The organism is Natrinema pallidum DSM 3751, assembly GCF_000337615.1.
GTDB classification, from domain to species: Archaea; Halobacteriota; Halobacteria; order Halobacteriales; family Natrialbaceae; genus Natrinema; species Natrinema pallidum.
In genome coordinates this window covers 1-57,671 of record NZ_AOII01000110.1, presented here as the reverse complement: position 1 = coordinate 57,671, position 57,671 = coordinate 1, and the positions used below count along the sequence as shown (strand labels likewise).

Genomic DNA, 57,671 nt, shown 5'->3' with positions numbered 1-57,671 from the left:
TGCGGATATCGCTGCCGAACTCGAAACAGCTGGCGTTAGGTGCACCGATTCCGGAGACCTGCGTGTCCCCCGACTCGAGCAGTGCGATACCCCGGCGACGGCGGACGATGCGAAGTATCTCGACGAGATCGCCGCTGTTACCGCCGAACTCGCGGACGAGGTTGCCGATACGATCGCGGACGGCGACGTTCCGATCGCCCTCGGCGGCGATCACGCGACTGCAATGGGAACCATCCGCGGCGCAGCACGAGCGGCGGACATCGGGGTTCTCTGGTTCGATGCCCACGGTGACTACAACACACCCGACACCTCTCCCAGCGGCAACGTCCACGGCATGCCCCTGGCAGCCCTCACTGGCTACGGCGAGTTCGACGACCTCGACTGGACGGCGGCCCCGACCGTCGACCCGTCGAATACCGTTATCGTCGGCGCACGACGCCTTGACGACGCCGAACGGCTCGCTCTCGAGGAAAGTGACGTCACCGTGTTCACGATGCACGATATCGACGAACGGGGTATCACCGCCGTCGTCGAAGACGCCCTCGATATCGCAACCGACGGCGTGGACGGGATTCACGTCAGCCTCGATCTCGACTGGCTCGATCCGACGGTCGCACCGGGCGTTGGGACCCCCGTACGCGGCGGCGTCGATTACAGGGAGGCCCACGCTGCACTCGAGTGCGTTGCCACCCGGGACAGCAACACGGGGCTGCTTCGCTCCGCCGATATCGTCGAAGTGAACCCGATTCTCGACCGGGATAACCGCACCGCGGAAGTCGCGGCCGAACTCGCCGCCAGTCTCCTCGGCAAACAGATCGCGTAACGCTTCGGTGGCCGTTCGACTGGCGCACCTGCTGCCATAGTCGCCACTGAAACGATTGATACACTGACTGCAACCCCGTCGTGCGGTCAGGTGTGTCGTGACGTTCAGTGGTTACTGTCGGGACGACCGACACGGCGTAGCGGGGACTTCCCGGAGTGACCCACGCGCCAGTCACGCGTCATCGCTCACGAAGTCACTGTTTTGTTGAAACCCCGAGTTTTAAGACACTCGTCTCCGTGCGTGTGAGTATGCAACGTGAAACAGCGGAGCCAGCCGTACAGCAACTGCCAGGCCCAACCGCGACGGAATGGGTCGATCTCCACCATCAGTCGGCGGCCACGAGTACGTACGTCTATGATTTCGTTTGGGACATCACCGAAGACGCCGTGGGGCCGTTCTGTACGGACGCGGACGGCAACGTACTGCTGGATTTCACGAGCCACGTCGCCGCCGCCCCGCTCGGCTACAACAATCCGAAGATTATGGACGACCTCCGCGAGTTCGACCTCGTGGACCCGCTGAAGATCGCCGGGCAGGATTTCTACGCTAGCACCGGTGGCACGCCCGACGACGCCGAACTCCCGGCACAGAGCCACCTGATGAACAAGCTGACCGAGATCACCGCCAAATACGACATGGACACGGTCTTCCTGTCGAACTCCGGGGCCGAGGCGGTCGAGAACGCGATGAAGATCTGTTACGATAACTGCGAGCAGCCCAAATACGGACTCACGTTCGAGGGCGCGTTCCACGGGCNGAGAACGCGATGAAGATCTGTTACGATAACTGCGAGCAGCCCAAATACGGACTCACGTTCGAGGGCGCGTTCCACGGGCGCACGCTCGGTGCACTCTCGCTGAACCGGTCGAAGTCCGTCCACCGCCGTGACTTCCCCGAACTCAGCGGCATCCACGACGTCCCCCACAGCATGGCCGGCGTCGAGCGTCTTCGCGAGAAACTTGACCCCGACCACGGTCACATCCCCCCCGAACAGGTCGCCTTCCTCATCCTCGAGCCGGTACAGGGCGAAGGCGGCTATCGGGTCCCCGACGCCGAGTTCATGAGCGCCGTCAACGACCTCTGTACCGAACACGACATCCCGCTCATCGCCGACGAGATTCAGTCCGGCGTCGGTCGCACCGGTGAGATGTGGGCGTCGGACCACTTCGACTTCGAGCCGGACGTCATCACGAGCGCCAAAGCGCTTCGCGTCGGCGCGACGATTTCGCGGTCGGAACTGTTCCCCGACGAGAAAGCGCGCATCTCATCGACGTGGGGTGCCGGTGACATCCTCTCCTCGATTCAGGGGTCGCTCACCCTCGCTGCGATCGACGAACACGACTTGCTCGATCACGCCGACCGACAGGGCAAGGGGCTCCTCGACCGTCTCGCACCCCTTCAGGACGAGTACCAGGCCCTCGAGGACGTACGCGGCCTCGGACTCATGGCCGCCGTCGAGTTCGAGACTCCCGACCAACGTGAAGCGGTCATGGAAGCCGCGCTCGAGCGCGGCCTGTTAACGCTTGGCTGTGGGAAGAAGACGCTCCGACTGCTGCCGCCGCTGGACGTTCGAGACCGCGAACTCGACATCGCCGTGGAACTCCTCGACGAGGCGATCGCGAGCGTCAGTCGAACCGCGACCGTCTGACTGCCACCTGCGGGTCCGACGACGGACCACACACGAGCGACCGCATCGGTCTCCGCCTTCGAACACTGGGTCGCGCGTCGGGCCGTCCTGCTGAGCCGTTTCTACCTCCGTGCTGATCGTTCCGCGCGCGTTCCGAGCGACGCGTCTCTAAACGAACCCGGCGGACGGCGAGCCTCACCGCTCCGAAATCGAAACGCGATGGTCGGAGGACATGGACGCGAGATCAGGCGACGAACGCCTCTGCGCCCCGGCCGAATATACCCCTAGACTGAACTGCTGCACTCGCTTCTCGAGCCCGCTCCGATGCGAGGCGATTCGATACTGGACACGGTGTCGCTATCCGGGTGCGACGCGTGGCTCGTCCCGAACGCCCCGCTCTCTCGCTCGAGTCGGCGGCGACGACGCTCGGACGAATCGGATTCGACGACGTGCGGTAAGTCGGGGTAGAATATCGAGCCGCGTCGAACGGCCGGGCGAGCCTTACTCGCGCTCGGCCGGGACGGTCTCGGCGTGCTCGACTGCGGCACTCTCCGCGTCTGCCGCTTCCTTGTAGGTAATGTTCCACCCAGTGATACCCATCAGGATGAGTAGCAGGGGTGAGAGAAAGCCGAGGAAATAGTACGGCGCGTATTCGAACGTGCTGACGCCGAGCGTTCCCGCCATGAAGACGGCACCACTGTTCCACGGGACGAGCGCGCTCGTCACCGTCCCGGACGATTCGATGGCTCGGGAGAGGTTTTCGCTCTTGAGGTCCTTTTCTTCGTACAGGTTCCGTAGCGTGATCCCCGGCACGACGATGCTGACGTACTGCTCCGCGGCGAGGATGTTCATCGACACGGCCGAGAACGCGGTCACGCCAGTCAGGCTTGCAACGCTACGGCTCAGGCGGCCGAGATGATGAGCGAGGACGGCGATAATACCGGTGCTTTCGAACATTCCGCCGAGTGCGAGCGCGGAAATGGCGATCGTCACGGCCCACGAGCCGCCGACCATTCCGCCGCTGGCCAGGAGGTCGTTGACGACCTCGAGTCCGGTTTCGGGACTCGTACCGCTCTGGGCCACCGTCCAGATCTGCTCGAAGCCCGTGTCTTGTAGCACGAGCGCGGTCCCCGCGCCGGCAAAGATTCCCGTCCCGAGGGCAGGTATCGCGGAAATGCCGTATATCGCGAGCGCGAACGTGACCACGATCGGGAGGAACGCGAGCGGTGAGATCGTGTACGTGCCGGCGAGTGCCGTCTGTATCTCGGCGACTCGATCGGCCGGAATGGACCCGGAGGCACGGAGGCCGAGGATCGCGAACAATATGACGCTGATCCCGAACGCGAGCGTCGTTCCGTTCCGCATCGCGTTGATGTGGTCGTAGAGATCGGTGTTGGTGACGGCTGCTGCGAGGTTCGTCGTGTCCGACAGCGGTGACTGCTTGTCACCCGTATACGCTCCAGTGAGGATCGCTCCGGCCGTCATCGGTGCAGGGAGGCCGAGCCCGGAGCCGATTCCGATGAAGGCGACGCCGAGCGTCCCCGCTGCCGTCCACGAGGACCCGATGGCGAACGTGATAACCGCCGTTATCACCGCGGTCATCGGGAGGAACACTGCGGGAGTCAGTAGACTCAGCCCGTAGTACATCATCGCGGGAATCGTTCCCGCGTGGATCCACGTGGAGATGAGCGCATACACGATAAAGAGAATGAACACCACCTGCAGCCCCATCAGGAGGCTTTGGGAGATCCCATTGTACAACGTGTCCCACGAGACGCCGAGCCAGTAGTAACTAAACAACCCGGTAAACGTGATGCCCCAGAACAGGGGAAACTGCGGATCGAGCCCGTATATTCCGATTCCAATACCAAGGAACGTCAGCATTCCCGCGACCGGTATCAGCGCCTCTCCCAACGAGGGACGCGCGTCCGGATCGAGATCTTCGAAGAGTTGAATATCGTATTCCATTGTTCTCAGACGCTACAGACCAAGCGAGATCCGGACGCTTCCGCGGTCCACGTAGCCGTTCCTCGAGACCCACTCGTCAGTATAGCCGCTGCGTAAGGGTAGGGTTGACAATGCATGCCGGTTCAACGGTTGCAATGATAGTTTATGTATCTTGTGCTCTCGCAGACCGTCTCGTCGCTGTCCCTATGATACCATAGCTCATGATAGGGCACCAATTAGTTTGACTATACCGAATAAATATATGGGTTGTGGAGGTGCACTTAGACGGTGCGAAACCCACTCTCAGGGGCTGGTGCGTTCCGTTCGTTCCGTGCGGGAATCGTGCTCGGCTCGGACCGGTACCTGCTCGAGCGAACCGCGGACGTTCGCTATCGCTTCGGTTCGAGTTTCCATCGCACCAGTTCTCGAAACGATCCCGGTGCAGTTCGCCTTCCACTCTCCACCGGTTGCCTTCTTCGGAGCGGGAGTCAGGGATGCCGACAGCGACGAGAGCGTAGGCCGGGCCGCGTGACGGTCGGAAACCGGGTTTGGACACGGCTGTCAATTCGTTTCGGAACGCTTGTGGGGTCTCCGATACACTCACAATCCGTTGCATCGTCGGGCCTGTCGAACGCGGCGACGCCTGCTTGTCGTCTTGCCAGTTCCGCTTCGATACGGGAAAACACGGCTTGTTTACATGGGGCTGTTACAATCATATATGTGTAATCGACTGTTTGATTCACGGTCGAGTCCGTCGAGAGCCCGGCCAGCATGGCCGGGATACTTGTTTGATGTATACGAACTCGGGCCGGTATTGCCTGCTCGAGTCCGCGTTTCGAGTCGCGTTCTGCTGTCGACCTGGGCGTCTCGCGGTGTAACGGCCTAGTTCGAACGGATTGTGATCAGCGACGGATCCGATCGGTACGGGGGCAAACGGAACGCGCACTGCTATTCCGGCCGGCCGTACAATCGTCGTCCGATGGAAAAGCGGGTCTCTCTCTGAAGCATGTGACACGCCGATCGCCCAGCCGTCACGCCAGCAGGTATACGGTGAGGTGTACGGCTGGTATCGTTTCCGTTCGACCGACGACCCGTTGTGGCTGGTCCGTGGTTTCTGCTGTTGTTCCTCCTTGCTCCACGTCTAGCCGCTGTTCTCGAGTTCCCGGGTTCGTCTACAACGATATTCGTTCTCCTGCTCCCCGCTGAAGCGGATCTCGGCGTACCCGCCGCTGCTCCGGAACCGTTCCGCACGATTCGCGGAAGTCCCCTCGGCACCGAACCGATGATGCGGTGTGACTGTGACACCTGTTATTGGACCCGGATCAGTCGCGGGCCGAGCGATCGATTCGATGGCTGGAACCGTGTTACGTCGACCGGAACGAATACCGGACGAACGGAGCCACAACCATCGATTGACGGTCTCGTTCGTTCCGCATTGATCCGCGTACGGACCCGTTCGGGACTGTCAAAGGGATTCCCTCCGGTGACCGTCGATTTTCACCCGTAGTCATGTTGTTGTGGTCGGATGATAAGCCTATCCGCCCGAACTTATACATACATATGCTTGTAATGGCTGTCCTTCGTTCCGGACCGGAGTGATCGACGACCGACAGATGCTTACGTACGAATTGTTTTGATAATCTCAAATATCTGTTTCCGTTTCCCCCGCGTCGACACGCGGGTATTGTACGAAATATTTATATTGTGGTAGCCGACAGGACAGTGTATGCAGCGAGAAAAAGCTGAGCCAACAGTCCAAAAATTACCGGGACCAAAGGCCCAGGAGTGGGTCGAGTTTCACAGCGAGGCGGCAGCAACGAGCACGTACGTCTATGATTTCGTCTGGGACATCACCGAGGATGCGGTCGGTCCGTTCTGTACCGACCCCGACGGCAACGTTCTGCTCGATTTTACGAGCCACGTCGCTGCTGCTCCGCTCGGCTATAACAACCCGAAACTGATGGACAAGTTGCGGGAGTTCGACCTGGTCGATCCGCTGAAAATCGCGGGACAGGACTTCTACGTCAGCACTGGCGGAACGCCGGACGACACGGAACTCCCCGGCCCCGCCCATCTCATGGACACGTTGACCGACATCACCGAGCAGTACGGGATGGATACGGTCTTCCTGTCGAACTCCGGGGCCGAGGCGGTCGAGAACGCGATGAAGATCTGTTACGATAACTGCGAGCAGCCCAAATACGGACTCACGTTCGAGGGCGCGTTCCACGGGCNGAGAACGCGATGAAGATCTGTTACGATAACTGCGAGCAGCCCAAATACGGACTCACGTTCGAGGGCGCGTTCCACGGGCGCACGCTCGGGACGCTCTCGCTGAACCGGTCGAAATCCGTTCATCGTCGCGACTTCCCCGAACTCAGCGGCATCCACGACGTCCCCCACAGCATGGCCGGCGTCGAACGCCTCCGCGAGAAACTTGACCCCGACCACGGTCACATCCCTCCCGAACAGGTCGCCTTCCTCATCCTCGAGCCGGTTCAGGGTGAAGGTGGCTACCAGATTCCGGAACCGGAGTTCATGCGTGCGGTTAACGACCTCTGTGACGAACACGACATCCCGCTCATCGCCGACGAGATTCAGTCCGGCGTCGGCCGGACCGGTGAGATGTGGGCGTCGGACCACTTCGACTTCGAGCCGGACGTCATCACGAGCGCTAAAGCGCTTCGCGTCGGCGCGACGATTTCGTCCGCGGATATCTTCCCCGAGGAGAAGAGCCGTATCTCATCGACGTGGGGTGCCGGTGATATCCTCTCCTCGATTCAGGGGACGCTCACGGTCGCGGCCATACGGGAACACGACCTCCTCAGCCACGCGACACAGGCCGGCGAGCGGTTCCTGGGTCAGCTCGAGGACCTGCAGGAGAGTCATCCCGAGACGGTCGTCGACGTTCGCGGACTCGGTCTGATGACCGCGGTCGAGTTCGATACGAAAGACCGTCGGGAGGCGGTCGTCGACGCTGCCCTCCAGCGAGGGCTACTGACGCTTGGCTGCGGGCAAAAGACGCTCCGACTGCTCCCGCCGCTGGACGTTCGCGAGCGCGAACTCGACATCGCCGTCGATCTCCTCGACGACGCGATCGATCACGTCGAATCGTAACCGAGTAGCCAGTTGATGATCGCGCGGCTCTGTCGACACGATCCGGGCACGCGCCCACGCGTTCGCGACGCCCGTTGCCGGCCGATCACGACTCTCGACACCACCACCCGACTTCAATAATGACACAGAAGCAGACCACCCACTCCGAATCGGACAGCGAATCGACGACCGAATCACCTCTCGAAACGGCTCGTCGGCAGCTCCGTACCGCTGCGGGCCGGACCGATGTCGACGACGGCGTCATCGAACGCCTCAAACACCCGACCAGAGTCGTCGAGGTTTCCATTCCGCTCGAGCGGGACGACGGCTCCGTCGACGTCTTTACGGGGTATCGAGCACAGCACGATGACGTTCGCGGCCCCTATAAGGGCGGGCTCCGCTATCACCCCGAAGTCAACGCCGACGAGTGTGTCGGCCTCGCGATGTGGATGACGTGGAAATGTGCTGTTATGGATATCCCGTTCGGCGGCGGGAAAGGGGGGATCGTCGTCGATCCGAAGGAACTCAGCGACGACGAGAAAGAGCGCCTCACCCGACGGTTCGCGGAAGAAATCCGAGACGAGGTCGGTCCCAGCAGGGACATCCCCGCACCCGATATGGGAACCGACGCACAGACGATGGCCTGGTTCATGGACGCGTACAGCATGCAGGAAGGGGAAACGATTCCCGGCGTCGTCACCGGCAAACCACCCGTCATCGGCGGGAGTTACGGTCGCGAGGAAGCCCCCGGGCGGAGCGTCGCCATCGTCGCGCGGGAAGCGATCGAGTACTACGACGAGAGCCTTGACGACGTGTCGATCGCGGTCCAAGGGTACGGGAGCGTCGGTGCGAACGCTGCCCGCCTGCTCGACGAGTGGGGCGCGGACATCGTTGCCGTCAGCGACGTCAACGGCGGTCTGTACGACCCCGACGGACTGCAGACACAGGACGTTCCATCCCACAAGGAGGAGCCGGAGGGCGTGATGCGGTACGACAGTTCGAACACGGTTTCCAATGAGGAACTCCTCGAACTGGACGTGGACGTTCTCATCCCGGCTGCCATCGGGAACGTCATCACGGCCGACAACGCGGATCGAATCCAGGCCGACATCATCGTCGAGGGCGCAAACGGCCCGACGACCTCGACCGCGGATACGATCCTTCACGAGCGCGGTAAACACGTTATTCCCGACATTCTCGCGAACGCCGGCGGTGTCACCGTCTCCTACTTCGAGTGGCTCCAGGATATCAACCGCCGAACGTGGTCCAAAGAGCGGGTCAACGACGAACTCGAGTCGGCGATGCTCGACGCGTGGACCGACGTGAAGGCGGAAGTCGATGCCGGTGACATGAGCTGGCGGGATGCGGCGTACGTCGTGGCGCTCAACCGCATCGGCGAGGCAAAGGAGGCCCGCGGACTCTGGCCATAGCGCGGTCGGCCGACGTACCGCAGCTATCGCTCACGGCGGAAGTGCCGTCGACGATCCGTGAGAAACTCCGTTTTTGACGCGGCTCCCGAACTTAGCGTGGCTTCTGGACGCCGGCCGTCTCGAGGTTCACCTCGATGATATTGGCTGCTTCCATTACTAATTCGGGAATCTCGGATTCGAAGTAGTCCCCCGAAAGACGACTGGTTGGTGCTGTTACGCTTATCGCCCCACAGACGGTGGCGTCGGTTCCCGTGATCGCGGTTCCGACGGAGCGCATTCCCCGTACTTCCTCTTCGTCGTTGACCGCGTATCCCTGGGCTTGGATCCGGTCGAGTTCATCGAACAGCGTTTCGAGATCGGTGATCGTCTTTTCGGTTCGTTGGACGAACCCCTGTTGGTCGACGATCTCCCGGACCCGGTCTCGGTCGAAACACGCGAGCATCGCCTTTCCGGCCGCCGTGTGGTACAGGTACTGTGGTGACTCCCGCATTCGAAGGTGGTAATCCATCGCGATCGCCCTGTCGCCGCTACTTTCGTAGAGCGTTACTTCTTGTCCCTGACACTCGACTGTGAGATGGACCCACTCACCCGTCTTCTCCGCGAGTTTTTCCACCTCGTCCTGACCCGCGCGGTAGATGTCGGTTTGATTTCGGACGCTCTCACCCATCGTTACCAGCCGTACCCCGAGCCGATACTCCTTCCCCGATTTCGTAATGAACCCCTCGTTCTCCAGCGTCTCGAGATACGTGTGGACCGTCCCCTTCGAAATATCGACTTCGTTACAAAGATCGGTAAACGTCGGCGTCTCGAGATATTGGATCGCTTCCAGAATGGCACTCGCTGTCTGAATGGATTTGATCCGGCGGGGAGAACCGGCCGAGTCGTCGGCGTGCATGTCGTTCATGTGTTCACCGCGGCATATAGGTTTGTATATGACAAACTCCGATCGGAGACGGTCCCACGCCAACGCGGCACTCGGTGTTGTGAAACAAAACCGGCTGCTCGAGTCGCCGAGCAGCAGTTGCGACGACAACGCTCAGCGACACGTGGTTCTTATCGGGCCGTCGCCGGCGACGGCCCGGCCGTCCGGTCTACCACTCGAGGCTGCCGCCGCTCTGGTATTCCGTTACCTGCGTCTCGAAGAAGTTCTTCTCCTTGTTCAGATCGACCTGTTCGGACATCCACGGGAACGGGTTTTCGGTCCCGTACTGTTCGGGTAAGTCGAGTTGCTCGAGTCGCCGGTCGGCGATGTGCTCGACGTATTCGGCGAACTGCTCGGCACTCATCCCCAGGAGTCCGTCAGGGCAGGCTTCGTAGGCGTAGATCTGTTCTAATTCGACGGCTTCGGTTATCAGATCGATCACTTCGTCACCGAACTCGTCGGTCCACGCGCTGGGATGTTCCGCCCGAATCTGGTTGATGAGATCGATTCCGAATCCCAGATGGAGCGACTCGTCGCGCATGATGTATTCGAACTGTTGACCGACGCCAACCATCTTGTTTTGGCGTTTTAGTCCGAGCATCATCGCGAAGCCGGCGTAAAAGAATAGGCCTTCCATGATGACGTAGAAGCCGACGAGATCACGGAGGAAATCGCGTCGGTCCTCATCCGTCTCGATGGTGAAGCCGTCCGTGTCGAGTACCCGCGTCAAGTCGACCACGAACTCGTCTTTCTCCTGTATCGATGGGACGCGGTCGTACATTCCATAGAGGTATTCGGGGTCGAATCCGAGCGAGTCACAGCAGTAGATGAACGTATCCGTGTGGATGGCTTCCTCGTACGCTTGCCGGAGCAGATACTGCCGGCATTCCGGGGCAGTAACGTGGTCGTACACCGCGAGCACGATGTTGTTAGCTGTCAGCGATTCGGCCGTCGAGAAGAACCCCAGGTTCCATTCGATGAGTTGTCGCTCGGCATCGGAAAGGGCGTCGCCGTTCCACTGGGTGATGTCGTCCTGCATCGGAATCTCCTCGGGCACCCAGTTGTTGTTCACGCCGGCTTCGTAGTATTCGCGAGCCCATCCGTAGTCGATCGGAAGTATTTTGTTCGGGTCGTGTTCGGCGTCATTATTGATGATCGGCATCGTTGTAGTGGTTGTAAACGTAAGTCGTGCGTGTTACTGGCAAGCCTCGCAGGTCGGGTCCTCGACTTTGCAGAGTTCGTCCTCGTCGGCAGGATGCTTCTCGCCGGCTTCGAGGTCTGACGACGATCCGTCCCGTCGCTGTGTCTTCCCATACTCGGACATGTCCAGCGTGGACTTCTCGATCTGGGACGCCCCGAGCGTTCGGAGGTAGTAGGTCGTCTTCAGACCTAGTTCCCACGCAGTCTCGTATACGTCGGTGAGAAGGGACCCATCGGTGGACGGGAAAAAGACGTTATGTGAAACGGACTGGTCGATCCACGTTTGCCGGTGGGCGGTCAACCGAAGCTGCTGCCGCGGGTCGATCTCGAAAGCACCACGGTACAGTCGCTTCAACTCGTCCGGGATGGCATCTATTTCCTGAATCGAGCCGTCGTGGTACTTGATACGGTCGACCAGTTCGGTATCCCACAACCCAGCTTCACGCAGGTCGTCGACGAGTTGGTCGTTGATGATCGTGAACTCGCCCGACATGTTCGATTTGACGTAGAGATTCGAGTACAGGGGCTCGATCGACGGTGTCGTCCCGTTGATCGTCGATACGGTCGCCGTCGGGGCGATAGCCATCGTGTTCGAGTTCCGCATCCCGTGTTCCGCGACGTGCTCACGGACGACATCCCAATCAAGTGTCTCCTCGCGCTCGGTCGGCACCTCACGACCCCGCTCGTCCTCGAGGAGGTCGACAGTGTCCTGTGGAAAGAGGCCGCGGTCCCACTTCGAGCCCTTGTAGGAGGGATACGGCTCCCGCTCCGCCGCGAGTTTCGAGGAGTTGAGAACGGCGTGGTAGGAGACGAACTCCTGCCAGCGGTTGGCCTTCTCGAGCGCCTCTTCGGAATTCATCGGAACGTTCAGTTGCATCAGCGCATCGTGGAACCCCATCGTTCCCAGCCCGACCGGGCGGTGTTGCATGTTCGACCGTTCGGCCTCGTCGGTTGGGTAGAAACAGCGGTCGACGACGTTATCGAGCATCCGCATCGCCGTCTCGATGGTTTCCGCGAGGTATTCCCGGTCGAGTTCGCCGTCCGAGACGTGGGTCGCGAAGTTGACACTCCCGAGGTTACAGACGGCGTGTTCGTCCGCGCTCGTGTTGAGCGTGATCTCGGTACAGAGGTTCGATGAGTGGATCGTGCCCACGTGATCTTGCGGCGAGCGAACGTTACACGGATCTTTGAACGTCAGCCACGGGTGGCCGGTTTCGAACAGTCGCGTGAGTAGCTTCCGCCAGAGTTCCTCGGCATCGACGCGTTCGTACTGTCTGAGGTCGCCGTTTTCCGCTTGCGTCTCGTACTCGCGGTAGCGCTCTTCGAACTCGATACCGGAGAGATCGTGGAGGTCGGGGACCTCGTCGGGGCTGAACAGCGTCCACTGTTCACCGTTGTCGACGCGTTTCATGAAGAGATCCGGAACCCACGCAGCCGTGTTCATATCCGGCGTGCGGCGACGCTCGTCCCCCGTGTTTCGCTTGAGGTCGATAAACGCCGGGAAATCGAGGTGCCAGCAGGCCAGGTATGCACACGCAGCACCGCGGCGCTTTCCCGAGCGGTTGATGGCCGCCGTGACATCGTTGCTGATGCGGAGGAACGGAACGACGCCGGTCGATTCGACACCGGTGCTCTCGATGAGCGCGCCCGCCGACCGGATGTTCGTCCAGTCGTTGCCAAGCCCGCCGCTCCACTTCGACAGTTGGGCGTGGTGTTTGTACGACTCAAAGATGTTCTCGAGGTCGTCCTGTACCGTCGTTAGGTAACACGACGAGAGTTGGGGATGGGTCGAGCCACTGTGAAACAGCGTCGGCGTCGAGGGTGTAAACTCCAGTTTCGAGAGAACGTCGTAGAACTCCTTGGCCCGCTCTTGTGGGTCATCTTCCTCGATTGCGAGCCCCATCGCGACTCGCATCCAGAACGCCTGTGGGAGTTCGAGGCGGTCTCCGTTTTGTTCGGTCTTCCGGAAGTACCGTTGGTACAGGGTTTCCATCGCCATATATTCGAACTTCCGGTCTCGATCGAGCTCGAGGTAGTCGGCGAGATCGTCGAGGTCGAACCGTTCGCGGAGGCGCTCGTCGAGGAGGTCGAGATCGACGGCGCGTTGGAGGTTCGTGACGAACGTCTCACGGTATGCGCGGTCGAGGTCGAATCCGGTCAGGTCCTCGCCGAGTATCTCGCGATAGTATCGCTGTCGGAAGACGCCGGCTGCGACGCGTTTGAGTTTCGGTTCGATCTCGATGCGCGCCGTCAGTGCTTGAATCGCGGCCTGGTACACCTCGTCGGTAGCTGCGTCGTCGTAGAGGTTCCGTTCGATTTCGGTGACGAGATCGTCCCAGTCCGTTGCGGTAAGACTCGTTTCGATGTCCGTGCGTGCCCGGTCGATGATCGACCGGATTTCGGGTGTTGTTGCGGTGGATTGCTGGCTCATGTGTGAGGTGATCGGTCGGCTCCTATCGCTGATCCGGACCCGTCGGCTTCAACACCGAGGGCTGTCTCACGTTCGCGACGGCACGTTTCGGGTTCGGATACTTCCGTGTGGGCTGAGACAACCCGGCTGTACGCGCCCGTGCCGGTGTCGCGGTTCTTCACTCGAGGGGAGACCCACTCCGGACGTTCGGAGGTGGTAAATCGGAGCGAACGTCGGTGCCACTCGCGGCGTCGTCTGATGGCGGTTCCGTCGGTACTGGTCGCCGTATCGATGACGCGTGTTCGCTCGTTCCCGCAGTCCGGACAGTTCATAGTTGTCACTGGTCTCTCCTCTCACTCTCCCCCATGTGGGGGCTCTCGGTTTCAGCCGCAATAGCTGGTGTCAGTGGAACACATATAAACTTTCCCAACTAGCTTGATGTAGTACAAATTCACTTGTACTATCCGGGCCGGGGAAAGCGACTGGTTCTGTGACCCGAGAACAACGCGGCACCAGTCTCACCACTCATCAGTTAGAACACATTCACGCGAGATTTCGTCGACGCTTTTGCCGTTGCTCGAGTGCGATGTCACGCAGTTCTCGCTGGGCCTCCGTCGGGCAGTGAAGCGCCGGAACAGGCGTCGGCGTTTCGCTCGCATCGAGGGCGACGAAACTGAAAAACGAGGTAGCTGCGTCGTCGGTCTCTTCCGCTGTTGGCCGTTCAGCCTGTACATCGACTTTGACGTCCATACGTGTCCGACCGGTTTCGAAAACGTAGCCAGTGATCGTTACGATATCTCCCAACTCGATCGGAGCGATAAAATCAACGTGGTCCATTGCAGCGGTAACTACTTGCCGATTAGAAAACCGTCGAGCGGCAATCGCTCCGCAAATGTCCATCCAATGGAGGACGGAACCGCCGAGAGCCCGTCCGAGGTTATTCGTGTCGTTCGGCATCAAAATCTCACTCATTTCCGTGTGAGAACTCTCCAGCGTTGCCGTCCCACTCGCTGATTGTTGCGGTGGCATACCTTATCTCGGGGAAAGCGCTACAAAAACTATTTGAATTGAATTTATACAAATTTACTTGTACCCGTTGGCTGGTATAGTCGGCTATCTGATCATATGGGTCACAATCCATTCACCAGGTTCCGTCACGCGAGCCGTTTTATTCGAGAACCCACCGATTCGTGTTTGGACAGAAGCCTCGGTGAGTGGACCGTCCGGAGTGAACTAGTGGTCTTCGCTATCACAACTTCGGAGGATAGCAATGATGCGTCCTTTCGACTCGAATTCATTCCAGTCGCGCCGCACGCGATCCTATTAATCGTAGTGCATAATACTGTAGCTTACGTATACCGGTACCCTTCGGGAGAAGGTGTCGCCCTCGATTGACAGTGTCACATCGACCGAGCTCGGTGCCGCCTTTTTGAGGTCCGGAAACGTTGCCACAGGCCAACGTACAACGTCACCATCGCGGCTGAGTCTCTTCGAGATCTCGACCGTACTAACAAGTCCTTCGGTCTCTGCCTCGTCCGGCGGACTCGAGATACCACTTCCGACTTCCTCCACGCCGAGTTTGCGGGCCGTCACTGTCCGCGCTCGAGTCGCGCCCACTTCGGCACTTTCAATTCTGCCCCACTCCTCGAACGACCAGGTATCGTACGCGGCGGGCTCGCCGCCACTCATGCGCTTCACATATCGAACGGTCTCGTTTTGTGGGAAGTATTCCACATTGTCCTGTTCGTAGCCCGGGTCGTCAGTAATGGTCCGGTCGACGCTGACCGGCTCGCCGTCGGGGCGTACAGGTCCTCTCGAGTCGGCTTCTTTCGCCCACTGGCGAACACGCGAGGAGTTCGTCGTGGGTGACGTGGCTGCCGGTGACTGCGGTGCAGTCGTTGTGGGGTCCGATTCAGTGTCCCGTCCTGCCGGTTCAGGATCAGTACCACTCAAACAGCCGACTGTGCCGAGAACGCTACTAGAACCGAGTAGACAGAGGACCTGTCGCCGTTGCATACAATATTTCCCAGTTTGGTAGGTAAATATTTTGTGCGGAGTCTCGCGGCACCGTTTCGGATTGGCTAGTTCCAGCGGTAGACGTAGCTCTGTAATCATGTTTCAGCGGTTGTTGGATCGGTGTTTCTTGTACTGTCCAGTTGAATCAGTTTGAGAAGTGAGCAGGTCGTAACGTTGAGTCGATTGAGGCTCGCAGACCTGGTCAGCGAAAGCTATACGGCGGGTTTAGAAGAATCGTGGGAGAACGAACGGACGGCGACCCCGTCGTGGGGAACCGTGGAACAGCAGCTATTACGGAATCCAGCACGAAACTCGATTCTTCGTGTGCTTCTTTTTGGAAGCGTCACCCTTTTCGACAAGCGTATCGAGCCGCCGCTGAATCGTCCACCGCGACGCATCCTCGAATCGATCGACAAGATCAGAGACGGTATACGGCTCGCAGGGATTCATCTCCTGGAGTACCTGCTGGGGGGTTGGTTCTTCCGGCTCCTTTGACACACTATCACAGTATGAGTCGCCTATCCTTAAGTATGATCCATGTGATGTATTGTCTTTATTCTTCATCACGAAGAGAAAATTATAAGATGTCGCTCCATATGGTGCAGTATAGACGGAAATATAAAACCGATTGAACTATCACGAAATATGAGCAAGAAACATAGTCAGGGACGAAACTGGGTGGGGATCATAGCCGCTATATTGGCATTTTTTATCGTGTTGAATGTCATTTCGTACCTCTGGTTCCCTTTCCTCCCGTGGTTCGAGCAACGAGACGCTGGTCAGGAAACAGTCGAGCAGACGTACGACGCCGAGAATGCGATCCAGCAGTACGAGGAGTTCCGCCAGATGTACCACGACATCGAAGCGCAGCGGAACCAAGTCGAGAACGCCTACGACGAAGAGGAGTCGTTCCACGAGACCTACGGTGACGATCCGAACAACTGGAGTCGAACCGCAGAGACGCGCCACGGCCGGATACACGAACGAATCACCGGCAACCAGAACCAACTCGAGCAGTTGGTCGCCGACTACAACGCACAGTCGGATATGGCTAATAAAGAACTGTTCAAATGCCATCTGCCGTATAAGGTGGATGATCGGTTCGCGATACAGGGGCCACCGGGAAGTGGTGATGCGGAGCAGCCCGTAGACACCGGCCCCAACGGGAACTCGATCAACGGGACCCCATCCGAAGCGAACCAGTGCGACGAACTACCAGACAAAGTCGAAAGCTAATTCATGAACAAGAAAAAACTCGTCCTGATCTTCGCGGTCGTCGGAATGATCGCCCTCGCGGGCTGTAGTGTGTTTCAAGATAACACGTCGGCCGGCGACGAGTCAGCTGACGATCTCGCCACCGATACGAACACCGAGCGATCCACGGACTACGGTGGGAGCTACCTCTACGAGATCGGAGTGACGGAATCAAACCAGCAGGGATTGATCCGTGCGCAACCGCCGTTCCAGATGGACAATTCGCTCGAGCGCCAGAACCTAATCGACCGGTACAAGTATCTCAACGACCGGAATAATGTCCATCACGTGTACCTAATGTCTCACGACGGGAAGGTCGTCTCGTACTATACCGCACAGGGGAAAGTCTCGAGTGTCAACTCGAAGCTGACCAACGACCGCCAACTCGTCAAGGTCCCTGACGCAAAGTACGACGGGGGGAATGGCGCGGCTGGTCCGAACGGCTCTAACTGGAAGCTCGTCGAGTCGCCTCAGATGGATGGCTCGTACGGCTCGAATGGAGCTGCAATCTTCTTCTTTACCACTGACGGACATTACGTCGAGTGGAACGGGCTCTATGTCGTTTCGGAGGAGCCGAAGAACATCCAGACACCGGTCACGCTGACCGACGAGGTTGACGAGAACGAGTCCGAAAACTAACTGCCCCTTCTCACACTCAATTCATGAATCGACGCGCATTCCTTGCCACAGTCAGCGCTGTTCCCCTCGGAGGGTGTACGGTGCTTGGCGACAGCACGACTGACAGCCAGCAAACCCACACGCCGACGAACGAGTCCGACAGCCCTGCCGTTGACGACCCTCCTGAGGAGGTGGCGGCTGTCCAACCACTCGCCGAGGCGTTCTACACGCATATTACCGAGTTCTATCCAGATGCCCGCGTGTTCATCACACCGTCCGGGGAGATCGTGATGGACTACCAGGGGAATGCCTCGAGCGGCGATGCGCTCACACGTGAGTACAACAATATCGCCACGGAGTACGCCGAATTGATCGAAACCGAAGGGGCCGAACCGACGACACTCATCATCTCCCCAGCCAACGTCAAGGTGTATGTAGTCGAATCGGCACTTCGTGCCTACGTGAACGACGAAATCGACGAACAGGCCTTCCTCGAGACAATCGAGGTGAAAACCAGTGAGCAAAGAGACCCAGCGGCTGGCGAGTGAGGAGGCAATGCCCGGCGAAGACTCGAGCACAGCGACGATTCGGTGCGAGTCGCCATACTGCGATCGCGAAGTCTACGAAGCCGCGACCGTGGACGTCGTTGTTGGTGCGACTATTGGGGAGTGGTCCGACCCCCAACCTCATGTCGGGGTCACCGGTACAGATTCAACGTCCCCAGTGGTTGAGCAGTGGTGCCTAACGTGTGCCGAACAAGAGTTCGGCATCGAGACAAGTGCCCACGAAAAACGCGTTGAGCAGGTGTCGCAGTACGTTACACTGCGTACAGTCTCCGCGTTTCTGACGGGGATCGTGATCGCACTGCTGGTAAGTTCCGTACTGTTGGTATAGCGCCTCGTCGTTCCTCGGTTCCTGCAAATCCGGGAATCGAACCTAGCTCTCAGCCCTTTACCGTTGCATGTGGCTGTGGGAGCCATTGCTGCGGACAAGGGGTTCCAGGACTGGCACACTGCGTACGAACCCTCCGTGCTTGCTGTTGAGTCTCTCGTTCGCTACCGCGGATCATCATCGAATGCAGTCGTAAACAACGCTCTCATCCGGGCACAAGCTGCTCTCAGCGCTGGATGGTAGAACTTCGTACTCGAACGAAGCACTCGCACGGCGTCGCCGTGTGGGCGCTGGACTGGTATCGCAAGTTCCGTCAACTTGTTCTGCTGTTCGCTCTCACCAACATAGACTCGGTGTGTGAGGTCCTGTAACCGCGATCTAGTATCTATTCAACAGAGCAACTGAGAGAGGTCTTCCAAGACCACACTGGACAGCGACTGATCGACGGCAGTCTCTCAGTTATTCCTTCGACCCGTATCAGGTCGCCAATCATAATACGACACCTGAGAAAGAACAATCGGATGCAATCGCAAGAGGTTCGGTGGCGATATTACCTTTATTCGCTCACCGAAACGCAGGGGCTCATCGCTCCCGTCTGGGTTCTCGTTCTACAGGCTCGTGGGCTCTCCTATACGGATATTGGACTTCTCGGTGCGTTATATTGGGCAGTGCTTGTTCTCGCAGAGATACCGACCGGATATATCGGTGATCGCATCGGCCGACGGCGGAGTCTGTTCATCGCTGCACTCATAACGGCTGGTGGAGTTGGCGGACTCGCATTCGCTCGGACTCTGCTCTCGTTCGCGCTGGCACTTACCGCATGGGCAGTCGGGATCACATTTCGTTCCGGGACGGCCGATGCCTGGCTGTACAGTGTACTCGGACGGTCTGGCACTGCCGATGCCTACACTCATGTTCGCGGCCGTGGGCGAGCAGTCAAATTGGCCGCAACTGCGATAACTGCAGTCATCGGGGGAGTCCTTTATACGAAATCACTCGTCGCTCCGTTCTTCCTTACTGCTGGTTTATTAGCCGTCAACTCAGCTGTCGTGTTGTCGTTTCCGACGGTCCCCGACGGCCAAGGGCGATCCCGGTCGGAGTCATGGCTCTTCTCGACGACACGCCAAGAACTGACAGCGGCGTTCAAACAGCCAGGGATGCGGAGTTTCGTCGGATACACGGTTCTCCTGTTCGGCCTCGTCGAGGTTACCCGAACTTTCGTTCAGCCAATCGTCGCCGGTGATCAGGTCGGACTCTCCGTTGCCGCAGTTGGGGCATTGTATGCGTGTTTCAATATCGTTGCTGCTGGAGCGAGCGCTCTCACCAGTCGGATCGAGCAAACCCTTGGGGTCCGTTGTTGGTTCCTCTTAGGACCGCTTCTACTAGCTGGAAGCCTCGTGAGTCTTCCTGTGGTCCCAGCCGCAACCGTCCCAGCGTTCGTTGGGATGGAAGCTATCTGGCACGTCAGCCAGACGTTCCAGAGCCGTATCGTCAACGATCGGACGCGCAACCGGCGGCGAGCTACTGTTCTCAGCGTCGTCTCGATGGGCGGCGGCGTAGCTGCGATCGCGTTCCGCGCCGTGGGTGGTGTCCTGGCCGATATGTTCAGCCCACCTCTGATGCTTGCTCTACTCGCCTTCGTCTTCGTGGTCGGTTCGGGGATGCTATTTACAGCCACACCGGAGACAGTGTTTCGGACGACGGAAACGGATCTGAGTCGATAATACTAGTTCATAGCCATGGTGCTTGCCGACCACTTCGAGCCTTTTTCGACCTTGACGCACGTGATTTATTCCGGGAACGATGCGCTCCCGGAGGCAGTCACGAGCATCAATCGGCTCTTCGAACGCGACAAGCGAATCCGGTTTCTCACGAACGATCCGCGACCGACGCGGGAGGCAGTCGTTGCCGACCTCCGTGACCTCGGCATTGAAGCGGGTGCGGATGCGATCGTCACCTCGGCGTCGACGGCGGCGACGTATCTCCGCCGTGAGCCGGTGAGACGGTCCACTTCGTAGCGAATTGGTATCAGTGTACTATTGAGACCGGCACGCTCGAAGCGGATCGAGATGAGGCGCTCGAGGTCGAATTTTTCGACACGGATGAGCTTCCGGATGGGATGCTATCCATGCCCCCGCAGTGGATCGCCGATGCAGTGGGGCAGAACGGTGTGTCGGTCCGATCGGAGATGCGAAGCCCACACGTCGAGTCACTAAATTGGCGACCACTGAACAGTTGAAAACAGTCGTCCGCTGCTCGTTCCGGGAACACGTCGGTTCCCAAACCACGTCGTACAGCGGTTCACCGTCTTGATCTCCGCGGAGAGTCGCTCACGCCCCGCGACGACTACGAAGACGAGCCACGTGGGGGGCGTTGTCTCGAGATGCAACAAGGGGTAGCTTTCCTGATTGTCAACTCGTTGCCGCTGTTGAACAAGGGCCGGAATGAGGGGTAAGCGTTCAGTCTAGGCTGGCGAGGCGTCCGAGTGGTAACCGCTGCCGGACGTCGCAGAAACTCACCTATCTGGTCGATAGTACGACAAGACCGTCCGTTTGAACGGCGATCCGAAGCAGTGCTCACTCATTGACCCGGCTAAGCTTACGCATCATCGACCGGATAAACCCGTTGTCGTCTCGACTCCTCCTCTCCTCTGCTTGTGGAAGTTGCGACTGCCTTGTTCAAGGCAGTTCGATTCACCTACGTTTACGCCCTGCTCCGCATCCGGTTGGTAAAACCGTAGGTTTTCACGTCGTAAGCACGAGCGGGCACTTGATGCGAGTGCTTGACCGGGAGCCATATTCTCACATCCTGTTGGAGAGCGACGGCGAGTGGATTCTCACTTTCCTGCTCGGCAGGGCGGTGATGTGGGATGTCTCCGTGCGGCTGACGGACACCGAGGTCGTGGCTCTCGAAGATGGCGACATCTCGATTGCCGACCTGATCGAGCGATTCAGTGCCGACGGTTCCACCGACGAAGGCAGGCAAATCACACCAGCAGTCCGGCCAGGCAAGGACGACGACAGCCGAGAATAGAGTGTCACCGCGGTCAGCGCTCTTGGGTCCGGACCCGGACGTGCATGCAGTCAATTGTCCCTCCCCGCATCGTCCAAGGGCGAGTCGCCGTCGGCAGCGTCGAAGACGGCCCTTTCGAGTTCCGCACCGCCGACTGCGCGGAGTGCTTGGCCGAACAGGTAGGTGTGGTCTGCCTGGGCACGAGGGTTCTCCGTGGCAAGCGTGTTGGCGACACGTGAGAACGTTCCCACCGCTGGGTCGTCGGCTCGGAGGATAGTCGTCTCGCTTGCGATCTCGATGGACTGATACACCGCCGCGACACACGCCTCGACCTCGGCGGCTGGCTGGCCCGTCGTGGTTCCTGCGACGACGATGTCGGCGTACACTTCTTCGAGGAACGCTGCCGGGTCCTCGACATGAGCCCCCGTAGCGTACGCCCGGAGTTTCGAGTCCAGACGGCGACGCCACGCGTCGGCCTCGTCCTCGACCGCGTGAACGTAGGCGCGTGTGAAGACACCCGCGACGAACGCCGAGGGTGAGTCCGGAAGTTCCTGCGTCGCGGTCGCGTCGAGTCGGTCCGTCACGACTGCAAGCCACTCGTCAGTGTTCGGCTCGGTCGATCGAGTGCGACCGACGATGGCGAGCGCCTCGCCGTACACCCGCTCGAGGAACGCAGCAGACGCGAGGTGACCGCGCCGGCAGAGCCAGCCGAGGCTCCGTGGCCGCGTCACGAGTACTGCACCCTTGGGGCGAGCGAACAAGGCATTCAGGTTTTCCCGGTCGCCGTCACCGGAATGCAAAATTGCCGACACAAAATTGTCGACGATCACGAGTTCGTCGGCGTCGATGGCTGTCGTTTCTTCGAGCCGTTCGACGGATGGGCCGACCTGGCGCAGGTGATGTGACTTTCCAACGCTGGGTGCCCCGAGAACGAGTGTAACCTCACACGGGTCGACCGCGTCGCACAGTTCGCCGGGCGTGACTTCTTGAACCGTTCTTTCCATGTATTCCCCACGACTGACTCCACCAACGACTGCGTCTGGATGGCAGACCCCGCCGAGTATATCCATTCAATAGGTTTCCTCGAGAATATAAATGTTTGCCGTTGGGACGGCATCTCCGAGGCCGATCCAGCCGCCGATTCCCGGCACCGCCTGACGATTATGGTAGCAACTGAAACGATTTCGGAGAGGGTGGGAACAGCGTCTTTGTGCTCGACGACGGTGTCGACGAACCGAATCCGCCTGTGGTTTTCGTCGACTGTGATCGGACGGCTGACGATCCAGAAAGCAAGATCCGACTTCCGTCGTCCGTGCCCGAGTTTTCGTCAAATCCGACGCGGGTGACGAGTGAGCGGACGGGACTTCTTAGAGGTTGCTTTCGAGCAAGGTGACGATGGATTCCGTCCGTTCGTCGACCTTGTCCATGTTGGTGCATGGTTCTTTATCCACCGTGAGGACGCCGTCTTCGTAGCTGATGTCACCGGTCATCCCTGCTTCGTTCCTGAACACGATCGATTCGAGGTCCGCCTGGAGGGCTTCCCGCCCCAGTTCGTCGCTACAGATCGCCTCGAGGGCATCGATCGTCGGCTGGAAGTACACCTTCGTCCACCCCTCGAACCAGAGATCGTCGTTGACTCGCTCGTCGATGAGTGATTCCCACTCGATATCGAGATCGACTTCGAAACCGGCTGCATCGTCCATCGATTCCTTCAGGGACGGCAGTTCTTCCTCCTCGAACTGCTTTACTTTCCTCTTATTCTTTAGGTTCATTAATATGTACCCGGGCGAAAATTGACATCTGGCTTATTTAATACTACCCATTCGATTCTCGCTCTTTCATCGCGAGATGCACCGATTGCGGGCGGATGTGTGGTACTGAACGAACTGACGACGAACGGTCGGTCACAGCAAAGCGCTCCGACTCGTTCGCACCAGATCATTGCTGCTGAAGGGGATGGGTGGTCAATCGGTCGTCGTCCTGTCCGCCGTGTCGGATTCGGACTCGTCGGTCGTCATACGTCGTCTCGGTGCATCCGACGAAATCCCCTGACAGATGTCCAGTCGCGTGATCCAGCCGCCGAATTTGTATCACCGCCAGCACTTTTTGCCGTCGGTGAAGACGGGGTTGTCTCCGATGTTGGTCATTCCATTCCTGCACCCCCTCTGAATATAAGGGTGCAGTTGGTGGGTTGGATCGGTTCGTCGTATCGAATTCGGGATATATCACAGCGAGTGGCCTGTTTCAATCAGAGTCACTGTCTAGTTGAGCCAGTTTGAGAAGTGACCTGGTCGTTGCGTTGATTTGGACTACTGCTCGTAGACCTGCTCAGTGAGAGTTACGACTCGGATTTAGATGGATCGTGGGAGAACGAGCGGACGGCGACGCCCGTCAGGGTGTTCGCCATCCAACTCCACGCGACCGGTTGTTCTCTTCGAGTGATACAAGTGATTCTTCGCTTACTCAGCGCTGAACGCCCTTATTAAGCAATTTGAATTTAGACATGACGTATAGGTGATGTAATGCTAGGCCCGCCGATGTCCACGAGAGCGTTGATCTCGTGCGGCCCATCAGACCGCTGCGCGTTCTGAGGACGGCAAAGCCGTCGCGGATCGCGGTTGACGAGACCGCTGTCAAGATAAACGGCGAGTGGTCTTGGTTGTACGCTGCAATAGACACCGAGACAAAACTGATTCTTGATGTCGCGTTATTTGGTCGGCATGGCACTGATCCGGCGGCTGCATTTCTGCATCGACTCGACGAGAAACACAATCTCTCCGAGGCTGAGTTTCTTGTCGATCAATTCGGCTATCGGACTGCCCTCTCTTGAGTAGGATTGAGTGGTCGGGTCAACTATACCGACCGAANCTCCGAGGCTGAGTTTCTTGTCGATCAATTCGGCTATCGGACTGCCCTCTCTTGAGTAGGATTGAGTGGTCGGGTCAACTATACCGACCGAACCCTCATCGAAAAGTGGTTTTACACACTCAAAATGCGGATCGACCGTTTCCATAATTCGTGGGTTGGCAGTCGGGCGAGAGCCAGAGAATGACTTGAACAGTTCGGACACTACTACAACACACAGCGACCTCACCAGTCACTCAACGGACAGACGCCAGCGGAGGTACTAAACTAGACAGTGCCATACATGGCTGAACGTCAGCAAACAGAACAATTAATTATCTATAGACACGCTCCTAAGATATGGCTAGGTCCGCCGCTCCGGACACGGGAGCATCTTCTCCTGTCGTCACAGCGGATGACGTGACGAAAATCTATTATCGGGGATCGGAACCCGGTCGTCTCGCTCGCATCCTCGGTCGCTCACAGCCGCCAGCTGTACGCGCAGTTGAATCAGTTTCGATCACCATCTCTAACGAGGAGATAGTTGGTCTCGCAGGTCCAAGCGGTAGCGGGAAATCAACAATATTACATATGCTGGCCGGGTTGAAGCGTCCAACTTCCGGTACCGTTCTATTTCGGGATACTGATCTCGAAACGCTGTCGAAGCGAGAACGAACTCGACACCGACTTGAACACATCGGTGTCGTTTTTCAACAATTTCATTTACTCGATTCCCTTTCAGCCCGCGCAAACGTGGCGCTTCCCCTTGTCGAGCTTGGTATTGGTAAACGACAACGCCGACAGCGAGCAGCCGAACTACTCGAACGTGTTGGACTTGGTGATCGTATCACACATCGACCCGGGGAACTCAGCGGGGGAGAGCAACAGCGTGTTGCGATTGCTCGTGCTTTAATAACGGATCCGGACCTCGTAATTGCAGATGAGCCAACCGGTGAACTCGACACGGACACCGGTCGAACCATTCTCGAGACGTTCAGACAGGTTGCAGAAAACCGCGCTGTCGTCCTTGCATCACACGATCATGAAACGCTTGGTAGTTGTGATCGACTGATTCAACTTCGTGATGGATCCGTGACTGATCATCTAACTCAAAAGGAATCAATTGATGAATATTCGTAAATTAGTTATACACTGGCTTGGCCTCGTTTCCGTTGGTATTCGTCGAACCGCATCACGTGCAACATATACGGCAAAACAACGAATGCGGTTTAGCGTTCTCGGTGTTGCCGTCGTCATCGCGTTACTAGTCATGGTCACCGGTCTCGGTGTCGGTCTTGCCACTAATACAACGGTGTACGATGAGGATATCGATTATTGGATCGTTCCTGCCACGGATAGTCCAGAGTCACCGTTAATTGCGACTGATAATCCGCAGTTCAATTCAGTCCACCAAGCGAACGATCGTATCCACGAGCATGACGATGTAGAGTATGCAACACCAGTACTATCACAGGTTCTTCGGATCAGAACCAACGAGACAGAGGAATACGTTCTCGTTGTCGGTGTAATAAATACATCCGAGTTGGAGCGGGTTGCCGGTCTTCGTACGCACTCGCTCAGGCCTCATGATCCATACTACATGAACGGCGAATACGATGGTGAATGGACTGGCGATACCGTGCTTTCACGGAGTGCAGCTGATACTCTCTCCGTTTCAACGGGTGATCCGGTATCGATAGTCGGCAACAACTCGTTTACCGTCTCAGCCGTTGACAATCAGTCCCGTTCTGTCGGTAATGTTCCGACAGCACTCGTTCAATTGAGTGAATTACAATCTATTACTGGTTCTACAACTTATGATCAAGCGGACCAATTTGTTGTTGGCACGAATACACCGGCTGTGCAGAGTGAACTTCAGGGTCTCTATCCGAATTCCGATATTCGTTCTCGCGGTGAAATGACCGTAAGCGATACACGCGACTCCGAGTTGTCACTAGCGCTTGCGCTGACTGCGTTTCTCGTCTCCCTCTCTATCGGAATGTTGTTTGTTATTACAACGTCAGGGCTCGAGATCGTCGCGGATCAACAGCAGTTAGTGATTTTGTCCGCAATGGGGATCTCTACCAGAAGTCAACTCAAACTAATCGGAGTGGAGACAATCGTGATGGCGGGACTTGGGGGATTATTCGGCGCTGTTAGTGGTGTCGTTGGCATTCGTCTAATAAATATCGTCTCGATTCGGACGATAACGACTGAGCCGATAGCGGTTTCTCATCCGCTGTTCATCGGGTATGGTGTTTCCGTTGCGCTGTTAGTTGGTCTCCTTTCATTGCCGTTTCTGCTGGTAACCGCTCGTCGTGTTTCGGGAGGTGTTCCATAGTGTTTAGTTCGCTCGGTAACAGTCTTCATCGACTCCGAACTGCAGGGAGTCTCACGGTTGCTCAATTTCGTCAACGGAAACTTCGACTCTCATTGGCGATAATCGGTATTGCACTTGCTGTCCTTGCAATAACGCTGCTCGCCGGAACAGGAATTGGTGTTCTTGAAACCGGTGAACAACAATTTGATGCCGCCGAACGTGACCTATGGGTCACAGCAGGTGAAACTCGTATCACATCTGCGGGAGGTGGTGGATTCGAAAACACGCTCTATGATTCGCGAAACCTCTCTACCGAACTTGAGTCAAACGAGGAGATTTCCAATGCCATTCCATTGGCCTTTGATACCGTGTATGTTAGATCCAATCAAAGTGGCAGTTTTAATACATTCATTGCAACGGGAACCCCACAGGGCGGCCCAGCGGTTCACGTGACGGATGGCGACCAGATACAAGGAGATCCCCACTATGCTAACGGAACATATGATGGGGAGATGACGAATGAAGTTCTAATCGATGAAGAAACGGCACGAGAACTAAACGTTAGTGTTGGTGACTCGATTAATATCGGTGGCTCACTGGCTGCCGCGCGGGAACATGAATTTACAATTGTCGGAATGACTCCAACGTTCGAACAGATGCTCGGTACACCAACAGTGACGATGCCACTGAGCGAACTACATGAGGTTACAGGAACGACACAAACTGAGCCGGCAACGTTCATTACAATAACTGTCGAAGACGGCACAACTGTTGAGGCGGTACAGCGAGACTTGCAGGAGACGTATCCCGAATATAAAATCCGAACAAACCAGGAGCAACTTTCGGCTATATTACAAGAACAGGTACTGTTACTTGCAGCTGCAGGAGTACTCGTCTTTCTAGCACTCAGCGCTGGTATTGCACTCACCCTCTCACTTCTATCACTGGTCATTCACCAACAGCGACAAACATTTGGAGCACTTACCGCGCAGGGGATCTCGTCATCGTTTCTTATTGCAACAGTGATCGGACAAGGTCTGATCATCGGAACTTTGGGTGGTGGTATCGGAGTCCTACTCACTCCGCTTGCTGTTACTGTACTCAACCATCTCGCAGCAGTCATCGTTGGATTTGATGGCCTCGTTCAAACTGCACCGTGGATTTATGTGGGATCTCTTGGCATTGCTATCGTCATTGGAACGGTTGCTGCAGCCATTGCTGGGTGGAAGATTAGTCGTACACCTCCCCTCGAGTTGCTCCAGTGATACTTCTCGTGGGTACGACAGTGTTAGTTAGGCCGATTTGAGAAGCGGATCGATATCGAAGCACTCGAGCAACTCGTGAACTGGACCGAGCCACACGCTGGGCTCGAGATCCGATTCGCAGTTGGCGAGTTCCGGCTCTGCGTGACGCAGTCCGATGTGTGGATTCTCGCTTCGGGGTGAGAACAGTTACTGAGATAGAGCGGGGATTGGAGTGAACTGTGGCTACCAATGCGGCTATCGCTCAGTGAGTCATTGCTTCCCCGAGAGGTTGATAATGCGGAAGCATCGGATGGGGCAGATGGATACCGATCGCCATCAATCCATGTGCCAACAGGACATATCCGAGTATAATGAAGACGATTCCGAGAAGACGATGGAGTCGTTGGCGATGGATAGCGTCGACGGACTCAATGAGTGTGCCATAAGCGAAGACGGCTGGAATCGTTCCGATTCCAAGCGTCCCTAACGCGAGAAATCCGGAAACGGCAGAGCCGGTCGCGAACGCGAAGAGGTATGCTGGATATAGAATGGGGCAGGGCAACAATCCGTGCAGCGCACCGAGGCCGATGATTCCGGGACTGTTCACGTATCGGTCGACGCGAACACCAATCCAGTTCGTCACCCGCTGCACACCCGGAATTCTACTTCCGGACACATCACCGAGAAGGTATTTTACACCTGCTGTGATGATAAACACGCCGATCAGAACGCCAACGCTCCCGCGAACGAGGTCCACGATCGTTGTCAACTGATCCGTCGTGACGAACACGAAACCACCAAACGCGCCGAACGCCCCGCCAATAAGCGCGTAACTGAGCGTCCGCCCCAGGTTGAACAGGGCATGTTGGCGAACCTCATACGGCGTCAGATGCCCACGCTGACTTAGAGAATCTGCCGTCGCTGCCCCACCATCCGGACGTGGAGTCATCCGTTCGGCATACATCGTCACTAGCGGTCCACACATTCCAATACAGTGTGCTCCACCAAGCACCCCGATGGCAAGAAAAAGGATCATGTCCACACGTAGGAGTGACTCGAGCATAACAGGGTGTTTGCCCGTTCAGGACGCTTCCTCTTGCTAATTCTGGTCCAGTTACCGAAAGCAAACCGAGCAGGTGGCTATATCATTGTTTTTGATGGACTGGACTCACTAACACATGTGTCTCATGTGATGGGACGCAGAGGATAGATGGAATCGGAGACCACACTCGTAAAAAGCCGACTCGATCACTTCTGTTCGGACAGCAGGGATCGGGTTGAATTCGTGACGACTAGCAGACTGCTTCCGGCCATCGCGAGTGCTGCAAAAAGTGGATTCAGGAGATTCATAATTGCCAGTGGGATCGCGATTGCGTTGTAGCAAAACGCCCACGCGATATTGCCCTTCACGCGTCGGTTCGTCGCTCGAGCGAGTTCGAAGACCGTATCGACGGATGCGAGATCGTCATCGACAAGGGCGACGTCCGCGGCATCAGCGGCCATCGCAGTACCACCTCCCAGAGCGATTCCAAGATCAGCAGCAGCCAACGCCGGTGCATCGTTGGTTCCATCCCCGACCATCACTGTTCGTCCCGTTTTATTAAACCGCTTGACAGTCTCCGCTTTTCCCTCTGGAGGAACACCCGCAAACACGTCATCGACAGCCGCGTGTTCTCGAAACTGCTGTGCCGCTCGAGCGTCGTCCCCAGTCAGCACGACGACATCCTTTCCGTCGTCCGAAATCGATGCTACTGTCTCATCCCAGGCCGTTCGCAACTCATCACCGACGACGATAACGCCTTCTGCGGTCCCGTTGCGACCGACAGCGACCGGAATTCGTCCTGTTTCACGGCTATCAGTAATTCGATTGGTGATGTCCGCAGGGACTTCCCAGCCCTGATCGCGAAACAGGTCCGGATGGCCGACAATGATCTCATCCCCGTCGACGATACCCATTACTCCGTTCCGGTGACTGTCAAAAGAGTCAATGCGACTGTCCTTGGCATTGGTGTCCGATACTGACTCGGTCGCGCCATCGTCGGAGACCGACCGTTCAGCGGCGATGGCTTTACCGATCGGATGCGACGAGCGCTCCTCGAGAAGTGACGCTTTCTCGAACACCGCCGCCTCAAGGTCACTCTCAGTAACAGTCATTTCACCCGTCGTCAGCGTGCCCGTCTTGTCAAAGATAACCGTATCCGCATCACGGAGTCGCTCGAAGATGCTATCATCGAAGATGACGATCGAACGCTCTAATGCGTCGCGGATCCCTGCAGCGACTGCAAGCGGCGTCGCCAACCCGAGTGCACAAGGACAAGAGACAATCAACACCGTGAGTCCGATGAGAAGGGAAGAAACACCATTCCCGAGTAAGAGATTCACACCTGTAACAACGACTGCGAGAGCAAGAACAACCGGCACGAAGATCGTCGCCAGCTTGTCCGCGAGTTTCTGAATGCCGTGGGAGTCGCTTTGGAGATCCCAGACGAGTTCGGAAATTCGATCAAGGCTACTCATCGCGTCGTCTCCAACGCGGACAGTCACAGCACCGTCCGTCACCATCGAACAGCCGACGACGGCATCGCCCGCTGTCTTCCGGACGGGAAGCGACTCACCGGTGACAACTGCTTCGTCAACGGCTGCGTCACCATCGACGATCTGTCCGTCGACAGGAATCCGTTCTCCAGACCGGACTAACACATGATCCCCGGCTTCGAGATCGTCGACTGTGATGTCTTCGTACTCCCCATCCTCACGGACCCGACGGGCCTCGTTGACTTGGATCGACGTCAGGTCGGAGAGGCGCTCGGTCGCCTCTTGTTTGATCGATGATTCATAATAGTTCCCAACCGTGACGATAACGATGATCGCGACGGTCACGTCGTAGTAGATGTGCTTGTCACCGAACACGATCGAGAGCGTACTGTAAAGATATGCGCTCACGGCCGCAATTGCGACGAGCAGATCCATATTCGGAGACCGTGTCCGAATGCTGACGTACGCACCCTGTAAGATCGGCTTTCCAGTCACGGCTAGAATAATCGTCGTAAGCGCCGCAATAACGACGTAGAACGGAGTGGCGACAGAACTCGCAAGTGCGCTTTCGAAGAACTCTGTGACCCGCTCACCGTAAAACAGGCCGCCAAAATACGTCGGGTAGATAATAACGAGGTACTGTAGCATTACAGACATACCCATGAGGACGCCAACCGCAACTCGTCCCATCTCCCAATTGTTCGCCCTCCGGCGGCTAAACGTATCGTCACGGGAATAGGCACTATAGCCGAGTCGGCTGATCTCGTCCTGGAGAGTCGCCGTCGAGACACGATCCGGATCGTGATCGATTCGAACCGTGTCGGTCACATAACTCGAGTTGGCAGCACTGACGCCGTTGATCGCCGTCGCGGCCGATTCAATAAACGCTTCACAGGTCGCACAGTGCATCCCGTCGACTTCGAGAAACGTTGTTTCATGCTCCTGCGGGACCGCTTGATCAGTCCGTGACTTATCCTGTGCTCGGCGAACGTCTTCGGTGTCGATATCGTCGATATCACCAAGGGAATTATAGACATCCCGACAGCCGGGACAGCAAAACTGATTTCCGTTCTCTACGATCGTGCTCCCGCTAACGGGGAGATCACAGAGCGTGCAGCCGGGTTCTGATGTAGTACGATCAGACATTCACTGACTATTGATGGGAGTCGCTGTGATTTACTGTGTGTCGATGTCACCACGACTTTTAGCCATGATCGCTTGCCGAAGGCTAAGTGGTCTATATTATCGGCAGCCATTTAACACGTTTATGATATTCCAAAGGCCAGCCGTTCTCCGTTGATGAGCAGAATCAAAAAGCAGTGAGTTAGCCCAGCAGTTCCAAACAGTGGTTGAAATCCAATACTGTCAACAAACACTCGAGGAGGTCATACAAAATCCGCGTAAACGTTCAACTCTGGAATGGCTGCTTCTAATTCGATTATATGGACTCTGGTGAATCACCGGTCCGCATCGGCTTCCGGTGTGAAATTGCGACTCAAACCGTTGTGGTGAAACGCTTCTCAGTATACACTCGAGCGATCCGTGGAACCGGAGCGAATGAGGGCTGTTTGTCCGCTCCCAGGAAGGATGAACCGATGTAGCAACAGCGACAGATGCGGAGACGCCACAGTCTCGGAAGCGAGGGATTGTCGGACGACCGAGCGCAGCGTGTCCCGAACGCCGAGCTGTCCAGCACTCGTGAGCAGGCAGGAGACGTTCGCCGGCACTGTCTAGTTGAGTCAGTTTGAGAAGTGAGCAGGTCATTGAGTAACTTGCCGAGAGATGCTCGCAGACCTGCTCAGTGAGAGCTATGACGCGGATTTAGAAGAATCGTGGGAGAACGAGCGGACGGCGACGCCCGTCAGGGCGTTCGCCGTCCGCCTCCATCAGACCGGTTGCTCGCTTCGAGAGACAACAACGATTCTCGCTNGGACGGCGACGCCCGTCAGGGCGTTCGCCGTCCGCCTCCATCAGACCGGTTGCTCGCTTCGAGAGACAACAACGATTCTCGCTGAATTAGGCGTTGAACGCTCTCATGGGGCCGTCTGGAATTGGGTGCATCGGCTGGTTGACAGCGGCTGCGACCCGCCTGAGGCGCAGCTGAAGCGGGTCGCGGTTGACGAGACCGCTGTCAAGATAAACGGCGAGTGGTCTTGGTTGTACGCTGCAATGGACACCGAGACAAAACTGATTCTTGACGTCGCGTTATTTGGTCGGCATGGCACTGATCCGGCGACTGCATTTCTGCATCGACTCGACGAGAAACANTACGCTGCAATGGACACCGAGACAAAACTGATTCTTGACGTCGCGTTATTTGGTCGGCATGGCACTGATCCGGCGACTGCATTTCTGCATCGACTCGACGAGAAACACGATCTCTCCGAGGCTGAGTTTCTTATCGATCAATTCGGCTATCGGACTGCCCTCTCTCGAGTAGGATTGAGTGATCAGGTCAACTATACCGACCGAAACTCCATCGAAAAGTGGTTTCATACACTCAAAATGCGGATCGACCGCTTCCATAATTCGTGGGTGGGCAGTCGGTCGAGCGTCCGCGAGTGGCTTGAACAGCTCATGCATTACTACAACCGTCAGAGACCGCATCAAGCTCTCGACGGAAAGATGCCAGTTGAGGAGGTGCTGAACTAGACAGTGCCTACGTCAGTAAACCAGTTAGAGAACTAGATGTCAACGACGTTCATAAAGTCCTACTGTATGGCCGGTGCTGTCCGGACGCTGAGTAAGCGTTATTCGTTGATCCTGCTGAGCCAGCGTGGAACGGTGTGTAGACCTTGTCTTGATATCCAAACTTGCAGAAGAACATGCGTCAGTTCCATCGTAACGCATAATCAGAGATGAGTTCCAATATTGGATTAAGGACATGTGTGCAGCATAGACATTCCGCATGTGTTTACCCCCATAGAGTTCCTGGCTGAGCCACTGAGACGGCTGAAAACAGCACCCTCTATTTGATTTATATATCTCTCAGNACGGCGGTCGAATTTTACGGATTTCTAATTGAATTCCCCGATTTTGAACCTACTGTCCTCCTGCGATTTCTGGGGGTAAACACATACGACATTCCTAACAGACATTGACCTGATTCGCTCAATAGAGGCGACAACTTTCGGGCCACAATAGATTTATCACTAATGGTGTGGAATTATATTATACGTCATGTCCGCCTTCAACTCCAATAGTCCTATTAAGAGACGAGTAGCCGAACCCGTCCTCGCCGTCCTTACGATCTTCTTGGCGACTGGGATAGTCAACGAATCAGTGATTCTTTTCAACACTATTCTCGAACTGCTTTGGTTTCCAGTAGCGATACTCGTTCCGGGTCTTCTTGCCCTTTCCGTTCTGGTCGGTATGCTGGCACACGGAATCCGACTCAGTTCGACAGTTCTCGGTTCCGGAAATCGAATCCAGCCCGGTGACACGGCGATCACTCGGGTCCTCGCCTCAATTGTGCTCGGAACCCTTGCCGCGTTCACCTTGTTATGGGTCGTTGCAAGCCTGTACATCCACTATCTGGCGGACACGGGCGGTGTTTCCCCCTCAATTTGGGCACTACTGTTTGGAGGGGGACTTGGTGTCCTCGTCTTGTTACGGGCTGTGTTCTTTCAGTTATTCCCAGAAGGGCCATTCTCTCGGTTGCGTGGTCCGTCTGTTGAGTGATCCAGTTTCCAGTATCTATGCACCGGTACTGCAGCTTTCATAATCAATTATATTAGTATTAGATATAATATTTGTATCGGAAACAGAACCTCCATTTCGTGTGCATCAACTGGAGTTCTGCTGTGCGGCGGTGAGGGTGCCGCGCTGTGATTTTTTGGCGCTGTCGCCTTGGCGACACCCAGAATCCACCCCGTCACACCTTTCGACAACTCCGTTGTCCAACCACAGCCACCTCAATCGAGAAGGAAAACTGCCGTGCACCGGCTAATTTCGAATACTAGTACTATCCGTGACGTATCGGTGTGTCGATTCGAGCGACACGGGCGACGCGAGCGCGTCTCGCTCGTCGGTCCTCGAGACGCGTGGCGACTCGAGACGGGAACCTCGCCGCCCCCTCACTCGAGGGTCGCGATCATCAGGAAGGTTTCGGGGCGAACGGCCTGGTGTTCGATCGAAAACCCGGCATCGCAGAGCGCCGCTGCCGCTTCGGCGGCGGTGTAGCGCTCGTCGACTGGCGGTCCGTCCGCGCCGGAGCCGGTCGCCGCCCAGTCGACGATGACGAGTCGGCCGTCGGACGCGAGGACCCGTCGAACCTCCGCGAGTGCGTCGTCGCTCGCGAACTCGTGGTAGGTCATCGTCGCGAACGCGGCCTCGAGTGCGCCGTCGTCGAACGGCAGGTCGCTCACGTCGCTGGTCACGAGTTCGACGTTCGCCGGCACGCCTTTCTCGCGGTAGTACTCGTGCATCGCCTCCTGAACGTCGACCGCGTAGACCGCGCCGGCGTGGGGCGCGACATCGTCGGTGAAAAAGCCGGTCCCGCTGCCGAGGTCGGCGACGGTGTCGGCCGGCGAGAGCGAGAGCGCCCACAGCAGTTCCTCGGCCGAGACGAAGCAATATCGCTGCCCGGCCCGTTCCAGCTTGTCCGCTCGCTCGGCGTCGAACGTGTGGTAGCCCATGCTACAACTCCTCGAACGCGGCGTCGACGAGGTCGCCCGTCTCGGCGACGATGTCCGCCATCTCCTCGTCGTCCGGTGCCACGCCAACGAGCCGCGCGATCCGCATGATCGAGACGTGATAGACGCGCTGGCGGCCGGGTTCTTCCTCCCAGACGACGACGTTGCACGGGAAGAGCGCGCCGAGTTTCCCGTCGCTGGCCGCGAGCGCTCGGTCCGCGACCGCAGGGTTACACGCGCCGAGGACGTAATACGGGTCGCGGTCGGCGTCGACCTTCTCGTTCAACAGTTCCGACGGGGAGAACTCGACGGGAACGCCGAACCCGGCGTCGGTGAACACCTCGCGGACGTGTTCGATCGCCACCTCGTGGTCCATCTCGAGGGTCGTCTGTGTCGCACCGATGTCGTCCGGATCGATCTGAGCGGGGTCGATAGGCAACGTCATTCGTGTACAGTATTGGGCTCGCAACGAAAAGAACTTCCGGATTTCGTCGCCAGCACGCGGCAACGGCGTGTCGTTCGTTGTCGGGCGACGGTCAGGTCCTCGATGTCGCAGGGATGCCTCCTCGACGCGGGCTGCAGTTGACTGGCGATTCGCTGACCCGATCGGCATCACGAACAGCGTGGGGCAAGCAGCCGTTGCGTGGTGCAGTCGCTACGGTCGCAACGGCAGGCTGGTTCTTCCGTCCGAGCGCATGACCTCTCTGTTGCGGTCGGGCCACTCCAGTAATCGCTCGCGAAGCAACTCTCCGTCGGCTGTTTTCGGATCGTACCCGCCGATTTTGGCAGTAAGCGTCAAGACGATCCAGCCGCCGTACCCGAGAACGACGGTCACGCCGGTCAGTACGACGACCGAGACGATCACCCTTCCGAGACGCGTTCCGAAACCCACGTCCGAATCAGTTGCCGATCCCATTGATATCACACTAGTCCGTACTACCGTTGACCTCAAAAGTGGAACGTCCGTTCTCGCCGTAAGTATCGCGACGCGAGTCGTTGCCGAGCGACAGTTCCGATTTCGATCGGACGATGTCCGTTCGTCTCGCTATACGGACCGGGAAATACAGGAATCGAACACGGCCGAATCGCGGATCTCGAAGGACCCGCCGGAATCGCCGATCGGTCACGAACGGGGACAGTCCACGGGGAGAACCATAGTTGTATAATATTGGGAATTCCACAAGATACTTTAGCCGAGGTCGCCTTACGTCCTCGAGGCGTCCGTCGTCGATCACCGCACGGCCCTGATCGCCCGCACACTCGACTTGCTGACCGTCGACACGTCGAACCCGCCCGGCGACACGCGCGAACTCGTCGCCCCGCTCGAGGAGTACTTGTCCGAGTTCCCTGTCGGGGTGGAGCGGGTCGCGGTCGATCCGGCGAAGCCCACCCCCCTCGTGACGTTTCCGGGTGCGAGCGATCGAACGCTGCTGTACACCGGCCACCTCGATACGGTGCCGTTCGATGCCGACACCTGGTCGTCCGACCCCCTCGGGAACGCGACGACGACCGACTCTACGGGCGCGGCGCGACGGAAGAAGGGCGCGATCGCCGCGGTGTGCTTCGCGATCCGCACGTTCGCCGAGACCGGTACCGAACCGCCCATCGATCTCGCGGTCGCGTTCGTCAGCGACGAGGAAGTCGGAATCGACCGGATCGAAGATCGCGTCTGCCTGCTCGCCGGCCGGCTAGCGGACGGGGTCCCCGCCGACCGCCTGCGCAGTCCGCCGACGCCTGGTCGTCACGGTCCGACCGCGAACGTGGAGGGCCGAGGACGAACTCCACGATACGGAGGTCGGTCAGCATCGCTGCTCCGAGTGCGCCGATGACTGTGGCGGAGTCGGAACGTATCCGTGCATCGGTCGTTCCGCGCTTTCGAGGGTTCCCCTCCCGTTTATTTCGGACTCCCACGTATCGGACACGCATGGAACGCTGTGAGACCGATGGACGATCGGGACGGGCAAGAATCGGACGCGACCTCTGGAACGGGACGGAGGGCGGCCGAGCATGACCACACCCGGGACGGACACGACGTTCGATCACCTGCTCTTTCCTACCGACGGCAGTGAGGGTGCGGCCGTCGCGCTCGATCACGTCCTCGATATCGCCGCCGACCACGGGTCGACGGTTCACGTCCTCACTGTGATCGATATGGCGCTGTACAGCCCGTTTCAGCGGGAGGGTGCCGTCGTCGACGCCCTCGAGCAGGAGGGCGATCGGATCGTCCGCGATGTCGCTGACCGCGCGGCGGACCGTGGAGTCGAGACGGTCACCGAGGTCGAGTCCGGAGATCCGTATCAGGCGATTATCGACTACGCAGCGGCACACGATATCGATCTCACTGTCATGCCGACGCACGGACGGCGCGGACTCGAGCGGTTCCTGCTGGGGAGTACCACCGAGCGAGTCGTCAGACGCGCGGACGGCCCCGTGCTGACGATCCGGCCGGACGCTGAGACCGCGGTCACGTACCCGTACCGACGCGTGCTGGCTCCGACCGACGGCAGCGAGTGTGCGAAGGACGCGGTCGAGATGAGCGTCGACATCGCGGGCACGACTGGCGCAGCGTTGCACCTCCTTACCGTCGTCGACGCCGTCAGCGTCGGTGTTGACGTCCGCTCGGAGATCAAGACGGCGATGCTGGAAGCGGCCGCGGACGAGATCCTCGACGAGGCATCGTCGATCGCCGAAACGAACGGCGTCGAACCGGCCGCCGAAACGGTCGCGTATGGGTCGTCGGTCACCGAGGAGATCCGATCACAGATCGAGGCTCACGACATCGACCTCGTAGTCGTCGGGACACATGGCCGGACGGGCTTCGATCGGTACGTACTCGGCAGCATCACCGAGCACCTCATTCGAACGGCTCCGGTTCCCGTCCTGACGGTTCGCAAATCGACGGCGGCGGACTCGTAGTCGCGTTCGTCTCAACCGGGGACGACCACCAACGCGAACGGAACGGCGACGAGCATCGCGACGAACACCGCAAACGTGCGATTGTTTTCGAGGAGGGCGTTCTGAACCTCCTCGAGAAACGCGTAGTAGGCGTCGTAGACCGAGAGTGCTGCGATCGTACTGACGGCCGCCGCGCCGAAGAGGAGCAGGACGATCGCGATCCCCGCACCGGACTCGAGGATGAGAGCGACCAACAGGGTATCGGTGAGCGTTCCGAGACTGGCACCCATGACGTACGGGACGATCTCGTCTCGACGGATGTACCCCCGATTGTAGATCGGGACGATGACGCCCATCGAGAACGCCACGCTCGTTGTTACGGCGGTGACGGCGAATCCGAGACCGAGCGACAGCCAGCGGTGCTGGAGGAAGACGAACACCTGCTCTCTGAGCCAATCGACGGAGACACGGTTTAACAGGGTATCTAACAGGTGAAAGCTCCCAACGAGAACGAGCATCGCCACCAGGGCGCTGGGGGCCGCGCCCAACTGGTCGATCATCGCGGTTGTGAGCGGTTCGAAAAGACCGACGCCGCCCGCGCGACCGTCGATGGGCACATCGCGTGCCCACGCACTCCGCTCGGTCACCCGGATCACGGCCGTCCCGATCACCGTCGCCGGGGCGTAGATCGTCACATTGACGAGGAACGTCAATGTCCCGAGCCGCATCGCTTCGGGGAGCGAATACGACGGCGCGCGGAGGAACTCCAGTGCGCCGATCAGCAGGATGATCCCCGGAGCGCCGAGGCGGGAACCCGAAACGAGCAGAAACAGCTCGAGGACGGTAATCAGATCGGCCGAGAACAGCGAAAGAGCGATCGCTGCGACGATCGAGCCGTTCAACAGCACGTACGCGGAGAGCCAGCTCATCCCGACGTACGAAAGCGGGTCCATTTGCCGGGTTAGAACGGGGCGGACGACCGACGAGAGCGTCTGCAGCGACGCGCTCAACAACTGGATGGCGAGGAAAAACGAGACCACCGCGACGCAACCCAGAACCGCGAAGCGAACCGATCGAAACGATACTCGACTTGAACTCAGCTCCATCGGGGCACGGTACAGGAGACGGAGACAAAACAATGTGTGGCCGGGGCGACAGTTCGCAGTACAGCGTGAGTAACCGAGATGCGACCGTGAGACGGCGGCTGGCACCGAGCCGAAGAGACAGCGCCGCGACCCGCTCCGCGCCGCGTCAGCGGTTACCGGTCCGTTTTTCGAGTGCGAATCCATGACTGCCGTTCTCGAGACCCTCGTCCAGGTGTGTGGCCTGCTCGCGATCGCACTGGCGGTCAGAGTCGTCGTCGACGCCTGGCTCAACGTGCCGTACGCGGTGCTCCTCGTTCTGGTCGGGGTCGTGATCTCGCTGCTTCGCATCGACGTCGGCCTCCGGCTCTCGACGGACGTCATCATTGGGTTCGTCCTGCCGATAATTCTGTTCGATGGGGTCATCGAACTGGACCGAACGGCGCTGCGCGAGAACGTCGCGGTGCCGCTCACGCTGGTCGTCCTCGGAATTCCGCTGGCGGTCGTGCTCCTGGGACCGATCATCGACCTCGCGTTCGGGCTGTCGATCGGGGTGTCGCTGTTGCTCGCTGCGATCCTCGTCCCGACCGATCCGGTCGCCGTCCTCTCCGTGTTCGAGGAGTTGGATGTCCCCGAGCGGTTGACGATCGTCATCGACAGTGAGAGTTTGTTCAACGACGGCGTCGCGATCGTCATCGTCGACGTGATACTCGCGCTCCTTGCCACGGGGACGGAGCCGATGTCGAGGCTTGAGATCGCCGAGTTCGTTATCACGGACCTCCTCGTCGTCAGCCTCGGCGGGTTCCTCCTCGGATGCGGCCTCGGATACGGAGCCACGCGGTTCATCCACCGGCTCCCCGAGCGAATGGCGACCCTGCTGGTCACGGTATTGGTCGCGTACGGAAGCTACGTCCTCGCCGAGAGCGGCGGCGTGAGCGGTATCCTCGCGACGGTCGGAGCGGGACTGTTCGTGAAACTGGACGACGACGGTATCGGCCCCGACGCGGTCGAGTTCGTGCGCGATATCTGGGCGGGCGGCGCGTTCCTGCTGTCGACGGTCGTCTACGTACTTATCGGGGTCCAGGTTCCGATCGACACGCTCACCGTTTACTTGCCGGCGGCGCTGCTCGTCGCCGTGTTCGTGTTGCTCGTCCGGGCCGTAGTCGTCTACGTCTTCGTCGGGGCGGTCAACGAAATCGTCTCGAGGCCGCTGCCCCGCAGCTACCAGCACGTCCTCGTCTCGGGCGGGTTACACACCGTAGTCCCGATCGCGCTGGCGCTCGGGCTCCCGCCGTGGGTTCCCCACCGCGAGTTCGTTCAGGCGGTCGTCTTCGGCGTCGCGATCATCGGTGCGCTCGTCCAGGGGACGCTGTTACCGTCCATCCTTCGAGCCATCGGACTCGGGGAACGCGCGACGGGAGTTGCGGAGCCGTCGTCGCGTCGTAACGGAGACAGCCCGTAGCGCCGTTCGGTGAGCGGACGAACGACCGTCGCGCCGCTACCGGTGGACGTATCGCCCGAGAAACGCGACCGCCAGCACCGCGCTCGCGACCTCGAGTGGCTGTTCGTGAAACGTCAGGACGGCGGTGGCGACGATCAGCGCACTGGCGATGATCGCGTCCCCAGCCGCGGCGACCCCACCGTTCGTCGGCTCGATGGGGTCGGTTCTGACGACGAGTTCACCCCGCTCGAGTTGGCCGAAGACGGTATCGAACCGTGCCGGGGCACGTGCCAACGCGGGCGCTGAGTCTTGCAGGTCGGTCCGGACGTCCTCGAGCAGCGCTTCGACTTCGCTCTCGATGACGCCCTGTTCGACGAGGAACGACCGCGTGACGGCGATAAAATCGAACTCCGGATCGAGGGTTCGGCAGACGCCTTCGCCGACCGTCCCGACCCGCACGAGCAACATGACGTTCGGCGGAATCCGAAACGGAAACTCGTGGAGCGTCGCGAAGAGTTCGGTGATGATCTCCCGCCAGGAGACGTCCGCCTTTCCTTCGAGGTTCTCGATGACCAACTCGAGGACCCGCCGGACGGCGACCCGATCGACCGACCGATCGAGCACGTCGAGTGCGATCAGCGTGTTCAACAGGCCGTCGACATCGCGGCGGACGAGGGTCCGATAGAGACTCGTGATATCGTCCTGTTCCTGCTGCGTGAGCCGCTGGCTCATCCCGTAATCGTAGATGACGAGTCGGCCGTCGTCGGTCACCGCGAGGTTGCCGGGGTGTGGGTCCGCGTGGAAGACGCCGTCGACAAGGCCCATCTGCAGGTACGTGCGGGCGATCAGCGTCGCCATCTCGGTCGGTTCGATACCGACGTCGGCGAGCACGTCCTCGTCGGTGATCTTCTCGCCGTCGACGTGCTCCATCGCGACGATGCGCTCCGAGCAGAGTTCGGGGTACGTCGTGGGGACGACGACCCGCTCGTCGTCCGCGAAGTTGTCCTCGATCGTCGCCATGATCGACGCCTCGCGCTCGAAGTCCAGTTCCTCGAGAATGATCTCCTCGAAGTCGTCGGCAACGTTCTCGATCGAATACCGCTGGCGTTCGTCGGCGAACGTCACGAGCAACGGCACGAGTCCCCTGATGACCCGCAGATCGCGCTCGATCACTGCGGCGAGACCGGGACGCTGGACTTTCAGGGCGATCCGCTCGCCCTCGTAGTCGACGGTGTAGACGAACGCGAGCGAGCCGCCGGCGACCGGCTCGAGGGTGTCGAGATCGAGGTCATCGCCGAGTTCCGATTCGACGACCGTCAGCGGATTCCCGCCCGCGTCCTCCGGGACCTCGTCCTGTAACGTGGCGAACGCCTCGACGTACGTCGGGGGCACGATATCGGGCCGCGTCGACAGCACCTGCCCGACTTTGATGAACGCGGGGCCGAGCTCGAGCATCGTCTCGGTGAGCCGGTCGGCACGGTCGCGGTGGACATCGGCCGGCACGTGTCGGGGCGGCCCGAACAGCAGGAACCGTCGCCGATCCCTGAGAAACGCGATCGCGACGGGAAGGAACCGAAGGAGAACCTGCAGGTAGCGGCGATAGTAGCCCGTCATGTATCGGCGACTCGATACGAGATCAATTGCTCGTCCATACCCCGCCTTCGAACACCGGCCACAAATATGGCGGTGACCCGTCGGACGCGACCGTGAGCCGAGCAGCGCTCGGTGCGTCCGCCGGACGAGGCCGCTGACTGTGTCGGCGTCACTGTCGTCCCTCCGACAGGATGTCGGTCCCGTCGAGCGGATCGTCGAAATCGCCGACCAGCGCCTCGAGGGCGTCGGTCGCCGTCAGCAGACCGACGACGTCGCCGTCGGCTTCGACGAGCGCGAGTTCCTGCTGTGCCGCCTGCAGTTCGTCGATCGCGTCGCTGACGTGCATGTCGGCCGGAATCGTCATCGGCGGGGTCGCGATGTCCGCGAACGACACGTCGCCGGTCCGCAGGTCGTCGATCCGGTCGACGACAGTCGGCGCGTAGACGATCCCGACGAACGTCGCGAGCGTCCCCTCGATCAGCGGAAACCGGGTATGGGAACTCGAGCCGATCCGGTCGACGTTCTCCTCGACCGACGCGGTCGTCGAGAGAAACGTGACATCCTCGACGGGGGTCATCTCGTCCGTGACCGGCCGGTCACCGACGGTCAACGCGTTGATGATCTCCTCCCGGCGGTCGGCGGGGACATCGCCCCGTTCGAGGACCGACGCGAGTCGATGCCGGAGTTCGGCCCGCGTCTCGATGATTTTGGTTTCGGTCTCGAGCCACGCACCGGTCATCTCGACCCCGAACCGACGCAGCGTCCACTTCGCGACGGCGTCTCCGAACCAGATCACGGGCGAGAGGAGTTGTGCGAACCAGTACAGCGGCGTGGCACCGTACCTGGCGACGAACTTCGTTCGCTCGACGCCGAGGTAGGTCGGCGTCTGTTCGCCGTGGGTGAGGTGGAGAAGGTTGATGATGACGAACGCGAGGATGGCACCTGCACCCGCGGAGGCGAGTGCGGTGTTCTCGAAGACGGGACGGACGAGCGTCGCGAGGGCCGGTTCGGCGACGATGCCGACGGCGATGCTCGTCCCGCTGATTCCCACCTGACAGCTGGTCAGGTAGATCTCGAGGTCGTTGGTCATCTCCCACGCCCGTCGCAGTCCCGGTTCGTCGAAGGCTGACTCGGAATACTGACGGACCCGGGTGAGCGCGAACTCGATCGCGACGAAGAAGGCGTTCGCCAGGATGAGTCCAATGCCGGCGACCAACCGGACTCCGATTTCGAGCGGTTCCATTCGATCGACGGTTCGCCGGCGGGTCGTATAAAAACGCTGTTACGTCCCACCGGGATGGAACTGCGGCCACCACCGTCGTCGCCGCGGGCCTCCCGCGTCTCAGTGGCTCGGCCCGGCGTGTACAGCTATATGGGTCCGGAATGAACTCCCCGGTAGTGTCCGAAAAGCCACACGAACTCCCGGCCGAGCGCGTCGTCTCCTCCCTCGAGTCCCGAACCGACGGACTGACCGGCGACGAGGTACGGCGGCGACGCGAGGCGCACGGCGAGAACGACATCGTTCGGGGCGGCGGCCGATCGCCGGTCGACATCTTCGTCGCGCAGTTCAACAGCGCCCTGATCTGGGTGTTGCTGGCCGCGGCCGGCCTCTCGGTCTGGGCCGGGCACGCCGTCGACGCGATCCTGATCACGATCATCGTCGTGGCGAACGGGGTCTTCGGCTTCGTCCAGGACTACCGGGCCGAGCGGAGCCTCGAGTCGCTGCGGGAGTTGGCCGCACCGACGGCGACGGTTCGACGCGACGGCGAGGTGCGACCGATCGATGCGACGGGGCTCGTCCCGGGCGATATCGTCGTCCTGCGCGGTGGCGATGTCGTCCCCGCGGACGGGCGGCTCCTCGAGACGTCCGATCTCGAGGTCGACGAGGCGTCGTTGACGGGTGAGAGCGTTCCGGTTTCGAAGTCGCCGTCGCCGGTCGAGTCGGGGACCCCGCTCGCGGAGCGGGCCAGTATGGTCTACAAGGGGACGAGCGTCACCCGCGGGAAGGGTGTCGCGGTCGTTACCGGGACGGGAATGGAAACCGAAGTCGGCGGAATCGCTCGGGAACTCGCCACGACCGAGGCGACGCGGACGCCGTTGCAGGACGAACTCGACGAACTGGGTCGGACCCTCGGACTCGGTGTCATCGTCCTCGCGGCGCTGGTCGCGCCGCTGTTGTTCCTCCGCGGAACGGCCGCGATCCAGGCCGCACTGACCGCGGTCTCACTGGCCGTCGCGGCGATTCCGGAGGGGTTGCCGGCCGTGGTCACGCTCACGCTCGCGCTCGGCGTCCGGAAGATGTCCGCGGAGAACGCGCTCGTCCGGCGGCTCCCCGCGGTCGAAGCGCTGGGTGCCGTCGACGTCGTCTGTACCGACAAGACGGGCACGCTCACCCAGGGGCGGATGACCGTCAGCAGGCTCTGGGTCAACGATGCGGTCGTCGACCTCGACTCGGGGGAGACCGACGGGGACGAGATCGGTGGGGATGGCGTCGGCGACCGCGAGGACCTCCTCCTCGAGATCGGCGCGCTCTGTAACGACTCGACGCTCGAGGACGGCGATCCGACCGAGCAGGCGCTGCTCGCGGCCGCGGACCGCCGCGGACTCGACGTCGACGGGCGTCGGGAATCGAACCCGCGGACCGACGAGGTGCCGTTCTCCTCGGACCGGAAGTGGATGGGAACCGTCCACGACGACATCGGCTACGTCAAGGGCGCGCCGGAAGTCGTCATCGAGCACTGCGATCGGATTCTGACAGCTGCTGGGCCGAAACCACTGACTGACGAGCGCCGCGAGCGCGTCGAGACGACGGTTCGGGCGTTCGGCGACGACGCGCTCCGGGTGCTGGCGATGGCCTACCGCGAACCGGTCACAGATGCCGACGACCTCGCCGACGGGCTGACGTTCGTGGGACTGACCGGAATGATCGATCCGCCCCGTGAGGAGGTCGCCGACGCGATCGCCCGGACGACGCACGCGGGGATCGGCGTGAAGATGGTAACCGGCGACAACGTCCGGACTGCGCGGGCGATCGCCGACTCGCTGGGGATCGGGACCGCCGTGCTCGAGGGCGACGAGATCGAACGACTGGACGACGAAACGCTCCGGGATCGGGTCGACTCCGTCGACGTGTTCGCGCGAACGACGCCGGAGCACAAGGTACGCATCCTCCAGGCGTTACAGAAGCGGGGAAACGACGTCGCGATGACGGGCGACGGCGTCAACGACGCGCCGGCGCTAAAAAACGCCGATGTCGGTGTGGCGATGGGGATTCGCGGGACGGAGGTCGCCAGACAGGCGTCGGACATCGTCCTGTTGGACGACGACTACGCGACGATCGAACGCGCCGTCGAACGCGGACGAGGGATTTTCGACAACATCTGGAAGTTCGTCGCCTACCTCCTGAGTGCGAACGTCGCCGAGGTTGCGATCGTCTTCCTCGCCTCGCTGTCCGGCTACCTCATCCTGCCGGCCGTGCAGTTGCTGTGGATCAACCTCCTGACCGACGGGTTGCCGGCGCTGGCGCTGGGTGCCGATCCGGTCAGCGACGACGTGATGGATCGACCGCCGCGCGATCCCGATCGGAGCATCATCGATCGGCCGATGCTCGGGCTGATCGGCGGCACCGGAGCCGTCACCACGGTCGTCGTCCTCGCGCTGATGTTCTACACGCTCGCTGGCGCTCCCACGGTGACGGCGTACGCACTGACGATGGTCTTTACGGCGTTCGTCTGCCTCGAGTTCGTGAAACTCTACGTCGTTCGTTGGCTGCGCGAAACGCCGACGCTGTCGAACCCGTGGCTCGCAGCCGCCGTCGCGAGTTCGATCGCCCTCCAACTCGGCGTGCTATACACGCCGCTCACTCGGTACTTCGGGACCGTCCCGCTCGAGGTGGCGGACTGGGGACTCATCGGCATCGTCCTCGCCCTGTGTCTCCCAGCGTACGTCGCGGTCGGCGTGCTCGTCCGGCGGATGGATCGGTGATCCCGTCGCGGCCGTAAAAACCGGTGCGGGCGATTCCGCGGCGATCGCACAGCGGAGCCCCAACCACCGTTACTCGTCCCTGCTCGATCGCTGGTCGAACGACGGTGCCTGCAGGTCGTGTCTCACGCCCGTCCGTTCGTCGATCCGGAACTCGTACAAGCGAGTTGCCTCCGTCTCGCTCGCCGTCTCGATCACTTCCGGCTGCCAGGCTGGGGTCCGAGATTCCGGGAGCGTTTCCCGTTTCGCTTCGGGAAGGCGTCGGATCGTCCCCGTCAGGAGGACGCTTTGCCAGTGAAACATCTCGGCCCGGTACACGAGAAAACTGGCGGTCGTCGCCTGGTCGGAGAGGGCCGCTTTCCGGCTCTGGGACCCGACGACGTACCAAAAGTAGAGTCGCGAGTCCCCGTCAAAGCCATACGACATCGGAAGGAGGTACGGCCCGTTCTCCGTGGGGAGTCCGAGAACGCCCTGGCTTTGAATCGTGAGGAATTTCGTTACCGCTTCCTCGTCCATCTGTTCCATGCCGTAGCCGCCGAGTTCATCGATCGTCATCCGTATGCCGGACTACAGCACCGCGGGATATAATTCGTCTATCGGCTCGCCTGTCATTCAGCACCAGCGATAGCCGCCGAACCGGCAGGTGCTCGGTGACCGCGGGCACCCCGTCGCGATCCGTCCGCGAACTCCCGGCCGGAGTGCCGGACGGTCAGAGCCGATTTTCCGGGTCGAAACGCTCGAGGCTCGAGCGACCGGACGCGAACCCGCTTGGGGGCCAGTGTTGGCGCACGTCGTGGTCCGATCCGGGACCCGCCCCCTGCCACTAAGGCCGTCGAAGTCGACCGACCACACCATGACCGCCGCGATCAAACGCCTCGTCCTGGATGTCATGAAGCCACAGGAGCCGGACATCCTCGAGTTCGCCGACGCAGCGGCCGACTGCGCGGGTGTTGCCGGCGTCAACGCCGTCCTGGTCGAGACCGACCGCGAGGTCCAAAACCTCAAACTCACGATCGAAGGCGACGCTATCGACGCGGCCGAGCTCGAGGGGGCCATCACCGACCTCGGCGGGACGGTGCACTCGGTCGACCAGGTCGTCTGCGGCGAGCGTCTCGTCGAACAGCGCGGAACGCCCCAGGATCGGTGAGTGACGTGCCGTCGCTCCGCGACCGCCTCGATGCCATCCACGGTCTTCTCGCGGACGAGGAGGTCAGATCGATCTCGCGGCGGTACTTCATTTCCAACGGGTTCGACGGGACGCTGACGAGCATCGGCGTCGTCGTCGGCGCGTATCTGTCGGGCGTGACCGACGGTCTCACCGTGATCACGATCGGCCTCGGCGCGGCTGTCGGGCTGTGTACGTCGGGCGTCTGGAGCGTCTGGGAGATCGAACGCGCCGAGAAACAGGCCGAACTACTCGAACTCGAGCGAGCGATGCTGACCGAGCTCGAGGACACGACGGTCCAGCGGCGACGAGCGGGCGCGCGCAAGATCAACGCGATCGCGAGCGGGATCGGCCCGCTCATCGGTATCCTCCTGCCGCTGGGACCGTTTCTCGGTCAGGGCGTCATCTCCATGCTCGAGGCGACGCTGCTCGCTATCGGCGTCGGCGTCGCCGTGCTCTTTACGTTCGGTGCGTACCTCGGCTCGATATCGAAACAGAACTGGATCATCGCCGGCGTCAGGATGGGGCTTGCGGGACTCGTCGTCGCGGTTCTGAACCTGTTTGTGCCCGGTTGATGCCTGACACCCGAGGTCGGAGAGTGTCAGCATCGATCGTCGGCAACTCGTGAGCGGCGTAGAAACCGATCCCTGGGCGGGTGACGACGGCCGACCAGTTCAGTCGCGGACGACGGTAACGGAGACCGGCGATCTGCGGACGACCATTTCGGTCACGCTGCCGAGCAGCAGTCGGGTTGTGCCCGTTCGTCCGTGGCTGCCCATGACGATGTGATCGATCCCGCTCTCCTCGGCGTAGTCGACGATTTCGCGAGCGGGCGCACCGACTGCGGTTTCGGTCTCGAACTCGCCACCGTAGTCGCTCGCCAGTTCGCGCGCGTCGTCGAAGATCTTCTCTTCCTCTTCGGTTGCCCGCTCGTACCACTCGTCGGAACCGCGGGGCGGTTCGGTTTTGACGGTGACATCGGTCGGAGAACTGTACCCGGGGTCAGTGGGATCGAGGACGTGGAGCGCGACGACCGCGGCAGCGTCGAATTCCTCGAACGCGAACTCCAGTGCTCGGTTGGACAGCGGCGATCCGTCGACGGGAACCAGTAGGTGCCGAGACATCGAACTGGCGTACCTCGCGGAGTCTCAAAATACTATCCGGGCATCTCGAGTCGAACCGAAGCACCAGTGTGTCGGTGTGAACGCGGGAGGTGGGGCCTGCTGCCTGTAACACGGCTACCGGACGACGATGACGGGGATCGGCGACCGGCGGACGACGTTTTCCGCGACGCTGCCGAGCAGGATGCGCGAAATTCCCTCACGGCCGTGGCTTCCGATGACGATCGTGTCGTACGCTCCCGTCTCCGCCAACTCGACGATCTCGTGATCTGGTTTCCCGGTCGCAATCTCGGTCTCGATATCGCGACCGTGATCCGCGGCGACTTGGGACGCTTCATTGATGATATTGCGCCCGATATCGTGGGCCTGGTCGATATCGGGACCCCGTGCGTCGGAGTCCGGGAACGCTCCCCAGTACCCGTCCGGAACGGGGACGACGTACAGGGCGACGACATCCGCGTCAGGGAACTTCTCGAGGGCGTACTCGAGCGCGTCGGTCGCCGGTTCGGACCCATCGTACGGAACGAGAAAGCGGTCACTCATATGTCTCGTCACGCGATCCAGCGACATAATACCGTGACCGGCTGTGAATCCTTGGAGGCGCTTCGACAGGAGCAGTCGCCGCCGGCCGAGCGTCCGGGTCGGCGTCTCTCACTCGCCGCTCATCGGAACGCAAACCACCGGTCGCTCGGCGTTCCGGACGACGGTTTCCGTGACGCTGCCGAGGAAGTGGCGTTCGAACCCGGAACGGCCATGCGTTCCCATCGTGATGAGATCGATCTCGTTGTCGGCGGCGTAGTCCAGGATGACCCTCGCCGGCGGCCCCGTTGCGATGGTTCCCGCGAGGCTGACGCCACGCTCTCGCGTGTGTTCCCGAACCGTCTGAAGCGCCTCCTCGCCGGGTTGCTCGAGGTCGGCCAGCATCTCACCGGGGTCCATCTGCGGCGAGAAGCGACTCGTCTCGACCGAATAAATCGCGTGCACCATCGCATCGAAGGCCGCCGCAAGCCTGCTCCCCCAGTCGACGGCGACCGCCGCCCCGTCACTCCCGTCGGTCGGCAAGAGCACGTTCTCGACGGTGGACTCGGTAAGCCGCGACTCACTCGCCGCCGGCGGCACGACAAGTACCGGGACGCCGACGCTCCGGAGGACGTTTTCGGTGACGCTCCCGAGAACGACGCGCGTGAGGGCAGTGCGGCCCGTCGTCCCCATCGCGATCGCGTCGATGTCCCGCGCGTCGACGTAGCGGTCGATGACCCGAAACGGCGTTCCCCGTTCCGTGGCTGTCGTGACCTCGAGCCCCGGTTGTCGGTTCCGGACCATCGTCGCGACGGACTCGACGGCCGACTCGGCGTCGGCCTCGAGCGCGGCCCGCTGCTCGTCGGCAGCCGACGCGGACTCGAGCGCGGACGAGACGCTATCGATCACCGATGTCTCGATGACCGAAAGAACGTGAACGGTCGCATCGGCCATCGCGGCGAGATCGACGCCGCGTTTCGCCCCCGCGAGAGCGCCGTCGCTGCCGTCCGTCGGCAGGAGGATCGAGTCGATCGCATCGAAGGTCGGTGACATAGCCGTTCGTTCACCAGCTCGCTGATTAACTGTAGGGGGTGAGGGTCGACACGTGGGACCGTTCGTGGTCGGCCTCGACCGTCCGGCAGCAAAACGGCACGACCGTCCGTGGTCGGGACCGGGCCGATACGCCTATGTGTGCCGCATAACCACTACGAATTGAAACGATGACGGCATCGGCCGAACGCACGGCACAGCGCGGACTCCGGTGTACGTTGCTCGCGGTGTTCGTCGTCGGCGTGCGACGGCGCGATCCGGGTGCGGTCGTAAACGCCATCGTCGCCGCGATCGGAACGTGTCTGCCGGATTTCGCCGAACGAGCGTACGGTATCGAACTCCGTCCGTGGCAGCGTCTGTACGTGCGGCTCGGAATGGTCACCCACGCCGTCGGCATGCTCGGCCCGTACGACGACGTGTGGTGGTGGGATCACCTCACGCATACCCACTCCTCGTCGATCCTGGCCGGTGCCGTGTTCGCACTCAGTCGGCACCGCGGTCGCGATCCCGGTCCCCGGGTCGTCGCCGTCGTCGTCTGTCTCGGACTCCTCTGGGAACTCCTCGAGTATGCCGTTCACTCCGCGGGAAACCGTCTCGGACTCGAGCCGGTACTCGTCTCGTACGGGCCGAAAGACACCGCCCTCGACCTCGTCTTCGATCTGGTCGGTGCGCTTCTAGTACTCGCGTTCGGTGATCGGATTCTTGGCGATCTCGCGGCCGACTCGTGAGCATCGACCCGGCGATCGCAACGGACGGGACGGCGGATCGGGGACTACGACTGCGTTACGACCAGTATGGGAACGTCGACGCTCCGAATGAGCGTCGTGGTGACGCTGCCGAGGACTCGGCGACCGAGATTCGATCGCCCGCGAGCCCCCATGACGATGAGGTCGATACCGACATCGTCGACGTACTCGCGGATGCCGGCCGCGACGCCGTCAAACGACATCGTCCGCACGACAGCGGTCGTGACGGCAGGCGCGACGGCACCGATCTCCGTCGCCGCGTCCTCGACGACCGCCTCGCCGTCCGCCTCGAGTCGATCGACGAAGTCCCGCTCGAGCCCACCGACATCGAATGCACCGCCCGCAGCCTGCAGATCGACGATGTTGAGCACGTGGGCGGTCGATCCGTACTGCCGTGCGACCGCGGCACCGTGTTCGGTAGCGAGCGCTGCGGTATCGCTTCCGTCAGTGGGGACGAGCAGATCCGAGTAGTCGGTCGTCGCATCCGCAGCACCCGTCGGGACGACGAACACGGGAACGTCGCTTCGGCGGAGCAGTCGCTCCGTGACGCCGCCAAGGAGTCGCTTTCCGAGCCCCGTTAGCCCCTGTCTGCCGATGACGAGCAGGTCCGCGTCTCGCTCGGCCGCGTAGTCGGTGATCCCATCGGCGGGCGTTCCCTCTCTCAGTGCCGTCGTCACTGGTTGGCCGATCGCGGACGCAAGCGCCTCGACTTCCTCGAGCGCGGCGTTACCGCGCTCGTGAAGCCGCGTCTTCTCGTCGGCGGAACGCGAGAGACGGAGCGACTTCCGCTCGACGACGTACAAGACGTCGACGGTCGCGTCGACGGCACGGGCGAACTCGAGCCCGCGTTCCGCCGCCCGCTTGGCCTCGTCGCTCCCGTCGACGGCGATCAAAAGTCGGTCGTACATACCCGTCCTTCGACACCCACGGTCTTCGTTCTTCGCCAGCGGGCGAGACGGGACCGTCGCCAGCGACGACTCGACCGGACTCGAGTCAGCCAGCGAACCGCGCGGTGTACTCGTCGGACGGGACGGGTGAGACATGTATGGTCGCTGACTGCTGTAAGCTATATATTCGGCCCTGGTGTGAAGGACTGACGACGATGTACGACACGATCCTCGCGGCAACGGACGGAAGCGACGCCGCAAACCGCGCGGTCGACCACGCGATCGATCTCGCCTCGTCGTTCGACGCCGACTTCCACGCGATCTACGTCGTCGATACGACGCGGTACGGGCAAGCGGTGCTGTCCGGATCCGACGGTGCCCTCGAAGACCTCGAGCAACGGGGCGAGGAGATCCTCGACGACGTCGCCGCGCGATCGGACATCGACGTCACATCCGAAATACGACGGGGGCGGCCGGACGAGGAAATCGACACCTATGCTGCGGCTATCGCGGCCGACCTCGTCGTGCTCGGCAACCGCGGACTGGGGTCGGGCCCCGACCAACAACTGGGTAGTATCGCCGAACGAGTCGTTCGGAACACCGGCCGACCGGTGATCACGGCCTGATCGGAACGTGTCACCGGTCGCGGTGAAAGGTATATCACCGGCTCCGGTGTGTGTCAGCGTGGTTCGATGTACGACACGATTCTCGTTCCGACCGACGGGAGCGATCCCGCGAACCGCGCCGTCGAACACGCCCTGGCGATCGCAGATCGATACGACTCGAGGGTACACGCGCTGTACTGCGTGGAGACCCACCGGTACGGGGAGCCAGCACTGAGTAGTACGGCGATCGTACTCAACCAACTCGAGGAACAGGGGCAGGCGATGCTCAAGGAGTTGGGCAACCGCGCGGATAACGCCGGTATCGAGTGTACGTGGGACGTCTGCCACGGTCGCCCCTGGGAGGAAACGTTCAAGGCCGCTGACGAACTCGATGCCGATCTCGTCGTGATCGGCTATCAGGGACAGAGCCACGCGCGGACCGAACGGATCGGTAGCGCAGCCGAACGCATCGTCCGATCGGCGGATCGGCCAGTGTTAACCGCGTGAGGACGGGCTATCGTAGCAACTGACAATCACTGCACACCAGATCGCCCGACGGCGTTGCGATCAGTGTGTGAATCGTTTCAGTTGCGACTATAGGTCCCCGTCGCAATCCGCGGCCCACCTTGAGCGAACTCGAGGCGGTCACGCAAGCGATCCCGTCGCGCCGGATCGGAGACCCCGAGGATATCGCGGGCGCTGCGGTGTTCCTCGCGAGCGATCTCTCGAGGGACGTAAACGGAGAGGCACTCGTCATCGACGGCGGGGACACGCATACCGAATAACTGGACCCGGCCGAAACGCACACTCAGGGTCGGCGATCCCTCCATAGTCGTCCGCACACGCTGGCGGGCTTCACGCCGTATCCCGTCGCTACAGGTCGGTCTTCGTTTCTTTCCGTCCCGTCATGGTCGCAGGCTCGAGGCTGAAATACCGGAACGTCGTTTCCCTCGGCGGTCGCTCGAAAATGTCGACGAGCGGGATTTCGATCGACCACATTCCCTGTATCTCGGCGGATTCGTACGGCGCATCGGAAACGGACGAGAGCTGTCCAGTGGCGACGACGCTTCGCCAGCCGTCGTCGGTCTCACGGTGCGTGACGAAGGAGACGTGCCCGTCTACGAGTGCCTCTTTTCTGCTGTCCTGTGGGAAGGAGAGCCGGTAATAGAACCGCTCGACCTCCGCACTGTATCCGTAGGACACGGGTATCGAGACGGGCGGTTCGTCCGGTTCCGTAGCGAACGAAATGACACCCGTTCCGCCTCGGCCGAGGAATTCGTTGATCTCATCCTCGCTCATTCGAAGCCAGCGCAAGCTCTGCATACTGTCGTGGATGATCGCGGGATAAAAAGTACCACGTTACCAGCGAACCGGACGTTCAATCGGGTGAGAACGACGCTGATCGGTCTCCCGTTCGCGATCCCGAGGCACCGCCCGAATCCCGTTGCAAAGATCGTGTCGAGCGGTTCGTCGGGTTCCGTAGCGAAGCGAGATCTCAGCTCAGTCGCCCGGCCCTGCGGTTTTCGTCCCTCTCGGCCTCAGAACTGGAGTCGACTCCGCCTCGAGACGTATCGATACCGAGACGGGCGTTCATGGGGCATTTCCGGGTGACTGCGGTGGTAGTCAGCACCGCGCCACTGACGAGAGCGATCACTGCAAGAGCGAGTCCGAACGCCCCCGCCGTCAGGGAGAGCACCCCTTCGAGAACTGCGATCCCGATGAGAACGAGGAGCGGGCCAACGACGATCCGTGCGCCGCGGTCAAATCCGCCGACGTTTTTTTGCATGGTTCAGTTCACCAGTTCTAGAGAGGGCGTCCGAGTATATAACATATATTTACTGGTCGAAGATAGATTGCGGCCGGGAACGACGGATACTGCCCCAGGGGTTTCGTAGGGAAACCGGATCAGTACGATACGCCAGTCGATGGTTCGATTTTCCCTATCCAGTCCGTCGTCGTCGCAGCCTGCAACACACGACTCATGACGGCCAACACCGCCTTTTCGAGAGCATCGAAAGCAATACCGGTAGCCGGGGTGCCTGTGCAGGGAGGAGAACTATCGGCGCCCTCGTCTCAGCTAATATTGTAAGGCAATTCCAATGGTGAACCAGATCCATCCCGACCGGCTCGCCGAGATGATCGACTCGAACGAACCGTTCACGCTCATCGATACGCGCCCCGAGGACAGTTACGAGGGCTGGCGGATCCACGGCGCTGAGAACGTCCCGTTCGGTCCGGCGGATGAGTTCGCGGATGCGGACCTCGAGCACATCGCGGCGGCCGGGGACGGCGAGCCGATCGTCGCGATCTGCGGCAAGGGACTTACCTCGACGCCGTTTAGCTTCGAACTCGAGCAACACGGCTACGACGACGTGTCCGTCGTGAAAGGCGGCATGAAAGACTGGAGCAAGATCTACGAGGTCGTTCCCCTCGAGACCGAACCCGATGACCTCATCGTTCATCAACTACAGCGACGGGCGAAAGGCTGTCTCGGCTACGTCGTCGGATCGAAACGCGCCGCATCGGCGGTGGTCGTCGATCCGACCAGACAAACGGATCAGTTCAAAATCGTCGCCGAAGAGGCCGGACTCACGATCGAACACGTCCTCGACACGCACGTCCACGCCGACCACATCTCGGGTGGACCGAAACTGGCGGCGGAGTTGGACGTCCCCTACCATCTCGGCGCTAAGGCCAGCGGGCGGGACGTCGAGTACGATTACGAGCCACTGGCCGACGGCGAGACGATCCACCTCGGCGATATCGGGATCGAAACGCTCCATACCCCGGGACATACGACCGAGATGGTCAACTACCTCGTCGACGGCGAGGCGCTGCTGACCGGCGACACGCTGTTCGTCGAATCCGTCGGCCGAACGGAGCTTCAATTCGGCGATGACGAGGCGGCGAGTGGCGCCGAACTGCTCTACGACGCGATCCACGAGACGATCCTCGAATTACCGGACGAGACGCACATCCTCCCGGGACACGTGTCGGTCACGGCGGACAACCGATACGAGGTCGGCTCTCCGGGCGATCCGATCGGCGCTCGACTGGGCGATCTCCGCGACGACCTTGCTCTGCTCGGACTAGACGAAGACGAGTTCGTCGCGCGGTTAGTCGAGACCGCCCCCGACAAACCGCCGAACTACGAGCGCGTGATCGAAATCAACACGGGAACGGAGCCGCCCGAAGACGAGTCCGAAGCGACGGACCTCGAGCTCGGCCCGAACAACTGCGCGGCCTGACTCGCCGCCGAGAGCGGGACACAGGGTCATCGCCGGAACAGCGTCGTTCGCCGATCACCGATTCCCGTCCTCGTGATCCGGAAGTGACGACCGGGAAGCGGAACGGACACGAGCGGCGATCGGTCTGCTGTGCGCTGGTCGGAACGCGGTGCTACAGGGACTCGAGAACGCGCTCGAAGCGCTCGAGGGCATCCTCGCCGATCGGATCCAGCGCGTCGTCGGCAGCGATTTCGAGCAGCCGCTGCGGGTCGACAGCACTGACGACGACATGGTCGGCATCGTCGTAGACGACGACGTTGCAGGGGAGTACGGTCCCGAGGTCGAGGTCGGTCTCGAGTCCTTGGTAGGCCAACCCCGGATTGCACGCGCCCAGAATCCGGTACTGTCGGAAGTCCTCGTCGAGTTTCTGCTGTAGCGTCTCCCGAACGTCGATGTCACAGAGAACGCCGAACCCCTCGTCCTCGAGGGCGTCGATCGTCGTCGAAACGACATCGTCGAACTCGCCGTGGACACGCGTCTGGTGCGTATAGGACATACCGTCCGATCACTCCGAAGGAGGGTGATAGTTGGGGCAGCACCGGCAAGTTCGTGCCCCGTACCAGTTCGATCGAGTCGGGGACAGATCGTCGCTCCGCCACAGGAAAGACGGTCACCATGGTCTCTCGTTGCACCGTCCGAATGGTTGCCCCACTGCCCGGACTCGCCGCGCTCGCCGGGCTCGGAGACGCGCGCCGGTTACAATCGAACCCGTCGCCGTGTCCGTACTCCCGGCAGCGCTGGATCGACCTCCCTCGACCGGTCAGCACACGTTTGCGGCTGCGCGATCTCCTCGACCCTCGGCCCGAAAACGGTACTGAAACGGGCTGGGTATTTCGCGCGGGTTACTGTGCCGTCCATGGCTCGATATAGTCGACTGGACCTCGCAAGCAGTAGTTGGCGTACTGTGCACATCCGATGGCGAATTTGGTACCATATATTGCGCTAATGGGGACTCGAGTCGAGTCGAAATACCGGATAAGGGTCGCCTGATCTCGCAAATCGGTCGTTATCCGCCGATAACCCAGTTACGATCCGCGTGATTGTATTGTGCAACATACGCAAACATTTAAACGGCNCTGATCTCGCAAATCGGTCGTTATCCGCCGATAACCCAGTTACGATCCGCGTGATTGTATTGTGCAACATACGCAAACATTTAAACGGCAATGGCTCCTACGGTGACGTGATGGCAACCGATGCACACAGCGGTACTCCCGGACAGTCGATCGACGAACCGGTCTCCATCGAGAGCGAGACCCATCTCGAGGACATCACGGCGGCACACGACGTCGTCCTCGTGGACTTCTACGCGGACTGGTGTGGCCCCTGTCAGATGCTCGAGCCGGTTCTCGAGGGACTGGCCGGCGAGACGGCTGCCGTGATCGCGAAAGTCGACGTCGACGAACACCAGCAGCTTGCGGGAGCCTTCGGCGTTCGCGGCGTCCCGACGCTCGCTCTCTTCGCGGACGGCGAACAGGTCGAACAGCACACCGGCGTGCTGCCGGCGGACCGACTCCGCGGCCTGATCGAGGGATACACTGAATGAACGGGCCACCTGACGCGACCGTTCACGATATCGTGATCGTCGGCTCCGGCATCGCCGGCCTCTCGGCGGCCGTCTACGCCGCACGGGCCGACCTCGAGCCGCTGGTACTCGAAGGGCCCGAACCGGGCGGCCAGCTAACGCTGACGACCGACATCGAGAACTACCTGGGCTTTCCCGAGGGTATCGGTGGGATGGAGTTGATCGGGAACGGCAAGGAGCAGGCCGAGCGGTTCGGAGCCGAATTCACGCACGGGACGGTCGAGAACGCGACCCTCGCGGAGCGCCCGTTCGAGCTCGAACTCTCCGGCGGGAAGACCCTGCGAACGCGGACGCTGCTCGTCGCGAGCGGTGCGAGCGCTCGCTGGGTCGGTGCCGACGGCGAAGACGAACTGATGGGCTACGGCCTCTCGACGTGTGCGACCTGTGACGGCGCGTTCCACCGCGGCGACGACGTTCTCGTCATCGGCGGCGGCGACAGCGCGATGGAAGAAGCGCTCTTCCTCGCGAAGTTCGCCGACAACGTAACGGTCGTTCACCGCCGCGAAGCGCTGCGTGCGTCCGAAATCATGGCCGCTCGAGCCCGCGACCACGACGCCATCGGATTCCGCTGGAACACGGAACTCGAGGCCCTTCACGGCTCACGGAAGGAGGGCATCACCGGCGCGACCCTCATCTCACACCCCGACGGCCATCCCAGCGACAAAGCCGACCCCGACGACGATATCGTGCGGGAAACCGTCGATGTCGGCGGCGTGTTCTATGCGATCGGCCACACGCCGAACACCGAGTTCCTCGCGGGAACCGACGTGGAACGGGATGAGCGCGGATATCTCCGTCCTCGATCGGACGCCGCTGGCCGGGCGACGACCGAAACGCAGGTCGCGGGCGTCTTCGCCGCCGGAGACGGAGCCGATCCCCGGTATCGGCAGG

At 60.3% G+C, this 57,671-nt stretch carries 52 protein-coding genes and 4 pseudogenes (1 of these 56 running past the window's edge); 31 read left to right on the top strand and 25 right to left on the bottom strand.

Features of this window, described 5'->3' with window-relative positions:
• A protein-coding gene (gene rocF / locus C487_RS18440) for an arginase (protein ID WP_006187366.1) crosses the window boundary here: on the top strand, window positions 1–823 show its 3' portion. It extends 134 nt beyond the left edge of the window; the window shows 823 of its 957 coding nt (coding positions 135–957); the start codon falls outside the window, past its left edge; it ends in the stop codon at window positions 821–823.
• 248 nt (window positions 824–1,071) lie between these two features.
• Window positions 1,072–2,471: pseudogene (locus C487_RS18435) on the top strand (aminotransferase class III-fold pyridoxal phosphate-dependent enzyme).
• A 480-nt stretch (window positions 2,472–2,951) separates the two neighbouring features.
• Here the strand turns inward: C487_RS18435 and arcD are convergent.
• Window positions 2,952–4,418, bottom strand: a complete 1,467-nt coding sequence (arcD, locus tag C487_RS18430; protein WP_006187365.1) for an arginine/ornithine antiporter ArcD — start codon at window positions 4,416–4,418, stop codon at window positions 2,952–2,954.
• Between the two features lie 1,705 nt (window positions 4,419–6,123).
• On the opposite strand from arcD, the pseudogene C487_RS18425 reads away from it, so the two are divergent.
• Window positions 6,124–7,514: pseudogene (locus C487_RS18425) on the top strand (class-III pyridoxal-phosphate-dependent aminotransferase).
• A 119-nt stretch (window positions 7,515–7,633) separates the two neighbouring features.
• Complete coding sequence (gdhB, locus tag C487_RS18420) at window positions 7,634–8,923, top strand: glutamate dehydrogenase GdhB (RefSeq protein WP_006187364.1); 1,290 nt, start codon at window positions 7,634–7,636, stop codon at window positions 8,921–8,923.
• A 91-nt stretch (window positions 8,924–9,014) separates the two neighbouring features.
• On the opposite strand, the gene C487_RS18415 is transcribed toward gdhB, so the two are convergent.
• From C487_RS18415 to C487_RS21630, 6 genes are all read right to left on the bottom strand, one after another.
• Window positions 9,015–9,818, bottom strand: a complete 804-nt coding sequence (locus C487_RS18415; RefSeq protein ID WP_083864673.1) for an IclR family transcriptional regulator — start codon at window positions 9,816–9,818, stop codon at window positions 9,015–9,017.
• A 196-nt stretch (window positions 9,819–10,014) separates the two neighbouring features.
• Window positions 10,015–11,007: a ribonucleotide-diphosphate reductase subunit beta gene (locus C487_RS18410; RefSeq protein ID WP_006187362.1), complete on the bottom strand. Its 993-nt coding sequence runs from the start codon at window positions 11,005–11,007 to the stop codon at window positions 10,015–10,017.
• Between the two features lie 33 nt (window positions 11,008–11,040).
• Entirely contained in the window at window positions 11,041–13,476 is a 2,436-nt protein-coding gene (locus tag C487_RS18405; RefSeq protein WP_006187361.1) for a ribonucleoside-diphosphate reductase subunit alpha, read from the bottom strand.
• Window positions 13,473–13,787, bottom strand: a complete 315-nt coding sequence (locus tag C487_RS22120; protein ID WP_394295591.1) for an NrdR family transcriptional regulator — start codon at window positions 13,785–13,787, stop codon at window positions 13,473–13,475. Before C487_RS22120 ends, C487_RS18405 begins: the two co-directional genes overlap by 4 nt.
• A 211-nt stretch (window positions 13,788–13,998) precedes the next feature.
• The gene (locus C487_RS18400) at window positions 13,999–14,484 is read right to left on the bottom strand and encodes an acyl-CoA thioesterase (RefSeq protein ID WP_049908276.1); all 486 of its coding nucleotides are present in this window, start codon (window positions 14,482–14,484) and stop codon (window positions 13,999–14,001) included.
• A 294-nt stretch (window positions 14,485–14,778) separates the two neighbouring features.
• Window positions 14,779–15,471, bottom strand: coding sequence for a hypothetical protein (locus C487_RS21630; protein ID WP_241431109.1), 693 nt, complete (start codon window positions 15,469–15,471; stop codon window positions 14,779–14,781).
• Between the two features lie 183 nt (window positions 15,472–15,654).
• On the opposite strand from C487_RS21630, the pseudogene C487_RS21855 reads away from it, so the two are divergent.
• The 8 genes and pseudogenes from C487_RS21855 to C487_RS18360 form a co-directional block, all read left to right on the top strand.
• A pseudogene (locus tag C487_RS21855) lies at window positions 15,655–15,735 on the top strand (IS6 family transposase); the annotation flags it as partial.
• 450 nt (window positions 15,736–16,185) lie between these two features.
• Window positions 16,186–16,707: a hypothetical protein gene (locus tag C487_RS18390; protein WP_006187358.1), complete on the top strand. Its 522-nt coding sequence runs from the start codon at window positions 16,186–16,188 to the stop codon at window positions 16,705–16,707.
• 3 nt (window positions 16,708–16,710) lie between these two features.
• Complete coding sequence (locus C487_RS18385; protein ID WP_006187357.1) at window positions 16,711–17,364, top strand: hypothetical protein; 654 nt, start codon at window positions 16,711–16,713, stop codon at window positions 17,362–17,364.
• Between the two features lie 80 nt (window positions 17,365–17,444).
• Window positions 17,445–17,891: a hypothetical protein gene (locus tag C487_RS18380; protein ID WP_241431108.1), complete on the top strand. Its 447-nt coding sequence runs from the start codon at window positions 17,445–17,447 to the stop codon at window positions 17,889–17,891.
• The gene (locus C487_RS18375) at window positions 17,860–18,237 is read left to right on the top strand and encodes a hypothetical protein (protein ID WP_006187355.1); all 378 of its coding nucleotides are present in this window, start codon (window positions 17,860–17,862) and stop codon (window positions 18,235–18,237) included. Before C487_RS18380 ends, C487_RS18375 begins: the two co-directional genes overlap by 32 nt.
• Before the next feature lie 518 nt (window positions 18,238–18,755).
• A complete protein-coding gene (locus tag C487_RS18370; RefSeq protein WP_006187352.1) occupies window positions 18,756–19,958 on the top strand; it encodes an MFS transporter in 1,203 nt (400 codons plus the stop codon).
• A 60-nt stretch (window positions 19,959–20,018) separates the two neighbouring features.
• On the top strand, window positions 20,019–20,252 hold the full coding sequence (locus C487_RS18365; RefSeq protein WP_161605729.1) for an HAD family hydrolase: 234 nt from the start codon (window positions 20,019–20,021) through the stop codon (window positions 20,250–20,252).
• A gap of 754 nt (window positions 20,253–21,006) precedes the next feature.
• Window positions 21,007–21,267 carry a hypothetical protein gene (locus C487_RS18360; protein WP_006187350.1) on the top strand — a complete coding sequence of 87 codons (261 nt, stop codon included), beginning with the start codon at window positions 21,007–21,009 and terminating at the stop codon, window positions 21,265–21,267.
• Between the two features lie 50 nt (window positions 21,268–21,317).
• On the opposite strand, the gene C487_RS21235 is transcribed toward C487_RS18360, so the two are convergent.
• Both C487_RS21235 and C487_RS18350 read right to left on the bottom strand, forming a co-directional pair.
• Window positions 21,318–22,250 carry a hypothetical protein gene (locus tag C487_RS21235; protein ID WP_006187349.1) on the bottom strand — a complete coding sequence of 311 codons (933 nt, stop codon included), beginning with the start codon at window positions 22,248–22,250 and terminating at the stop codon, window positions 21,318–21,320.
• Window positions 22,251–22,613: 363 nt separating this feature from the next.
• The gene (locus C487_RS18350) at window positions 22,614–23,018 is read right to left on the bottom strand and encodes a hypothetical protein (protein WP_006187348.1); all 405 of its coding nucleotides are present in this window, start codon (window positions 23,016–23,018) and stop codon (window positions 22,614–22,616) included.
• 540 nt (window positions 23,019–23,558) lie between these two features.
• Here C487_RS18350 and C487_RS19875 point away from each other — a divergent pair.
• The 4 genes and pseudogenes from C487_RS19875 (at window position 23,559) to C487_RS19865 (ending at window position 27,675) form a co-directional block, all read left to right on the top strand.
• A pseudogene (locus C487_RS19875) lies at window positions 23,559–24,382 on the top strand (IS6 family transposase).
• Between the two features lie 68 nt (window positions 24,383–24,450).
• A complete protein-coding gene (locus C487_RS19870) occupies window positions 24,451–25,230 on the top strand; it encodes an ABC transporter ATP-binding protein (protein ID WP_006187346.1) in 780 nt (259 codons plus the stop codon).
• Entirely contained in the window at window positions 25,217–26,431 is a 1,215-nt protein-coding gene (locus tag C487_RS18335) for an ABC transporter permease (protein ID WP_049908273.1), read from the top strand. Before C487_RS19870 ends, C487_RS18335 begins: the two co-directional genes overlap by 14 nt.
• Window positions 26,431–27,675, top strand: coding sequence for an ABC transporter permease (locus tag C487_RS19865; protein WP_006187344.1), 1,245 nt, complete (start codon window positions 26,431–26,433; stop codon window positions 27,673–27,675). The genes C487_RS18335 and C487_RS19865 overlap by 1 nt, the downstream gene beginning before the upstream one ends.
• A gap of 241 nt (window positions 27,676–27,916) precedes the next feature.
• Here the strand turns inward: C487_RS19865 and C487_RS18330 are convergent, their stop codons facing one another.
• Both C487_RS18330 and C487_RS18325 read right to left on the bottom strand, forming a co-directional pair.
• Window positions 27,917–28,717 carry a sulfite exporter TauE/SafE family protein gene (locus C487_RS18330; RefSeq protein ID WP_006187343.1) on the bottom strand — a complete coding sequence of 267 codons (801 nt, stop codon included), beginning with the start codon at window positions 28,715–28,717 and terminating at the stop codon, window positions 27,917–27,919.
• Between the two features lie 185 nt (window positions 28,718–28,902).
• Complete coding sequence (locus C487_RS18325) at window positions 28,903–31,335, bottom strand: heavy metal translocating P-type ATPase (RefSeq protein WP_049908272.1); 2,433 nt, start codon at window positions 31,333–31,335, stop codon at window positions 28,903–28,905.
• 774 nt (window positions 31,336–32,109) lie between these two features.
• Between C487_RS18325 and C487_RS18320 the strand changes: the two genes are divergently transcribed.
• Together C487_RS18320 and C487_RS18315 are read left to right on the top strand one after the other, a co-directional pair.
• Complete coding sequence (locus C487_RS18320; RefSeq protein ID WP_083864674.1) at window positions 32,110–32,841, top strand: DDE-type integrase/transposase/recombinase; 732 nt, start codon at window positions 32,110–32,112, stop codon at window positions 32,839–32,841.
• 528 nt (window positions 32,842–33,369) lie between these two features.
• Complete coding sequence (locus C487_RS18315; RefSeq protein WP_006187340.1) at window positions 33,370–33,870, top strand: hypothetical protein; 501 nt, start codon at window positions 33,370–33,372, stop codon at window positions 33,868–33,870.
• 395 nt (window positions 33,871–34,265) lie between these two features.
• Here C487_RS18315 and C487_RS18310 read toward each other — a convergent pair whose 3' ends face one another.
• From C487_RS18310 to C487_RS18300, 3 genes are all read right to left on the bottom strand, one after another.
• Entirely contained in the window at window positions 34,266–34,826 is a 561-nt protein-coding gene (locus tag C487_RS18310; protein WP_006187339.1) for a class I SAM-dependent methyltransferase, read from the bottom strand.
• Between the two features lies 1 nt (window position 34,827).
• The gene (locus tag C487_RS18305) at window positions 34,828–35,268 is read right to left on the bottom strand and encodes a DUF302 domain-containing protein (protein ID WP_006187338.1); all 441 of its coding nucleotides are present in this window, start codon (window positions 35,266–35,268) and stop codon (window positions 34,828–34,830) included.
• A gap of 210 nt (window positions 35,269–35,478) precedes the next feature.
• Window positions 35,479–35,739: a hypothetical protein gene (locus C487_RS18300; RefSeq protein WP_049908271.1), complete on the bottom strand. Its 261-nt coding sequence runs from the start codon at window positions 35,737–35,739 to the stop codon at window positions 35,479–35,481.
• Between the two features lie 349 nt (window positions 35,740–36,088).
• Between C487_RS18300 and C487_RS22115 the strand changes: the two genes are divergently transcribed.
• The gene (locus tag C487_RS22115) at window positions 36,089–36,652 is read left to right on the top strand and encodes a M20/M25/M40 family metallo-hydrolase (protein WP_006187336.1); all 564 of its coding nucleotides are present in this window, start codon (window positions 36,089–36,091) and stop codon (window positions 36,650–36,652) included.
• Window positions 36,653–36,830: 178 nt separating this feature from the next.
• A complete protein-coding gene (locus tag C487_RS18290) occupies window positions 36,831–37,739 on the top strand; it encodes a universal stress protein (RefSeq protein WP_006187335.1) in 909 nt (302 codons plus the stop codon).
• An 11-nt stretch (window positions 37,740–37,750) separates the two neighbouring features.
• Here the strand turns inward: C487_RS18290 and C487_RS18285 are convergent, their stop codons facing one another.
• The gene (locus tag C487_RS18285; protein ID WP_006187334.1) at window positions 37,751–38,824 is read right to left on the bottom strand and encodes a hypothetical protein; all 1,074 of its coding nucleotides are present in this window, start codon (window positions 38,822–38,824) and stop codon (window positions 37,751–37,753) included.
• Between the two features lie 181 nt (window positions 38,825–39,005).
• Here C487_RS18285 and C487_RS18280 point away from each other — a divergent pair, with 181 nt between their 5' ends.
• On the top strand, window positions 39,006–40,262 hold the full coding sequence (locus C487_RS18280) for a cation:proton antiporter (protein ID WP_006187333.1): 1,257 nt from the start codon (window positions 39,006–39,008) through the stop codon (window positions 40,260–40,262).
• Window positions 40,263–40,298: 36 nt separating this feature from the next.
• Here C487_RS18280 and C487_RS18275 read toward each other — a convergent pair whose 3' ends face one another.
• Together C487_RS18275 and C487_RS18270 are read right to left on the bottom strand one after the other, a co-directional pair.
• Window positions 40,299–41,855, bottom strand: a complete 1,557-nt coding sequence (locus C487_RS18275) for an ABC1 kinase family protein (RefSeq protein ID WP_006187332.1) — start codon at window positions 41,853–41,855, stop codon at window positions 40,299–40,301.
• A gap of 148 nt (window positions 41,856–42,003) precedes the next feature.
• Window positions 42,004–43,077, bottom strand: coding sequence for a CNNM domain-containing protein (locus tag C487_RS18270; RefSeq protein ID WP_006187331.1), 1,074 nt, complete (start codon window positions 43,075–43,077; stop codon window positions 42,004–42,006).
• Between the two features lie 155 nt (window positions 43,078–43,232).
• Between C487_RS18270 and C487_RS18265 the strand changes: the two genes are divergently transcribed.
• Complete coding sequence (locus tag C487_RS18265; RefSeq protein WP_006187330.1) at window positions 43,233–45,818, top strand: calcium-translocating P-type ATPase, PMCA-type; 2,586 nt, start codon at window positions 43,233–43,235, stop codon at window positions 45,816–45,818.
• 69 nt (window positions 45,819–45,887) lie between these two features.
• On the opposite strand, the gene C487_RS18260 is transcribed toward C487_RS18265, so the two are convergent.
• Window positions 45,888–46,370: a pyridoxamine 5'-phosphate oxidase family protein gene (locus tag C487_RS18260; protein ID WP_006187329.1), complete on the bottom strand. Its 483-nt coding sequence runs from the start codon at window positions 46,368–46,370 to the stop codon at window positions 45,888–45,890.
• A gap of 298 nt (window positions 46,371–46,668) precedes the next feature.
• On the opposite strand from C487_RS18260, the gene C487_RS18255 reads away from it, so the two are divergent.
• Window positions 46,669–46,962 (top strand): DUF211 domain-containing protein, encoded by a 294-nt coding sequence (locus C487_RS18255; RefSeq protein ID WP_006187328.1) that lies wholly within the window; start codon window positions 46,669–46,671, stop codon window positions 46,960–46,962.
• On the top strand, window positions 46,959–47,555 hold the full coding sequence (locus C487_RS18250) for a VIT1/CCC1 transporter family protein (RefSeq protein ID WP_049908269.1): 597 nt from the start codon (window positions 46,959–46,961) through the stop codon (window positions 47,553–47,555). The genes C487_RS18255 and C487_RS18250 overlap by 4 nt, the downstream gene beginning before the upstream one ends.
• Window positions 47,556–47,654: 99 nt before the next feature.
• Here C487_RS18250 and C487_RS18245 read toward each other — a convergent pair whose 3' ends face one another.
• The 3 genes from C487_RS18245 to C487_RS18235 all read right to left on the bottom strand — a co-directional run bounded on the left by C487_RS18245 (window position 47,655) and on the right by C487_RS18235 (window position 49,673).
• Window positions 47,655–48,104, bottom strand: a complete 450-nt coding sequence (locus C487_RS18245) for a universal stress protein (RefSeq protein ID WP_006187326.1) — start codon at window positions 48,102–48,104, stop codon at window positions 47,655–47,657.
• Window positions 48,105–48,218: 114 nt separating this feature from the next.
• The gene (locus C487_RS18240; RefSeq protein ID WP_006187325.1) at window positions 48,219–48,644 is read right to left on the bottom strand and encodes a universal stress protein; all 426 of its coding nucleotides are present in this window, start codon (window positions 48,642–48,644) and stop codon (window positions 48,219–48,221) included.
• A 108-nt stretch (window positions 48,645–48,752) separates the two neighbouring features.
• Window positions 48,753–49,673 carry a universal stress protein gene (locus C487_RS18235; RefSeq protein ID WP_006187324.1) on the bottom strand — a complete coding sequence of 307 codons (921 nt, stop codon included), beginning with the start codon at window positions 49,671–49,673 and terminating at the stop codon, window positions 48,753–48,755.
• A gap of 167 nt (window positions 49,674–49,840) precedes the next feature.
• On the opposite strand from C487_RS18235, the gene C487_RS18230 reads away from it, so the two are divergent.
• The gene (locus tag C487_RS18230; RefSeq protein WP_006187323.1) at window positions 49,841–50,398 is read left to right on the top strand and encodes a hypothetical protein; all 558 of its coding nucleotides are present in this window, start codon (window positions 49,841–49,843) and stop codon (window positions 50,396–50,398) included.
• A 44-nt stretch (window positions 50,399–50,442) separates the two neighbouring features.
• On the opposite strand, the gene C487_RS18225 is transcribed toward C487_RS18230, so the two are convergent.
• Window positions 50,443–51,324 carry a universal stress protein gene (locus C487_RS18225; RefSeq protein ID WP_006187322.1) on the bottom strand — a complete coding sequence of 294 codons (882 nt, stop codon included), beginning with the start codon at window positions 51,322–51,324 and terminating at the stop codon, window positions 50,443–50,445.
• Between the two features lie 194 nt (window positions 51,325–51,518).
• On the opposite strand from C487_RS18225, the gene C487_RS18220 reads away from it, so the two are divergent.
• From C487_RS18220 to C487_RS19860, 3 genes are all read left to right on the top strand, one after another.
• Window positions 51,519–51,929: a universal stress protein gene (locus C487_RS18220; protein ID WP_006187320.1), complete on the top strand. Its 411-nt coding sequence runs from the start codon at window positions 51,519–51,521 to the stop codon at window positions 51,927–51,929.
• A gap of 66 nt (window positions 51,930–51,995) precedes the next feature.
• On the top strand, window positions 51,996–52,415 hold the full coding sequence (locus tag C487_RS18215) for a universal stress protein (protein WP_006187319.1): 420 nt from the start codon (window positions 51,996–51,998) through the stop codon (window positions 52,413–52,415).
• Window positions 52,416–52,534: 119 nt separating this feature from the next.
• Entirely contained in the window at window positions 52,535–52,693 is a 159-nt protein-coding gene (locus C487_RS19860) for an SDR family oxidoreductase (protein WP_006187318.1), read from the top strand.
• 88 nt (window positions 52,694–52,781) lie between these two features.
• Here the strand turns inward: C487_RS19860 and C487_RS18210 are convergent, their stop codons facing one another.
• Window positions 52,782–53,231: a pyridoxamine 5'-phosphate oxidase family protein gene (locus C487_RS18210; RefSeq protein ID WP_006187317.1), complete on the bottom strand. Its 450-nt coding sequence runs from the start codon at window positions 53,229–53,231 to the stop codon at window positions 52,782–52,784.
• 172 nt (window positions 53,232–53,403) lie between these two features.
• Window positions 53,404–53,694: a YgaP family membrane protein gene (locus tag C487_RS18205; protein ID WP_006187316.1), complete on the bottom strand. Its 291-nt coding sequence runs from the start codon at window positions 53,692–53,694 to the stop codon at window positions 53,404–53,406.
• A 313-nt stretch (window positions 53,695–54,007) separates the two neighbouring features.
• Between C487_RS18205 and C487_RS18200 the strand changes: the two genes are divergently transcribed.
• Window positions 54,008–55,156: an MBL fold metallo-hydrolase gene (locus tag C487_RS18200; protein WP_006187315.1), complete on the top strand. Its 1,149-nt coding sequence runs from the start codon at window positions 54,008–54,010 to the stop codon at window positions 55,154–55,156.
• Between the two features lie 151 nt (window positions 55,157–55,307).
• On the opposite strand, the gene C487_RS18195 is transcribed toward C487_RS18200, so the two are convergent.
• Window positions 55,308–55,691: a DUF302 domain-containing protein gene (locus tag C487_RS18195; RefSeq protein ID WP_006187314.1), complete on the bottom strand. Its 384-nt coding sequence runs from the start codon at window positions 55,689–55,691 to the stop codon at window positions 55,308–55,310.
• Window positions 55,692–56,381: 690 nt separating this feature from the next.
• On the opposite strand from C487_RS18195, the gene trxA reads away from it, so the two are divergent.
• Together trxA and C487_RS18185 are read left to right on the top strand one after the other, a co-directional pair.
• Window positions 56,382–56,741, top strand: a complete 360-nt coding sequence (gene trxA / locus C487_RS18190; protein WP_006187313.1) for a thioredoxin — start codon at window positions 56,382–56,384, stop codon at window positions 56,739–56,741.
• Window positions 56,738–57,671: NAD(P)/FAD-dependent oxidoreductase (locus C487_RS18185; RefSeq protein WP_006187312.1), on the top strand; the 934-nt coding region annotated here is incomplete at its 3' end. The genes trxA and C487_RS18185, both read left to right, overlap by 4 nt.

Bases quoted from the DNA above. Each gene is read 5' to 3' on its own strand.
- arcD (WP_006187365.1), bottom strand. From the start codon at position 4,418: ATGGAATACGATATTCAACTCTTCGAAGATCTCGATCCGGACGCGCGT.
- gdhB (WP_006187364.1), top strand. From the start codon at position 7,634: ATGACACAGAAGCAGACCACCCACTCCGAATCGGACAGCGAATCGACG.
- C487_RS18415 (WP_083864673.1), bottom strand. From the start codon at position 9,818: ATGCACGCCGACGACTCGGCCGGTTCTCCCCGCCGGATCAAATCCATT.
- C487_RS18410 (WP_006187362.1), bottom strand. From the start codon at position 11,007: ATGCCGATCATCAATAATGACGCCGAACACGACCCGAACAAAATACTT.
- C487_RS18405 (WP_006187361.1), bottom strand. From the start codon at position 13,476: ATGAGCCAGCAATCCACCGCAACAACACCCGAAATCCGGTCGATCATC.
- C487_RS22120 (WP_394295591.1), bottom strand. From the start codon at position 13,787: ATGAACTGTCCGGACTGCGGGAACGAGCGAACACGCGTCATCGATACG.
- C487_RS18400 (WP_049908276.1), bottom strand. From the start codon at position 14,484: ATGCCACCGCAACAATCAGCGAGTGGGACGGCAACGCTGGAGAGTTCT.
- C487_RS21630 (WP_241431109.1), bottom strand. From the start codon at position 15,471: ATGCAACGGCGACAGGTCCTCTGTCTACTCGGTTCTAGTAGCGTTCTC.
- C487_RS18385 (WP_006187357.1), top strand. From the start codon at position 16,711: ATGAACAAGAAAAAACTCGTCCTGATCTTCGCGGTCGTCGGAATGATC.
- C487_RS18370 (WP_006187352.1), top strand. From the start codon at position 18,756: ATGCAATCGCAAGAGGTTCGGTGGCGATATTACCTTTATTCGCTCACC.
- C487_RS18360 (WP_006187350.1), top strand. From the start codon at position 21,007: ATGCGAGTGCTTGACCGGGAGCCATATTCTCACATCCTGTTGGAGAGC.
- C487_RS21235 (WP_006187349.1), bottom strand. From the start codon at position 22,250: ATGGAAAGAACGGTTCAAGAAGTCACGCCCGGCGAACTGTGCGACGCG.
- C487_RS18350 (WP_006187348.1), bottom strand. From the start codon at position 23,018: ATGAACCTAAAGAATAAGAGGAAAGTAAAGCAGTTCGAGGAGGAAGAA.
- C487_RS19870 (WP_006187346.1), top strand. From the start codon at position 24,451: ATGGCTAGGTCCGCCGCTCCGGACACGGGAGCATCTTCTCCTGTCGTC.
- C487_RS18335 (WP_049908273.1), top strand. From the start codon at position 25,217: ATGAATATTCGTAAATTAGTTATACACTGGCTTGGCCTCGTTTCCGTT.
- C487_RS18330 (WP_006187343.1), bottom strand. From the start codon at position 28,717: ATGCTCGAGTCACTCCTACGTGTGGACATGATCCTTTTTCTTGCCATC.
- C487_RS18325 (WP_049908272.1), bottom strand. From the start codon at position 31,335: ATGTCTGATCGTACTACATCAGAACCCGGCTGCACGCTCTGTGATCTC.
- C487_RS18315 (WP_006187340.1), top strand. From the start codon at position 33,370: ATGTCCGCCTTCAACTCCAATAGTCCTATTAAGAGACGAGTAGCCGAA.
- C487_RS18310 (WP_006187339.1), bottom strand. From the start codon at position 34,826: ATGGGCTACCACACGTTCGACGCCGAGCGAGCGGACAAGCTGGAACGG.
- C487_RS18305 (WP_006187338.1), bottom strand. From the start codon at position 35,268: ATGACGTTGCCTATCGACCCCGCTCAGATCGATCCGGACGACATCGGT.
- C487_RS18300 (WP_049908271.1), bottom strand. From the start codon at position 35,739: ATGGGATCGGCAACTGATTCGGACGTGGGTTTCGGAACGCGTCTCGGA.
- C487_RS18290 (WP_006187335.1), top strand. From the start codon at position 36,831: ATGACCACACCCGGGACGGACACGACGTTCGATCACCTGCTCTTTCCT.
- C487_RS18285 (WP_006187334.1), bottom strand. From the start codon at position 38,824: ATGGAGCTGAGTTCAAGTCGAGTATCGTTTCGATCGGTTCGCTTCGCG.
- C487_RS18280 (WP_006187333.1), top strand. From the start codon at position 39,006: ATGACTGCCGTTCTCGAGACCCTCGTCCAGGTGTGTGGCCTGCTCGCG.
- C487_RS18275 (WP_006187332.1), bottom strand. From the start codon at position 41,855: ATGACGGGCTACTATCGCCGCTACCTGCAGGTTCTCCTTCGGTTCCTT.
- C487_RS18270 (WP_006187331.1), bottom strand. From the start codon at position 43,077: ATGGAACCGCTCGAAATCGGAGTCCGGTTGGTCGCCGGCATTGGACTC.
- C487_RS18260 (WP_006187329.1), bottom strand. From the start codon at position 46,370: ATGACGATCGATGAACTCGGCGGCTACGGCATGGAACAGATGGACGAG.
- C487_RS18255 (WP_006187328.1), top strand. From the start codon at position 46,669: ATGACCGCCGCGATCAAACGCCTCGTCCTGGATGTCATGAAGCCACAG.
- C487_RS18245 (WP_006187326.1), bottom strand. From the start codon at position 48,104: ATGTCTCGGCACCTACTGGTTCCCGTCGACGGATCGCCGCTGTCCAAC.
- C487_RS18240 (WP_006187325.1), bottom strand. From the start codon at position 48,644: ATGAGTGACCGCTTTCTCGTTCCGTACGATGGGTCCGAACCGGCGACC.
- C487_RS18235 (WP_006187324.1), bottom strand. From the start codon at position 49,673: ATGTCACCGACCTTCGATGCGATCGACTCGATCCTCCTGCCGACGGAC.
- C487_RS18230 (WP_006187323.1), top strand. From the start codon at position 49,841: ATGACGGCATCGGCCGAACGCACGGCACAGCGCGGACTCCGGTGTACG.
- C487_RS18225 (WP_006187322.1), bottom strand. From the start codon at position 51,324: ATGTACGACCGACTTTTGATCGCCGTCGACGGGAGCGACGAGGCCAAG.
- C487_RS18220 (WP_006187320.1), top strand. From the start codon at position 51,519: ATGTACGACACGATCCTCGCGGCAACGGACGGAAGCGACGCCGCAAAC.
- C487_RS18215 (WP_006187319.1), top strand. From the start codon at position 51,996: ATGTACGACACGATTCTCGTTCCGACCGACGGGAGCGATCCCGCGAAC.
- C487_RS18210 (WP_006187317.1), bottom strand. From the start codon at position 53,231: ATGCAGAGCTTGCGCTGGCTTCGAATGAGCGAGGATGAGATCAACGAA.
- C487_RS18205 (WP_006187316.1), bottom strand. From the start codon at position 53,694: ATGCAAAAAAACGTCGGCGGATTTGACCGCGGCGCACGGATCGTCGTT.
- C487_RS18200 (WP_006187315.1), top strand. From the start codon at position 54,008: ATGGTGAACCAGATCCATCCCGACCGGCTCGCCGAGATGATCGACTCG.
- C487_RS18195 (WP_006187314.1), bottom strand. From the start codon at position 55,691: ATGTCCTATACGCACCAGACGCGTGTCCACGGCGAGTTCGACGATGTC.
- trxA (WP_006187313.1), top strand. From the start codon at position 56,382: ATGGCAACCGATGCACACAGCGGTACTCCCGGACAGTCGATCGACGAA.